The following is a 56,443-nucleotide window of genomic DNA, read 5'->3' as shown; positions in this document are numbered from 1 at the left end:
CGCTGATACAGATGCGGGTTCTGCTCGGCGATATGCTGTACAAGCTCAGATTTGATCATGGAGAGCCCCCTCGCTTAATGATTATTGTCTGCCGCGTCTGAAGCCTGCCAAACGGATACGAGCCCGTCAAGCGTAAGACCTCGAGGAATCAGCCCCTTAGCGTCATTAATGGGATTTAGAAGCGCGGATCCGATGCCTTTTCCGAATTCGCGGGAGATCCGGGACGAGAATGGCAACTCTTCAAGGTTTTCGTTTGCCTTCCAGGTGACGACCGGCAAATCCTTGGCAACACCCTTCTCGTCGACCAGCCAGGAGATGGCCTTGTCCTCACCGCCAATGGCGTCGACCAGCTTTTCTTCCACGGCTGTGTGGCCCGTCAGGATACGGCCGTCGGCAAGTTCTCTCGCCTTGGCAGGTGACAGATCGCGGCGTTCCGCGACGAGACCGACGAACCAGTCATAGGAGTCCTTAACCAGGCTCTGCAGCATGGCGCGGGCTTCAGGTGTTGTTGGCGAATAGAAATCCGGTTCGGCCTTGAGCGGGGCGCTTTTGACGGCCTCCATCTCGACACCGACCGTTTCCATCAGCTTCTGAATATTACCGAACTGAAACAGGACACCGATCGAACCTGTTATCGTGTTGTAGCGGGCAACAATATGGTCCGAGGCAAGCGCAACCATATAGCCCGCAGACGTGCCGACCGTTCGTATTTCGGCGACGACAGGTTTCTTTTCCGACAATTCCCGAAGCGCCTGATAGAGCGCTTCGCCGCCGGTGGTGCTGCCACCTGGTGAATTGATTGATATGACCACGCCCTTGACGGCTTCCGCCTTGGCGATCCGCTCGATCATTTTCAGCGTCTTGCGATCTTCGATGATGACACCTTCGATCGGTATGCGGGCGATGTGGGCGCTTCGTTTGGAGAGACCGGATATTCCGGACACATAAACAAGGCCGCTGATCAGGGCCACGGCAATTACCACAAAGGTTGCCACCCGCCAGAAGGTTACCTTGCGCCGCAAACGACGTCTATCTACCAGCGCGTCAACATCAACTGACATGGAATTGGGGTCTCCGGATAAGATCGTATGAAACCAATAACCTAAATAGAGTGAGCGAACGAGCAATTGCAATTGCTTATCGCAACTTTCGCATCAGATTGCGGCGGTTTCGCGTAACGCGCGCGAAAATTGCCGCGAAGGGAAGCGGCACAGCTTCTAACCGGCAGCGTTTCGCACGAAGGCAACCCAGGCATAACAGACGATGAGAGAGAAGATCGTTACCGGCAGAACGTAGACGGTGAATTGCCAGAACTTAAAAGGTGCCACGCCATGTTTTTCAGCTTGCTGAACAATGATCACGTTGCTGGCAGCGCTGAGGATAAAGAGATTGCCGGCGAGCGTGGAAATGCCGGAAAGAAGCATCAAGGTCGCCGTCTCATGCCCCTCCAGAATGTTCAGGTAGATTTCCACCAGCGGAACATTTGAAAACACCTGGCTGCCGAAGAACGAAATGGAAGTGACCATCAACGGCTCACCCAGTTGGTCATGCCAGGGGCTTAGCCATTCCTGCAAGGCACCTGATTTCAGAACGGCGCCGGTCACAATGAACATGGACACGAAGAAAATCAGCGTATGCCAGTCCACTTCCTTGATCAGTTGAAACCGATGCGAAGAAAACACAAACAGCGGAATGGAGGCGACAAGACTGAGGGCTCCAAGAGGAAGGTCGGGTAGCCAGTCCGTCTCATGCGCCAAGCTGTCGGTAATGACCAGGGCGCACAACAAACCGGTTGCCAGAAGGGCTGGCCATTGACGCATATTCTGTTCGTCCGGCGTGACGTTGGAAGGGGCGTCCCCCTTTGGCGCTTTGCCAAAGCAGTACCAAAACCACAAAAGCGTAAATCCGAGAGACAGCACTGCCGGTACCGCCAGCCACTCCAGAAACGTGCCGACCGCATTGTTGAAATGCCCATCGGCGACGATCAGCAGGTTCTGGGGATTGCCCACCGGAGAAAACATGCTGCCTACCGTGACGGAGACACATAGGGCAATGAGAGGCAAGGCCGCGGCGATATTGAGGCTCGCAGCGATTGCAATTGCGATCGGTGTTCCAATGGCGGCGGCCGCATCGTTGGTGAGCACAGCAGACACGGCGGTGACGAATAAAATGAAAAAGAGCAGGATCTGGGGAACTGAACGGGTATCTGCACAAATCCAATTGCTGACTTTCTCCGAAATGCCGGAGGCAAACAAAGCATGAGAAATGGCAAACACGCCGAAAAGATAGGCAATTACGTTCCAATCGATAGCCTTCAAGGCTTCAGAAGGTGAAATAGTCCCGGTTATTAATAGAAATATTGCGCCAAAGGTCATGATCATCCAGATCTTCAGCCAGTCTGGAAGCCATTGTCGTACTGCAATCAAGAAAAATACAAATATAGATACAATTAAACTCAAAGGCATCTAATCCATCCGAATTTGTCGAACTGCCTACACTATTATGCTATTTCGAGATGTATTCAATTGCTTTACTAATTTCTGCTTGTGATGGATGGTGACTACGTTAGGCCCCTCTCATTTCAAAGGCTGGTAGCATGCAGTTGAACAGACCGTTGCTTGGAGTGAATTTTTTTGCGGGCGACGTCGTCGGCGGGATTGGGCCTTACCTGGCGATCTATCTGCTTTCCTTGCAGCACTGGTCTCCCGGTTCAATCGGGTTTGCCCTGGCAGCCGGCAGCATTGCGACCGTCGTGATGCAGTCCCCGGCCGGTGCGATAGTCGACAGCGTAACGTGGAAACGGACACTTTTGATCGGCTGCGCGATCGCCATTGCAATCAGCACGCTCGGTATCCTGGCTTTCAACGATGCCTTTGCGGTCTATACCGCACAGATCCTGATCGGGTCCGCGTCGGCATTTCTGGGGCCACTTATTGCGGCGGTTACTCTTGGTCTGGTCGGTCATGCCTATTTCACGAGGCAGACAAGTGCAAACCAGGCCTGTAACCACGCTGGCAACATGATCGCTGCGGTCCTGGCAGCCATACTCGCGCTGACTTGGTCACCGCTCGGCGTATTCTGGCTCGTGGCAGCCATGGCTTGCGGCATGATCGTATGCGCCCTGCTGATCAATAGGAACGAAATCGATCATGAACTGGCGCGCGGAGGTGTGGCTGAAGAAAAAATCGGTTCCGGTAACCCGGAAGGTATTTTGAGCCTTTTCGAAGACAGGCGGCTGCTTGTTTTTGCCATCTGCATTTTCCTGTTCCACTCAGCCAATGCCTCCATGTTGCCGCTCGTCAGTCAGAAACTGTCGTCCAACAGTGACGCGCAACACGGCATCGCCTTCACGGCGGCCTGTGTGATTGCCGCCCAGCTCGTGATGATCGTCATGGCGATCTTTTGCGGTAAGAAAGCAGATGTCTGGGGCCGCAAACCCTTGCTGCTGATCGCGTTTCTTGTGCTGCCTGTTCGGGGCATTTTGTTCAGCCAATTCGACAACACCTACGCGCTCGTTGCCATTCAGGCTCTCGATGGCGTTGCCAACGGTATATTCGCGATGGTGTTTCTGCTGGTTCTTGCAGATATCACCGCGGGAACAGGCCGCTTTAATTTCGCGCAAGGCGTCCTTGCAATGTTGATCGGAATTGGCGCATCGCTTAGCAATATTGCAGCCGAGTACATCGTTCAGTTCACGAGTTATACCGTCGGTTTTTTGACCCTTGCTGCAACCGCGAGCGTCGGCCTTGTCATCTATGTCGTGTTCATGGAAGAAACACTGGTGAAAGAAAAGCAGGCCGAACCGGACCCTGCGCCCGCCCAATAGGATGATCATTTGGGCTTTCACAAGAAAAAGCCCGCTTGATCGCGGGCTCAAGATCTTCAAGCGTGAGTGTGTCCGGCCTAGTTTATCCCGGTAATCTGGATTTCGAAGGTCAGGTCTTTGCCTGCCAACGGATGATTGGCATCCAGGATTACTTCCGCTTCGCCTACCTCCACCACGGTTACTGTCATCATCTGGCCGTTTTCGGTCTGCGCCTGTAGTTGGAGACCGACTTCCAGAGGCACATTTTCAGGAATATTCGAACGCGGTACAGCTTGCCGGGCATCCGGGTTGACCGGGCCATAAGCATCTGCAGCTGCAATATTGACGGTCTTTTCATCCCCCACTTTCATGCCCGGTATGGCGCGATCGAGACCGGGAATGATCTGGCCGGAGCCAACCGTAAACTCCAGGGGCTCTCTGCCTTCGGAGCTGTCGAACACGGAACCGTCGTCAAGTGTGCCCTTGTAGTGAAGGCGAACCGTGTCGCCGCTTTTGGCTTCGGTCATGATGCGTTTCGCAATTCTGTCTGGGGGGTGAGTTTTGAGGCCGCAGCTTGCCGGCGGGTGCTCGTCGTGCAATGCAGCCTAAAGCAGGCAATATAAAAGTCAAAGTGCACCGAGCGACTGAAAGAGCCTCGTCTGACCAGTTGGATGTTGCCGCATGCTCTTGCCCCGGCGGACTATCAACCAAGTCGCGACGGGTAGCTCGGCAGAAAAGATGACCAGTGTGTGGCTCTAAGTATTTCAATGAGAATTCTCTAGATATTCTTTGATATTGTAAAAACTGTCGAGCAGAACACTTTTTAAGTGCATCATATGAAAATTTGTCAAATATAAGTTGTGTCCTTCTAGTCTTCCCCACTTTGTAAAGGGGTTGGGGAATGGGCTCTCATGAAATTGACAAGGAGCGAGGTAAGCGCCTCAGGCAGGCGATGCTTGTGCGTGGACATCGAAAGGCTTTGGCCCTTGCTGTTGAACTCAATATTTCGCCGGCAGCGATTACGAAATGGAAGCAGGGCCATGCAATGTCGGTCGGGAATGCCTGCAAATTGGCGCGTTCTCTGAACGTTTCACTTGATTGGCTTCTCTTGGGCCGCAATGGCCCGGATTGGGTGCAGCCAAATCAGATGAGTGCCCTTGAGTCTGATCTTGTCGAGAGTTCGAGGGCGCTCCCGATTAGGGTTGCAGAGCTGCTTGTTGAGTTGCTCTCCGAGATCCAGAGAAGGTGATCAGTGCGCATCCAAAATTCAACCAGTGGTAAATTTAATTAGATTTCAAAACCATAAGTAAACAACTTTAAATAGAAAAAAACTCTCTTATGGGTCAGCATATTCCTGAGAGGAAGTTTCCATTCTTGTAGTTTAGTTAAATAAAAATTTTGGAAGTGAAAAAACCCTCTCAATAAAATTAATGTAACAGGAGATTGTAATGTCTACTCTTCTAACGATTAATGTCAAAAATCTAGAATCGGCAACGCAAGGATTCTATTTCTTTCAGCAGCCTGCAGTTTATACGGGTGGAGGAGAGGTTTATAGCAACAGCCTCTATGCGCAGAGCCTTGGCAACTATAGTCAAACAGGGTCGATTTTGACATTCCAGGTAAATATGCAGTTCTATGCCGGAATTCAGGAGGCGCACAGCACCCCCAAGGTTGGCCAGTCTTCAGGCTTTTCTTCAGCAAGTCGGGCAATCGATCTTGCACCTGCATCCGGTTCTGCAAACGACTGGACGACAGCATCTGTCAGTCCTTTGGGATTGACACAGCCAACATCGGGGACAGGCGTTCAGCCGGGAGCCTTCCGCATCACGACGCCGACTTATTCTCCTCCAGCCATCTACAACGTTGGCTCCGCTGTGGAAGTCAATGGTGGTATCACACTGTCGAACTTCGTCGTTGCCAATCCCAACAACAACACGGATTGTCAGCCTATCCTGAAGTACTACGTGCAGACCGGTGACTTCACTCCCGGAACGGTTATGAACTTCACAGCCTCAAGCGTAGATGCTGCCATCTGCGACTTCACCGGCGGTCACTCGATCATCGACGTCACACTGAATTCGAACGGTACCTGGGTGACGGATATCGTCAAATAGCCCTTGATACGTTCTTGGTGTTGACGGCGTGAGCGGTTCGTTCTTCCTGTCCGGTCTGCTCACGCCAGCCTAATTCAAGTCAATTTCGCGAAAATAGCAGTTCGCCTTCCAAGGCAAGGGACGGCGCGTTCCACCGACGTTCGGCTCAGATCGAAACGCGAAATGCTTCCCCGTTGCATGGATAGCAAGCCTGAAGGCAGCGACAATGACCGCTCAATATCAAATCATAATTCAAAACCTTTCCAGCCAACCGGCGGACTTTTACGCTTTCCAAGATCAGGCAACGTTTCAAAATGCCGGTTCCCCGGCCAGTATCAAATCAAGTTGTCTGGCAGGCAGTTCATTGGCGCCTCACGCGACCTCCGGGTCACAGCTGAAATTCAGTTTTGATAAACAGGTTTATGCCGGCGCTATTGGTATTGGGGCAAACGAGGCCGTCACGCGCTTCAATGCGAGGATCTCTCTGGATACGACCGAAAGTGTGGGCATCCAGACTTCCGCGGCTCAACCCATTAGCCTTACACCGTTGGCGGCGGGTCAAAAGGCCGACAACTACTCGACAATGAGTTTGAACCCGCTTGGGCTCTCGACCCCTATTGAAAAGCAAGGTCTGCCGGGCGGTTACTTCGGAGTTGAGATACCTGTTTATAAACCGTCGCCAACGCCGGAACTTTTTTGCGGGTGCGCAACGATAAACCAGAACGGCACCATAGTGCTGTCAAGCTTCGTTTCTCCGCATCCCAACAGCCAGCTCTATTGTGCGCCAGTCTCCAAGTACTTTGTCAAAGTTGGGGACTTCGAGGTCGGGGCCGTTGTTCCGTACGACACCTCTCATGCAGCAACCTGTGATTTCACTCTTGGGTATCAGGTCATCAAGGTGGTCTACAATCCAGACGGCACTTTCACCACAACAGGCAGCTGAGGGACCTCCGTCGCCCGGAGCGCTCCACCATGCGCTCACCAGATGCCTCAATTAAAAGGACGACGACAATGCTGAAGTTCAAAAACGGAAAACCGCGTCTCCATTTCAGAAGAGCGCGTGTGTCTTTGTTGGCGGTGGCAGCTTGGGTTTGTGGGTTGTTAGCCGTGCCCGTTTCCGCCTCCGCGCAATTGGCGTTCTCGGCAGACTGCCGGGATTTCCAAGCAATCCCGGTCGTGGCGCCTAACGACGCCATTCTGTTTTCCAAGCACCCGGTGCCACATCCGGACGGTACCGCAACCGTTTTCGCCATCAATGGCCTGGAGAATTATGTCGTACCCAATGGGTTCAATTCCTGCGTCGTTGCCGCGCCGGCTGCCAATGACAGCTACTGCTTCCAGGCACGCAGTGACAACACGATCGATCAGGTCGGGTTTCGCGCAATTCGAGATCCAGGTGGGCTTACACCTTGCCAATAGTCAGCTGCAGAGCGTTCGAAGCGCTCCTGAAGGGAGAAACGTCAAATGCCTTATATTTTGAAAACCTATGAAACTGGAACAACCTTGTCACAAACATCGGATGCACCACAAGCGACGGGAGGTTTCGAGGAATACGCCCAAGCCGGTTGGGTTCCTGCGGCAGCTGGATTGGGACTTCAGCGCGATGGTGTCTACCGCCTAGATGACCCGATGCCGGGCGGTGTAAAGCGCAAGATAAGGATCGTTGCGATTGGAGCCGGCTTGAATGCTTTCACCTATGTTCGTGACGGTGTTGCCTGACCGGTGTCAAAGAAAGTTCTTGCTTGAAAAAAAAGCCCGGCATCGCTGCCGGGCTTTTCCGTTTCTGGTCCTGAAAGTGACCGGAAAATTTAGTCGTCTGTTTGCTGCTTCAGAGCAGCACCCAGGATATCGCCGAGAGATGCGCCGCTGTCGGACGAACCGTACTGAGCAACAGCTTCCTTCTCTTCTGCGATTTCCAGCGCTTTGATCGACGCTGCAACCTTGCGGGTCTTCTTGTCGAACTGCGTGATGCGTGCATCGAACTTGTCGCCGACAGAGAATTTCTCAGGACGCTGGTCCTCGCGGTCACGGCTGAGATCAGCGCGACGTACGAAGGCTGTCAGGTCGCTGTCCGCGATCTTGACTTCCAGGCCACCGTCTTTGATTTCGATGACTTCACAAGTGACGACAGAGTTCTTGCGGATCTCGCCGGCAGCACCAGATTCCATCGGGTCGCCGGTGAGCTGCTTGATACCGAGTGAGATACGCTCTTTCTCAACATCAACATCCAGAACGACGGCCTTGACCATGTCGCCCTTCTTGTACTCTTCGATGACCTGCTCGCCCGGACGGTTCCAGTCGAGATCGGACAGGTGCACCATGCCGTCCACGTCGCCGTCGAGGCCGATGAACAGACCGAATTCGGTTTTGTTCTTGACTTCGCCTTCGACATTCGTGCCGACCGGGAACTGTTCAGCAAACGCATCCCACGGGTTCTGCAGGGTCTGCTTGAGACCGAGCGAGATGCGGCGCTTGACCGGATCGACTTCCAGGATCATCACTTCGACTTCCTGAGAAGTGGAAACGATCTTGCCCGGATGGACGTTCTTCTTGGTCCAGGACATTTCTGAAACGTGGATAAGGCCTTCGATGCCCGGCTCCAGTTCCACGAATGCACCATAGTCGGTGATGTTGGTCACGCGGCCGGTGAACTTGGCTTCGATCGGGTATTTGGCTTCGATGCCATCCCACGGATCGGTCTCAAGCTGCTTCATGCCGAGGCTGATGCGGTGCGTTTCCTGGTTGACGCGGATGATCTGCACCTTGACGGTCTGGCCAATGGTGAGAACTTCCGACGGATGGTTGATGCGGCGCCACGCGATGTCGGTGACGTGCAGCAGACCATCGATGCCGCCGAGGTCGACGAACGCACCGTAATCGGTGATGTTCTTGACCACACCTTCCACGGTATGACCTTCTTCCAGGCTCTGGACCAGCTCGGAGCGCTGCTCCGCACGGGTTTCTTCCAGAACGACACGGCGCGATACGACGATGTTGCCGCGACGCTTGTCCATTTTCAGGATCTGGAACGGCTGAGGCGTATGCATCAGCGGGGTCACGTCGCGAACCGGGCGGATGTCCACCTGGGAACGCGGCAGGAAGGCAACAGCGCCATCCAGATCGACGGTGAAGCCGCCTTTGACCTGGTTGAAGATCTGGCCGTTGACTTTTTCGTTGGCTTCGAAGGCGACTTCGAGGCGAACCCAGCTTTCTTCGCGGCGGGCTTTTTCGCGCGATAGAACGGCTTCGCCAAGAGCGTTTTCGACACGCTCCAGGTAAACTTCAACTTCGGTCCCGACGCCCATTTCGCCGTCGCGGCCCTTGGCGCCGAATTCCTTCAGCGGCACACGGCCTTCAACCTTCAGGCCGACGTCGATGACGGCCAGGTCTTTTTCGATAGCAACGACGGTGCCTTTGACAACAGCACCTTCGTAAAGGTCGTTCTGGACGAAGGACTCTTCGAGAAGAGCCGCAAAATCCTCGGTGGAGGGATTAAAATCAGTCAAGTCTTTCTCCTGGCGCCAGTTGGCGCACCGCCGGCGGGTTGGTGTTGCACTCCGGATTGGCCTTCTCCCGGGATCGCGTTCTCGCTGATCCTTCCGCTTACAAGAAGCGGGCCGGCGGGGCAGGAGCCGGAAAATCCGGTCTCGTCACAGGGCGCGGTTTTGGCTGCGTCCTGCCGAAATCTCTTAGGTGTTCCTTTTAAGAACCTTTGGCCTTTCAGCCTGTCTGTTCCGGATGCACGAACAGGGGCGCACCAAAGGTGAACCCCACATTGCTACCTAGCAATCCTTGGCACGGGACACGATATCCACAGCTGCCTGGAACGCGGTCTCTATATCCATTTCTGTCGTATCAAGCAAGACCGCATCTTCCGCTTGTTTCATTGGTGCGACGGTTCTTTGGCTGTCACGTTCGTCGCGGCGCTTCAAATCATCCAGAACAGAGGCGTAATTGGCGTCTTGGCCCTTGGAAATCATTTCGTCGGTGCGCCTGCGCGCGCGCGCTTCTGGCGAGGCAGTCACAAATAGCTTCACCGACGCGTCGGGACACACGACCGTGCCGATGTCGCGCCCGTCGAGCACGGCACCCGGTGGTGTTTCGGCAAAGCGGCGCTGCAGATTGACAAGTTCTTCGCGCAGGCCACCCAAAACCGCTATGCGAGATGCGGCTTCACCGATTTCATGCGCGGACAGGACGCTCTTGTCCATTTGCGCAAGATCCAGGTTTTGGGCGATCTCGATTGCAATCGCTTCATCGCCAAGCGGCAGGCCCTTGGCAAGCAGGGCGGCTGCAACTGCCCGATAGGTCAGGCCAGTGTCCAGGTGTCTCAGGCCAAGATGGTCTGCAAGCCTCCGCGAAAGAGTGCCTTTACCGGACGCCGCCGGCCCGTCGATGGCAATGATCATGCGGCCTCGCTGGCATTGTTGGACAGCGTGGCACCCAAATCTTCGAACAGCGTCGTGAATGTTGGAAAGCTGGTCGCAATCACGGCGCCGTCGTCGACAGTCACCGGCTTGTGAGCCGCCATGCCGAGAACGAGGAATGCCATGGCTATGCGATGGTCCAGATGTGTCGTGACTGTTCCGCCGCCAATTACGTTGGAGCCTCCCGTCACTGTCAGCGTGTCTTCCGTTTCGACGCAAGGTATGCCATTGGCTTCCAGCCCACGCGCAACAGCCGCCAACCGGTCAGATTCCTTGACGCGCAGTTCTTCAAGCCCGGGCATGAACGTGTCGCCTTCAGCGAAAGCCGCGGCGATTGCAAGAACAGGGTATTCGTCGATCATCGAGGGTGCCCGGTCGGCGGGCACGGTAATGCCCTTCAGCAAGCTGGCCTTCACACGAAGGTCTCCGACCTCCTCACCTCCAGTTTCGCGCTTGTTAACGATCTCGATGTCGCCGCCCATCTCGATCAGTGTTGTGATCAGACCGGTGCGGTGTTCGTTCAAAAGAACGTTCTCAATGGTGACATCGGAGCCCGGGACAATCAGGGCTGCGACAAGTGGAAAGCCTGCAGAGGACGGGTCACCCGGCACGTCAATGTCCTGGGGTTTCAATTCAGGCTGTCCCTGAAGCTTGATCACCCGTTCGCCATCGTCATTCAGCGACACGCTGATCTGGGCGCCGAACCCTTTCAGCATCTTTTCCGTGTGGTCGCGCGTTGCGATCGGCTCGATAACCGTTGTCTCGCCAGGCGCGTTGAGACCGGCCAGCAAGACGGCGGATTTCACCTGAGCGGATGGCATCGGTACACGATAGGTGATGGGCATTGCCAGCTCCGCGCCTCGGATCGACGCCGGCAGACGGTCGCCATCGCGGGCTATGACACTTGTCCCCATGTCGCGCAATGGATTGAGGACCCTGCCCATCGGTCGCTTCGACAAGGATGCGTCGCCGACGAAGGTGGCGGCAATGTTATGACTGCCGAAGATACCCATGGTCAGGCGTACGCCCGTGCCCGCATTGCCGAAGTCGATAACGTTTTCCGGTTCCAGCAGACTGCCAAGGCCGATACCGTCGACCGTGTAACGGCCATCGTCATGTTTTTCGATTGTCGCACCAACTGCGCGCATGGCGTTGGCGGTTGCCAGAACATCTTCTGATTCAAGAAGCCCTGTGACCGTTGTTCGGCCGACAGCAAGCGTTCCGAACATCAAAGATCGGTGGGAGATGGATTTGTCGCCGGGCACCCGGATGGTGCCGGTCAGGTGGCTGCCTGAGCTGGTTGTGAGGGGCGCAGGCGCGTTGTTATGTGACATTTTCAATGTCCGCGGATTGGATCGGTTGTCAAAAGGTGCCACGTCCTATCACGCGAATGCAGCTTCGTCATCTTTTCCCATGCGATTCACGATTAAGGACATTCCGTGCGCCCGATCACTGTTGCCAGGCAGTTGCGCATGACAAAAAAGCGAGTGGGGAAAACCGGGCAGACGCTTGAAATTTTTCCGACAACATGCAGAACAATGGGTCAACGAACATTTTTCTATCGATTTGCCTTTGACAGCGAAACGGCTTGCAGCTATGGGGCTGCCCACCAATTCAAGTCGGCTAAATTAAAACGAAGGGTAAGCACAGTGGCAAAACCTGAACTTGGCACAAAGCGGCTGTGCCCGAGCTGCGGCGCAAAATACTACGATCTCAATCGGGAACCGGTTACGTGCCCGAAATGCGGTACCGTTTTCGAAGCGGTGATGACCTCTCGTGCGGCCAAGGCGGCCAAGGTTGAGGAAAAACCGGAAGAAGAAGAAGAAGAAGAAGACGCTGCCGCACCGGAAATCGTGACCCTGGAAGAAGCGGATGCGGAAGCGGAAGGTTCTGACGACGAGGATGTGCCGGATATCGACGATACCGACGTTGATCTCGAGGAAGACGACGACGACAGCAGCGACGATGTTTTCATCGACGACGAAGATGAAGACGACGAAGCCGTGCCAGGTATCCGTGTCGAGATAGACGAAGATACCGACCGGTAACTAATTGATTTAGAAAAGATTTCGGCCTGCGCTTGTAAATCAGTGCAAGCCGAAGCCTGATCGGCGATTTTCTGCTTGATCTTGTGGGGCGGTGTGACTATGTTCCGCCCCCATCAGCGCCGGGTTCCCAGCCCGGACGCACTTGGAACATGGGGCCATAGCTCAGCTGGGAGAGCGCTTCGCTGGCAGCGAAGAGGTCAGGGGTTCGAGCCCCCTTGGCTCCACCATTCCTTCACAACCCAACTTCATTGAAGTTCCCAGAAGTCCTCTAAGGCACGTTTGCACCCGGAAAACGTTTGCGTTTATCGCGCCGACGAAACCGTTCTGCATTCCTGGTGGCCGTCAGGTCGTAGGCCACAAGCGGAGAGGATCCATGGGCCCTATATGGACCCCCTGCGCCGCAAATAGCTTTTGCCGATCGACCGGCAATGCCGATAAGCCGGCGAACACGGCAGATCTGTCCTGACCAATGGTGTGAAGGCCTTGCGGGCTGGTACCGGCGCCGTTCCCCTTTTCTGATTTGCACTGCTGCCGCCTGAGGCGCACAACAAGAATGTTTGTCACCGATTGTATCAGCCCGGTTGCCAGCGCGATGTTGCAAACATATGTGAGATTGCCAGAGAGACTTTCGGAACCGGACCGGCAACCAGTTGCACCTTGCAATCAAGGCATCCAATGAACGCGCGCAGAAAACGTCAATTGTTGATTTCAAAGGAGCTTCGGCGCATAGACGGGGCAGCGCCGGATGCGCGGCCTGTGTTGGCAAAACATGTCAAAATGGCCGCCTCGCCGTTTCAGTTCCTGCGGGGCGCTTCTCAGCTTTTTTATGCCGACCTTTCCTTTGGAAATCTCAGACTGCCAAATGCACTTCTTGACGTGCCTCTGACGCGCATTGTCGGCGACTGTCATTTGGCGAATTTCGGCTTCCTTACCGAAAATGGCAGCTACGGAGACACGGTGATCTGGGCACCCAACGACTATGATGATGCCGCTACAGGGCATGCTGCCTTCGACCTGTTGCGATTTTGTGTCTCGCTGTTTCTGGTTGCAGATTTTCTGGAGGGTCTCGTTGCGGGGCGTTATCGCAGCGAGAAGAGGTTCAAAAACAAAACACCACCGACCTGGAAGGATGCGGCAGGAGCGTCAGAGCGCTTTCTCAAGTCGTATCGCAAGGCGCTGGGCCAGATCGTGAAGGACACCGACAAGCGGGACGAGGCATTGAAACGTTTCGCCAAGGGGCACTTCTTGAAAAAACCTATCTGTAAGGCGCAAGCCAGGTCTGCGGGCGGCAAACATTTTGAGAAGAAGTCTTCTGTTGCCAAATTGACGAAGAGAACAGCAGCCGGGTTTCGTTTCGATCCTTCATCAGACAAGCTTGCAGAGGTCGCTCCTGTCCTTGCAGGTGAACTGAGGCAAGTGTTCGGGCCACATCTCGATGATGATGTTCTGGATGTCGCAAGGCGCATCGGGGCCGGGATCGGTTCGCTCAGTGTCGAGCGTTACTATTTTCTGGTTGGGCCGGACGCGGCACCTGACGCCGGGACTTTCAGGGAGACCCATGTCGTTGAGATAAAGCAACAGAGAGAAGCTGCGGTGATCCACCATTTTCCGGATCTGTCGCCTGTCAACCGGATGAACCCGGCGCATCTGACTGTGGACTGTCAGCGCCGCATGATGCGCCGTCCTGATCTGGTGCTGGATGAAGTTTATTGGAGCGGTTTGCACTGGCTCGTACGCTCGCGCCATCACGCAAGACTGACGGTTGATCCAGAGGACCTGTTGCGCACAAGGAAACCTGCGAAAGCGCTCAAGGATTATGCAGAGGCCTGTGGTGTCGCACTGGCGCGAACGCATTCTCGCGGCGATCGCCGCTCGGTGCGCTACGAGCGGGCCATGACGTCGGCATTGAAGACCTCTAGGAAGGAGTTGATTGCGCTTGCACGAAAATACGCTGGTCAGACCAGACAGGATTATGCGTTGTTGTTGAAGATGGTAGGGGCACACGGAGACGCATATGCAACCTGAGAAGGGCCTTCCCGCAGTTTTGGCAGGCCCGATTCTGCGTAAGGTCACACCGGACAGTGTGGCCATCTGGCTGGCAGTGCGCGCATCCGCCCGTGTGAAGCTGGAGCTGCAGGCGGAAGCCGAAAAGGCGATGGAATTTATCCTGACACCTGGCACCGAGGAGCTTTCCTGCATATGCGCGGGCGAAAGGCTGCACTATCTCCTGATAGACGTGCCGATCGACACACCGTTGCCCGCTGAAACATGGATCAGCTATCGCCTTAGCCTTGAACTTGAAGACGATCCGGAAAGTGGCTGGCAGGATCACACGATCTGGGCACCGGATCTCACCTATCCGGGCGTCAGTCGTCCCGGGTTCATGGTGCCCCAAAGGATCAAGTCCTTGCTGCATGGGTCATGCCGCAAACCGCACAGCGAAGCCGGCGATGGCTTGGTCGCAGCCGATGCCCATTTGAAAGCGCGCCTTCCGACCAGCGAGACCCCTGGTACGAATGAAGAAGGCTGGCCATCGCTATTGGTCATGAGCGGTGACCAGGTCTATGTGGATGACGTGGCCGGACCGATGGTGCAGGCGATCGGGGCACTTGCTCAAAAGCTTGGTCTTCACGACGAAACCTTGAGCGGTCTTGATACCGGACTTCCCGACTCTGGCCATGCCTTGCATGCTGCCGGCGGTTATCTCTATCGCCGCGACGGGCTGCTGCCAAAGATCGATCAGAACGCAAGGGTGTTCGACGTTCTCTTCGGCGGCACGAGCAAACCGATCTTCACTTCCCTGCACGCCCGCAATCATCTCTTCACGCTGGCGGAAATGCTGGCCATGTATTTGCTGGTCTGGTCGCCGGCCGTCTGGAAGGACATGCCGGAGTTCCAGGCACCTGAAGGATTGAGCGACAAGGAAATGAAGATGTACGCGGAGGAAACGGAGACCTTGAAGGCCTTCGTTGCCGACCTCCCGGCCGTAAGGCGGCTGATGGCCCACCTCCCGACTGCAATGATTTTCGACGATCACGATGTGACTGACGATTGGAACCTGTCGCTTGCCTGGGAACAGGCAGCCTATGGGCATCCGTTGGCTCGTCGGGTGATCGGCAACGCGATTATCGCCTATTCGCTGAACCAGGGCTGGGGCAATTGTCCGCAAACCTTCCGCAATACCCAGGAAGCGTTTGTGCGCGACGCATTGGCTGACCCAGGATCGGACCGCCACGATGCAGCAATCACGGCACTCTTGGCTCTTGAGGAGTGGGACTATCAATGGCAAACCGATCCGCCTTTGATCGTCCTGGACACGCGCACCCGCCGCTGGCGTTCGGAGCGCAATTCACATTATCCCTCCGGCTTGCTGGATTGGGAAGCGGCAACGGATCTTCAGTCTCACCTGCGCGGCAAGAACTCGGTCCTCCTGGTGTCCGCTGCGCCGATTTTCGGCGTCAAACTCATTGAAGCTGTGCAGAAATTCTTCACCGTTATCGGCAAACCGCTGATGGTTGACGCGGAGTATTGGATGGCGCACGCGGGAACGGCGGGCGCTATCTTGAATGTTTTCCGGCATCGCAACACGCCCAAGCATTTCGTGATCCTGTCCGGTGACGTCCACTATTCATTTGTCTACGACGTTGAACTGCGTCAGGTGACGCCAAGCCTGAATGGCGATGAACCGGACAGTCCTCAGATTTGGCAGATCTGCAGTTCCGGTATCAAGAACATCTGGCCGGAAAAGCTGATCCGTGTTTTCGACTTCTGCAACAGGTGGGCCTTTGCCCCGCGATCACCGCTCAACTGGTTCACCAAACGCAGAGGGATGCGCGTCATTCCGCGCAAGCCGGTAGGGACCCCGCATGGACAGCGGATCTTGAACGCTTCCGGGATCGGACTGGTCGAACTTGACGAAACCGGTGCCCCGACCTCCATCTGCCAGCTTACGGCCGATGGCAGAAAGGTGCCGTTTGAGCGGCGCGAGAAGGAGGCGAGGCTGGATTAGACTCGCACCGGCCTCGTGGCCGGGCGGACATCAATCCAACCCCTTGTCTCAAGATGCGGGAATGAACTATCCGCCTCTGGAGCCGGAACTGGACCGGCTGCCGAAACCGCCACGCGAAGCCACCGAAGTTCTTGTCTGAACTCTTGCGGCCTTGGGCGGTGTCTTGACGGCATCGTTATATGTACGCCAGCTGCCGCCGCCGTAACTGCCGACATAGTATCCGCCGGATGTGTAATAGCGCCTGCTGCCACGCTCCGGATAGACGGGCCGCACATTGTTCATGAGAGCCTGACTGGCAACAGCGCCTGTCAGGCCGGCAAGAGCTCCGGTTACGAAATAGCCGGAAGGTTGCGGCGAATAAAAATCGCTGCCGCTCGCCGATTCATAAAGGCAGGAATTGTTGCCGTGCTGTTCGTCGCACAGGTTGACCGTGTTGTAGCGTGGTCCCGAGGTCTGGTGGATTTGCTTGCCGGCCGAAATGACCTGGGTGCAGACTTCATCTGGAACAAAGCTGTCGGTGACGCACTCTTCCTCGGTCTTGTAGACGCGGCCTTCAAGATCCGGTTCATCGGAGCAGCTGGCAAGAGTTACTGATGTCGTTGCCATGACCACCAGCTTGATCGACTTGGAGCGTTTCATGAGTTTTCTCCCGACCGTCAAATCGGTCTGATGCAATTTGGACAATTGTCGCGGATACGTTCGTCCAGGATTGTCAGTAGGTGATGCAGGCTGCGTTCAGGAGGCCGACAGTGATCGAAATGGCAGCGAGCTTAATGCTGATTGCAATTTCACCTCGTTCAATGCGGTCGGTGATCTTTGGATAGAAGCGCCGGAAAATCTGATAGACGACGAGCTGTGCGATACACGCAATAATGCCCCAGATGATGAAATCGACAATGTTCAGCGAGTTCGCCGCAGCGCTGGCGAGCGGCAACGAGAAACCGACAAATGCCGCGCTGAAGACGACCGATGCCGAAACGTTGTTTTCCTTGATCAGGGCCATTTCGTCATGCGGTGTCATGGCGGTGTAGATTTTCATGAAAATCAACAGCATTGCGATTGCTGCGGCGAAATAGGCGATAAAGGGAAGAATGCCTGCGAGGGACGCCTGAAGGTCGGCCATTTTGGTCTCCACTGAAGTCAGAAGTGAATTAAACTGAAAAATTATGCCGTTCGAGGGGAAAGCCGATCATGAACGCAATACTGCGTTCCGCATTGTCCGGCTCCTCCATATTGATAAGAAGCATTTCGTCGCGGCCGTCTTTCAAGCCGCGTGCATATAACATTGCAGTTTGGAAGATGCGCCTGCGACCGCTGCCAGATCGGTCGTCGCAGACTTCCTCCCAATAGGTCATCGGGTCTTCCGGGCCGGTCGAAGTGTCGAACCAGGCGCGCTCGTACCGATGATTGCCGTTTTCGCCCTCCAATGTGTAACTGTTCTGGCGAATAGCCTGTTTCAGGCGGTTCCATTCCTGATCGCCTGAAGGATATTGCACATCATAAAAGTACCAGAGCATTATTTCATCGACCCGCTCGTCGCTTTGGCCGTCACCTCCCTGAAACTGGATCAGGAACCGATCGTCATCAGGATAAAAGCGGTGCATGTGTGACTGTTCGCCAAGGTCGCAATGGCCCTGTGCGGTGATCATGAGCGTTGAATCTGGTCGTTCGATCAGGCTGTCTTCCGGCAGCAGGCGGAGCGCAATCGGGTCGAATGTAATGCCGCGCCCGACTGTCAGTCCGAGCACTTCGGGAGGCTGCCATTCTTTGTTGCGCTTAAACAGTGATCCGAACATCGGTTCCCTCCAGCCCGGCACTGATTTCACTTGCGCTGAGCCGTTTGTTGGCAAGGTAGTAGACCGATCCACCGGACTTCAGGCTATCCGGGAAGGGCCGGAATACGAAGTTTTTGTCCTCGGGTTGAGAGATCGCAATCAGGGTTCCTTCTGATCCCGCGAGAGCCTTTTCCAGGATCCTGGTTGCCATCGGGTTGTCCGCTTCGACAATGGCTGAATAAATCGTCGCGCCGAGGCCAGCAGTCGACAGGGCCATCAGAATTTCGCCGGCACCAGGGTCTTGCGCTGCGCGCACCAGAGCTTCGCAGGCATTGGAGACCACTGGTTCGATATTGGCCAGCTTGCCCGCCCGTTTTGCTGTGTCCCTGTCTTCGAAATAAGCCGCGATATGAACGACTTCGTTCAGCTCGCGAATGGCCAGACAGGTGTTGAACGTTTCCGCGTCCGTCGCCGCATAGACCAGCACCTTCTGCGATCCGGTAATGGCAGCGCGGCGCAATGATTGAAGCGCATCCAGACGTTCCGCTCTGACAAAGCGGACGCCCTCCGGCACTTCGACGTTCTTTTCGCTTGCAAGAATGATGATCTTTTCGTCGCCATCCTGGCCCGCGACCAGGTTCTCCACCATGAGGGGGGTCTTGTCCCGGTGATAACCAACGATGACGGTGGCGTTCTGAATACGTTCGTAGTTACCGTTTCCGTCAGCCATACGCCTCACTCCTTCCACAAGCATGCCTGTCAGCCGGCCGAGAACTGCAGAGAATATCAAAAGGGCCCCCGGAAAAAACCAGAAGGCGGCAACCATGCGTCCCGCTCCGGTCTCCGGTGAAAGGTCACCATACCCGACTGTCGAAGCGGTCGTGGCGGCGAAATAGATAAAAGTCAGTGGATTGCTGGTCAGTCCCGCTTCGCCTGCTAGGAAAAACAGGAGCCAGGAGATCAGCAGATATCCGCAAATCAGTGTCGACAGCAGCCAGAGCTTGAGCTCCAGTATATGCTGATAAAGTCGTGATATGACGAGTTGCAGTAGTGGCACAGCGCGCTAATTGCCCCCGCTTGTGTTTGGCCCATAATGTGACGAGAGGGACGCTGGTTGTCAAACGCGCAGGCCAATCTGAAAAACCGCTTGAAACGGTCTGGTTTCACTTCTACTTGTTCGATGCTGGGAGTGGACCCGGTGAAAAATCTGGAGGCGATTGGATGAACGCACGGCAGACCCCCTGGACATTGCAGGAACTCAAGGACGCGCTCGAAGCGTCGGAGTCATTCGCAGAAGGTGAGATCAGCTGCAAGATCAACGAAGCACAATCGGACGTTCTTGAGGTTCAACTCCGCTCCGCAGGCGAAATCACACTTTTCCTGACCCTTGGAGAGACCCAGATCCTGACATCGACGGTGCTCTGGCCGCGCGACGCACAGGACGATCCGGGCGCATTCGAGGCGATGATGCTGCGCAATCACAAGAAGCTTCTGCCGCTATGCGCGCTCTCCATCGATGTGGTTGACGGTCGCGAATACTATGAACTGTTCGGAGCCATGTCGGTCCGCTCGACGCTGGATTCCGTCGAAACGGAGCTGCGCACGATTTCAAACAGTGCGCTTGAACTCGCCGCCGAAGTCGGCCCCAAGGTCAGCGCTGCAATTTAAAGCCGTTTCATCAAGCAAGGATATCTGGAACATGAGTGTTTGGGGCAAATTGATCACTGCGTTCAAGGGCCATGCCAATGACGCGGCCGAATCCATTCAGGATGCGAACCTGATGACAATCCTGGAGCAGGAAGTTCGCGAGGCCAAGCAGGCGATTTCTGCGGCCAAGGACGAGAAGGCCCGCATGGTGGCCAACCGCAAACTGAAGGAAAAATCGGTCGCTGAATTGATGACCGAGATTGAACGTCGCACCGAAGCTGCGCGCACCGCGAAGGCGCAAGGCGACGAGCCGTTGGCGGTTCAGATCATCGAAAGCATCCTGAAATTGCGTGACAAGGCCGAGTCCGATCAGGCCCTGTTTGATCAGTACAAGTCCACCGAAGAGCGTATGGACAGCACCATCCGCCAGTCAGAAAACAAGATCGAGACGCTTCAGCGCAAGATGGAAAGCGCCAAAGCAAACGAAGCTCTGATCAAGGCGCAAAAAGCTGCGTCCACGAATACCACTGCCTCTGACGGGAAACTGGCAAGCGCCGTCGACAGCCTTTCCAGGCTCGAGCAGCGTCAGGCCGAGCAGCAGGCTATTCTGGAAGCAGCTGACGAGGAAGCCCGGCTTGAAAGCGGCGCTGACCTGGAAGCAAAGATCAAGGCCTTGGAAAACCCTCAGCGCAATGATGTTCAAGCGCTGCTGGAAAAACTCTGATCCGCCATCTGAAATGAAACGGTTAGAGCTTCCCGAAAGACCCGGTTGGAAAGAAGAGGCTGAGAAGCTCGGCTTCGGCTTTCACACCATGTATGGCGCGCCTTACTGGGATGAAAGCAGGGCCTATTCGTTCTCGCTCAAGGAGATCGAGGACGATATTGAGGATCCCTCGCAAGAGCTATATGGCATGTGCCTGGAGCTTGTGGATCGGGTCGTTCGGGATGATGCGCTTCTACAGAAGATCGCGATCCCGCAGGACTACCGGTCCTGGATTCGACAATCCTGGGAAGCCGAAACGCCTTCGCTCTATGGTCGTTTCGACTTCTTTTATAACGGCACGGGTCCGGCAAAACTGCTGGAGTTCAACGCGGACACCCCCACGGCTCTTTATGAGACCGGTTTCTTTCAATGGATGTGGCTGGAAGAACAGATCAAGGCAGGCGTGCTGCCGGAAGACACCGATCAATTCAATTCGGTGCAGGACCGTTTGATTGAGCGGTTCGCGTCCATGTTCGCGCCGGGATTCCATATTCATTTCGCCTCCTCGAAAGACCAGGACGAGGACCGTGCGACGGTTCGCTATCTGGAAGACTGTTCAAAGCAGGCAGGTCTGATCCCGCATTTTGTCGCGGTTGAGGAAATCGGTGTTGACGAGCAGGGACGGTTCGCAGACAGCGACGCTTTTGTCATCGATGCACTGTTCAAGCTTTATCCTTACGAAGACATGTTCCGTGAGGATTATGGACCGTATTTGCCAGGCGCTCCCGTGCAACTGATTGAACCTCCGTGGAAGGCGATACTTTCAAACAAGGCAATTTTGCCGCTCCTGTGGGAAATGTTCCCTGAGCATCCCAATTTGCTGCCGTCCTTCTTCGAGGGAGAAGCAGATGACGCGTTTTTGGCGGAGCCGTATGTTCGCAAGCCGTTTTTCAGCCGCGAGGGTGCCAACATTACCCTGCGCGGGCTCGGCGATGAGGAGTTGACGACACCAGGAGCCTATGGCGCTGAGGGGCATATTCTCCAAGCTTACACGGAGCCTCCGAAGTTCGGGGATGACTATGCGATGATCGGTTCCTGGATCGTTGGTGGTCAGGCTTCAGGCATTTGTATCCGTGAGGACCGGCATCCGATCACGCAGGATCTTTCGCGCTTTGTGCCACATGTGATCCAGGAAAACTGACGCGTGGGAGCGGGTATTGAAGAGCATTGTTGCAACGATTGATATCGCGACCGGCAGCGAAACCATTATTCTTGAGGCTGAGCGCCACCTGGAAGCACCAAACTGGTTGCCCGACGGTGACACGCTGGTGGTGAACGGGAACGGTCGTCTCTACCGACTGCCAATTGGCGCGCCTTCACTCATTGAAATCGATACCGGATTTGCAACGGCTCTCAACAACGATCACGGTTTGTCGCCTGACGGGCGATTGCTTGTCATCAGTGATGCATCCCGAACGCCCGAAAGCTGCATCTATACGCTTCCGGTCGGTGGCGGTCTGCCAGTGCGTGTAACATCGAAAACGCCCTCGTATTGGCATGGATGGTCACCCGACGGCCGGACCCTGGCTTTTGTCGGCAAGCGCGAACAAACGCGTGGCACTTTCCAGGTGTTTACATGTTCGGTCACCGGTGGTGAAGAAACGCAGCTGACAAGAGACTTCGACCATTGCGATGGCCCGGATTATGCGCCGGATGGCAATTGGATCTGGTTCAACGGTGAAAAAGACACCGATGTACAGCTTTGGCGCATGCGACCGGACGGATCGGAGCTTCAACGAATGACGGCAGATGAACGGGTCAATTGGTTTCCGCATCCTTCGCCCGACGGCCAACATGTCGTCTATCTCGCCTATGAAGCGGGAACGTCAGGCCACCCGGCCAACAAGGATGTGGAACTGCGTCTGTTACCAGCCGGGGGCGGAACACCCAAGACACTGCTCGGACTTTTTGGCGGACAAGGGACGCTGAATGTTCCCTCCTGGGCACCGGACAGTCGCCGGTTCGCTTTTGTCAGATATGAATCTTGAGTGGTAACACGCGCTCAAATAACTTGAATTTTAGAGTCATATTTATTATTCGAGCGGCACCACGAAATTCGAACCCGGAGAGATAATATGTTCATCGCCATGAACCGTTTCGCTATCAAGAACGGTCAGGAAGACGCTTTTGAAACGGTCTGGCGTGAGCGGGATTCAAGGCTGAATGACGTCCCCGGATTTCAGAAATTCCATTTGTTGAAGGGGCCCGAGGACGAAGAAATGGGCACCACGCTTTACGCGACTCATACGGTCTGGAACAGCCGTGAGGACTTCGTCAACTGGACCAGGTCGGAGCATTTTCGCGCAGCTCATAAAAACGCCGGCACCAACAAGGGCCTTTATGTCGGCCATCCTCAGTTTGAAGGCTTTGAACCGATCCTGAGTGAATGAAACTGTGGCCTCTTAGGGGGCTTTCGAATAAAGGCGGTGCGCAGTTCCGGGCACCTCCAAACCACTAGTGCATACGGTTCGTCAGCTGCCTTCGCCAAGGCCGTCAAATGCCGCCAGTGCTTCGGCTCCATAAATCATCGAGGGGCCGCCGCCCATATAGACGGACACGCCAATGACTTCGAGGATCTCGTCGCGGCTTGCGCCAAGGCGAGCCGCCGCGCGGGCATGATAGGCCAGGCAGCCGTCGCAGCGCGCAGTAATGCCGATGGCAAGCGCAATCAGTTCTTTTGTCTTTGCGTCGAGTGCGCCGGGTGCGGTGGCAGCCTTGGCAAGTGCGCCAAATCCTTTGGCAACCTCAGGCACACCTTTGCGAACTGCCGCCATGCGCTCGTCCGTTTGCGCGACAAAAGCTTCCCAATCGGATACGGCCATCTCGTTTCTCCTAAGGTTTGGACTTTCTGTTGGAGAAACCTAGGCTTGGGGCGGTGAGGGGGCGTTGATGTGGCGCAAACTGTGCGCCGGTGTCAGCCTTTTGCCGCGCTGGTCAACAGGCGCTCAATTTCTGAGGTCAGTTTTCCTGACGTTGGCGCGGTCGGTGTTGCAAACCAGGCAACCAGCTTGCCGTTCGAATCAATCAGATACTTGTGGAAGTTCCAGTAAGGCCTCGCGGTGACGCCCAGCTCTTTGGCTGCCCATTGGTAGAAGGGATGAGCATGTTCACCTTTCACAGCCGTTTTCGCAGTCATTGTGAAGGTCGCGCCATATTCAGCCTCGCAATGCGTCGCGATTTCATCGTTCGTGCGCGGTTCCTGACCGCCGAAATCGTTGGACGGAACACCCAGCACAACAAGTCCCTGACCTTCATAGCGCTCGTGAAGCTCTTGCAGGCCCGAGAGTTGGCCGCTGAACCCGCACTCGGTGGCCGTGTTGACAATCAAAACGGTCTTTCCGGCAAATTCTTTCAAGGAAAGCGGCTCGCCGAATGCCATTTCGAACGTAAAGTCGTGTGCTGAGTTGATTGGCTTTGCCGAAGCCGCGTGACCGTCAAACGGTGGTGTGAAAACCGTTCCGATCGACACCAGTGCGGCCGTCGTCGTCTTAAAAGCTTTTGTCTTGAGAAAAGCAAGACTGGGACGACGGGTCATTCTTGTCTGGTCCTTGCAAGAGCGGTTGAGGTGTCTATCCGGCGGTTCACGACTAGATGCCTGATTTACGCAGTTCCATTCAACTTGGTTCACGGCCGGTTGCTGTTGACCCGTGAGCAGAAGAATTCAGGAAGATCATCATGGTTCGGAATTCAGGCCTGAAATCCGATTGTCGGCGACATGCGTAGGGGTCTTTGAACTTGAAGACAGATTAACCGGAACGGACATATGCCCAATAGCAGCTGGAATGGCATTCGAACGGCCCTTGCCGTTGTGGCCGCAACATTTATTCCGTCACAGGCTAGCACAGCAGAGGTTCCGGAAGCCTGGGCCTGGAAGCACCGTGTGATCGTTGTATTCGCGCCGCATCCTGAAGACGTAGATCTGATTGCGCAGCGCCGCGCATTTGCACGCATTCAGGAAGGATTTGAAGAGCGGCATCTGGTCTTGGTGGAAATCGTTTCCGGGACAGCAAACACTGTGATTGGACCTGACCTCAATGTTTCCGGATCTGGCGTGAGGAACTATGCGCGCAAGACCGATGAGCAATTTGAAGTCGTGCTCTTCGGAAAAGACACCGGTCTCAAACTGCGCTCTACCAAGCCTGTGTCAGCGAATGCAATCTTCGCACTGATCGACAAGATGCCGATGCGGCGCGATGAAATGCGTCGCCAGGCGAATTGAGACATTGCGCTTCTCAAACGTTGCGCCAGGGACCGGGAGAAATTTTCTGATGAAGACAGCTAAAAGCGCAACTGGTCTTACAAACCCGAAAGATCCGGCGACCGTGCCGGTTGCAGCGCGATGGTTAGGCGGAACCGGCGCGATTCCGTTTGCAGGCCTGGCATTTCTTTGTGTGTTCGCACCTGAAAACTGGTCAAATTGGGCTGCTCAAGCGATGGCTTTTTACGGCGCAGTCATTCTGTCTTTTCTCGGAGGCATTCAATGGGGGCTTGCCATAAGTGACGCCAGCTCGACCGACAATCAAGTCACGCGTCTCTCGCTCAGCGTCGTTCCGTCCCTGATTGCCTGGGCCGGGTTGCTGCTGCCCTTGTCAACCGGTTTGCTGGTGATGGTGGCAGCCTTCGCTCTTGTGCTTTACCAGGACGTTTCGGCTTCACGGTCTGGAGACGCACCCTCCTGGTACCCGAAGCTGAGAATGCCATTGAGCCTGGTGGTCATGGCTTCGCTGCTGGTTGGTCTGCTGGGCACGTTGATCTGAGGTTCGACTGTCTCACGGGGACATGCGTTTTGCGCCGGGCGTTGTCCAAGCTATGGATGGGTTTGAAACGTTGACTGGTCATGGGCAATCCCGCGCCAGACCAAGGAAAAAATTCGCTCCACTTCGTCTTTGTCGATGCCCTGGCGGCCCATCGCAACGCGTCGCGTGAGCGTAATCGCCGGCGAAGCAAGTACGGTCTCGATGGTGCGTACACTTGCTTTCACAAGCGTGCCATCGTCGATCCCTTGCTGAATTTCAGCCAGGACTTCGGACATGAGCCGCTTAAGATCTTCATTGTCGCTGGCCTGAATTCGCGTTTCGGTGCTCATCAGCTCAACCATCTGAAAGTCCCGAGGTGCGCGAAAGCCATAGTCGACAAGGGCGAACCACATGGCCCGCAAACGATCGGCTGTTTCCTGGTGTTGTGCAGCAGCCGACATCATCGCGTCATGTATGTCGCGTTTGACGTCGAGGAAAACCGCAAACAGCAGCTCGTCCTTGCTTCGGTGATACCTGTAAATGGTCCCGACGCTCAGACCGGCCCGCGCAGCAATCTTGTTGACGGAAACGGCTGTCGAGCCGATTGCCGCCACCTCGTCAACGGTTGCCTTTCGCAAATCCTGAGGTTTGTCACCTGTCTTTGGTCGCGCCAAATGTGTCTCCTGAAACTCACTATCCCCCTACTTACCAATCCGGATCGATTTGCACCATGGATTGATTTTGCCGGTCCATATTGACAATGAGCAATTGCTCATTAATTAAAGGTGCTACTGGCGCACATGCTGCAAGCCCTGCATCCGCAACGGACCAATGGATGCTTTCACTCGCGGCTCTCGCGGCATGATCTGAAGATGTTTTGGTCTTGTGCGTCGAATGCCCGTCACTTTTCAGGAACACCTGCCATGTCCAAAGTCATTCTCATCACCGGCACATCCACGGGTCTGGGTGTCGAAATCGCCGTACAGGCTGCCAAGGCGGGGCACACGGTCTATGCCACGATGCGCAACCTTACCAGGCGGTCGACCCTCGATGCCGCAGCTGAAGATGCCGCCGTGTCGCTGCAGGTGCTGCAGCTGGATGTCCAGGAAAGTGCAAGCGTCAACGCCGCCGTCGATCATGTGATAGCTGCCGAGGGGCGGATAGACACACTGATCAACAATGCCGGTGCCGGATACGTGCGCACCACGGAACAGGCGAGCGAAGAAGAAATCAACTGGGTGATGGACGTCAACTTCATGGGCGTCGTCCGATGCACCAAAGCGGTCATCCCGCATATGCGCAAAGCGCGCAAAGGACACGTCGTTACTGTTTCCTCGGTTGGCGGCCTGGTCGGTCAGCCGTTCAATGAGATCTATTGCGCTGCCAAATTCGCGGTCGAAGGATTTACGGAAGCTTTGGCCAGCTACGTGTCGCCGAATTTTGCCATCGATTTCACGACAGTAGAGCCTGGTGGAATCCAGTCCGAATTCGCGGCCAATATTATGAAGCAAATCGAGGAAACAGGCGGCATGCTGGAGGATGAATATCTACCCATCCTCCAGAAATACATCGGTAGCGCGCAGGATAGAGCCGCAGGTGGCGACATTTACCAGACAGCGGAAAAAGTCGCGTCAGTGGTCCTTGAGTGTGTCGAGGCAAATGAGCCGCCCATTCGAAAGCGCACGTCCAGTTGGGGGGAGGAGTTCACCCGTTTCAAGACGGCAACTGATCCAGACGGACGTAAGCAACAGGCCTCTGTGATTGAAGAACTTTTGAACTGAACGCCCGGGCGAGGGGCCGGACTTCCAACTGACTTTGGCACTCACACCTTACAGATCACCGGTCATCGGGGCCGGCAGAGGTATTCCTTACTTCACGGGTGGATTTGACCAACCGGGAGCCTTGAAAGGTGTATGAAGTGCGCGCTTCACCAGCTCAAGGTGGTCTTGCCCGTAAAAGGGGTCGCCATCAACGAAATAGGTCGGTGACCCGAATACGTTTTTCTCCTGTGCCCAACGCGTGTTGGCTTGCAGCCAGGATTGCATTTCCGCCGAACCGGCCTTTGCAAGAAGCGCATCAGCATCATGCCCCAGTGAGGTGGCAAGTGCCTTTAAAGCTGCCAGATCCGAAAGATCCATATCGTCACGCCAATGGGCTTCGAGTAGTCCATGTGCCATGGCATCCGTTTGCTGACCGGTTTCGCCAAGTGCAAGGATCATTCCCGAGGCAAGGCTATAGTCAGCATCATGCCGACTGGGTCGGTAGTTGATGATGGGGACGTTTCGGAACTCGGCCCATCGTTCAATTTCCCGCCCAAAAAAATAGTCGACATGCTGTTGCGTCCGCCCCCGGAACGAGGGCGCTCGCTGTGCATCGATCACTGGTGAAAGCAGAATCGGTCTGTGGATCAGTGTGACGGAGTTGTCAGCGCAAATCCGCAGCAGCTCCGCTGAACCGAGATAGGCATAGCCGGAGTGAGCGGAATAGACATATTCGATCGTGGCCATGGGCTGAAAGAAACTCGCTGAATGTGCGTTGTTGGAAACTGCAGAATGCCAACACTCTGGTTGATTTCCGGAAATTGCAAGTCCGGCGAGCTGTTGAACGGCTCACAAGTGCGACAGCATGCGGTTGAATGATCGCTGTTACACAGCGGCAACTTCTCAATCGGTCGCCGGCCTGGGCGCTGATTGCATACCCGCATTGCATCTCAGCAACTGGAATTCCGGCAAAGGCATGCCGACATAAGACCCTTCCGATGTCCCGGAAACAAATGTTCTGTCGCGTTGAAGGCAAATTTGATGGACCGCCTGAAGATGTGGCTTCCGGGTATTGCAGGATGGAGAAAGGAGAAGACGATGACACCGACGTTCAATATGCGCACCAAAGATATGCCCGCAGAAATGCGTCTTCTGCTGGATGATTATCCAAGGGACAGCTGGGAGACACATCCTGGCTTCAAGGACAAAACCAGGCACTGGCTGGGCGCTCACCAGATGTTCCGCAAGTTGGGGGAGCTTGTTCGCACTGAAACCGAGGTGTACCTCGGCAAAGGACGCTCTTCCGATGACTACGCAGGCCGGTTGTCATATTACGGCAATGCGCTGGTCGCAAACCTCCATGGGCATCACACCTGGGAAGACAGGAGTTATTTCCCGGAGCTCTCCGTTGCCGATCCCCGCTTTGATGCAGGCCTGGAAATCCTGGAAAAGGACCATCACGAACTGGACCGCGTCCTGGATGAGTTTACCGAAACCGCCAACAGGACCATCAAGCTGAGCCAGCTGGATGAAGCGCAGGCGCGCGAAGAAGCTGGTCAACTGCACGGTCTTGCCGAAACAATAGAAGCCTTTCTTGTCCGGCACCTGGCGGATGAAGAAGAACTCGCAGTGCCGATCATCTTGCATCATCGGCTGCGCGGATAAGCAGCCACTTGAAAAAGTGGTTCGTCCTTATGAGACCGGCGCGGCAATGGCCGCGCCGGTTTTTTGCTCGGATCAGTATGGCGTCAGCCGAGTTGGCCGCCGTCATCCCGTGTTACCGCAATGACGGCAGACCGTGGGACACTGTCACCGCCTTCAGGCCAATGCGAGTCACCGCGTTCGCCGGGGTGCTGAATGCCGACGAAAAGCGTTTTACCGTCGCTGGACATTGCCGCACCGGTCACTTCGCATTCCTTCGGGCCAACCAGGAACCGCTTGATCTCGCCAGTTGCGGGATCACCCACAAGCATCTGGTTGTTTCCATGTCCGGCAAAGTCCTCTTCATTGGAGTAATTGCCGTCAGTCTGAATCCACAAAAGACCCTTGGTGTCGAAGAACAGCCCGTCCGGCGAATTGAACATGTTGCCTTCATTGATGTTCACTGATCCGCCATAGGCATCCTGGTGAACGGTCGGGTTGCCTGCCAGCGCAAACAGGTCCCAGGTGAAGCTGTCGCTGGTATGGTTACTGCCTGCAGGCCACCATCGGACGATCTGCCCATAGTGGTTTTCCGCACGTGGGTTCGGGCCCATCGCCGGAGTTGGGTCTCCACCCGCGTTGGGCTTGATTGCGCGGTTCTTGTTGTTGGTCAGAGCGCAATAGATCTCAGCTTTTTTAGGGTTGGCTGCAACCCATTCCGGCCGGTCCATGGTTGTCGCGCCGACAGTAGAGCCGGCGGCACGGGCATTGATCACGACCTCGGCAGCCGACGCCATACCAGTCGTCTCTGGCGTCAGCGCCAGCCATTGACCGGTGCCGTCGGGATGGAACTTCGCCGCATAAAGCGTTCCTTCAGCCAGCAGATCTGAATTGTCTGCACCTTCGGCATAAACGCCGTCGGAAATGAAACGGTACAGGAACTCGCCGCGTTCATCGTCACCCATGTAAACGACGATGCGCCCGTCTCCATTGACCACGACTTCCGCGTTCTCATGTTTGAACCGGCCCAATGCAGTCCGCTTTTTGGGTATTGACGACGGGTCTGAAGGGTCGATTTCGACCACCCAACCGGCACGATTGGCTTCGTTCGGGTGTTTGGCAATGTCGAACCGGTCATCGATCTGGGCCCAGCCATAGCCCCAGTCTTCGACGTTGACCCCGTAGCGCTTCTGCGCATCGGTTCGTTCGATATCAGGATCGGATGAGGAGAAGTAGCCGTTGAAGTTTTCCTCACAGGCAAGATAGGTGCCCCAGGGTGTGCGCCCGTTGCCGCAATTGTTCCATGTGCCCTTGGACAGCGTCCCGGCAGGGTCAGCTTCTGTTTGCATCGAGGCATGACCGGCCGCGGGGCCCGTAATTTCCATTTCGGTCTGCGGTGTGATGCGTCGATTGTATTTGCTGTCCTTGACCAGAGCCCAGCCATTGTCGCTCTTGGCGATTTCGATCACAGAAACGCCGTGGGCCATCATGCCCTTCAGGACATCATCATCCGTTTCCGACTTTCCTTCTGGACGATTGCCCCAGATGATCTTCCGGTTGGTATATTCGTTGTTGTTGACCAGGACCGATGCGTCGCCGAGCTCGAAAAGCGCCATGCCATCGATATTGTCACCATATGCGCCGGCCTGGCTTTCGCCGTTGCCGCGGGTCGCATGGTCGAATTCGGCAACGCCGGAAAACATCGGGTCACCCCAGCGAATGACCACGTGGCTGGAATAGCCATCTGGCAAGGTGATGTCGTCAAGCGTGTTGGCCGCCACCTGGTTGAAGCCCAGGCGGGAATTCTGTGCCGCGACCTCTCCGGAGCCAAAGACGGATGTACCGAGCACGAATGATCCGGCGCCAAATGCCATGACGCCCCCAAGGAACCCACGCCGGGACAGGGCCTCGTCGACCACTTGGTCGAATTCGGTCACTTCCGGCGGCGGATTGATGGCCTCGTCAAATTCGTCGAATGACTGTTCTTGTTCTTCAAATTTTGTCACGATTTTCTCTCCCTCAGTTTGGCTGCGCCGAGCCGTCATGCAACTGCCTACCAGGAAAATTGCAATCATAGGTAGCGAGGCCGTCGGCCAAAGCCGATGATGGAAGACTAGGCGATCAATTATCGCTCATCAATCAGGGAACAAAAGAAAATTAGTCGGCTCAATTTCCGCACCTGGTTCCTCAGGCAGGAATTGCGGTGTGTGCGCAATCAAGTCTTTCAAAATGGCGGCTGCGCTGCAGGCGGAGAAGAATTGTGTGATGTAGAAGACAGACAGAGCCTCACTGCCACGGCAATTTAGCCTCGCCGGTTCTCAGAGATCTGATGCCGGTCACCACACCGAAAAGGGGTCAAATGCGGGGGCCAATTTAGGGAGAGTGAATGTGGCTGAGTCCTTTTTCCTGCCATACCATTACGTAGATCATCTCACCAGTCCGGGTCTCCAGACCAGCGCGGGTCCTGTCAAGCTGAGCCAGTATCTTTGCAAGGATCGCGGCAATGGCGGCAATGACAGCGCGACCAGTTTTTACAAGAATTTCAGATGGATCAAGGATGCCAGCGGCATCAACCTCAATCAACATGTCGGCGGCAAGGCGATTGATCTTGCGCTGAAGGGTCAGGGAAATGACAAGGCTTTCGTGAAGATCTGGAATTTCATGCTCAAGAACAAGGAGCTGATGGACAAATACAAGGTCGACGTCTGCGGCCGTGCCAAAAAGGACGGCTCCAAGGATGTCGAGCAGACCGGTAAGATCAAGAGAATGTATTTTGACAAGATGTCGGACCGTGCAGCGTTGCAGCAGATGGTTCAGGACCGCTTCTTCGGCATGGACTGCATTGGCTTCATCGCCAATTTTCTAATCTACACCGGCGAGTGGGACAAATACTACGGCGTCTCACCAAAGAACTATCCAAAGCACGTCGCCAAGATCAACATTGATGACGTCCACGAAGTGAAGCCACTCGATTTCATGGTCTGGAACGGTCATGTGGCAATTGTCGACTGGGTCTGGAACAAGATCGACGAGAAGAGCGTGCGCATCGACATGTGCCAAAGCTCCAGCGGTGGTCCGCAATGCAATGAATGGGTCATCCTGAAGCAGACCGGCGGTAAGGGCATCAACGGTGGAATGGAATTCACCATTCTTGGTGGAACACCTGCGCCTCCGGTTCGCGGCAACCTGACGATCTGGCGCCGGGAAGGTTTCTGGTTCTAGGGTCGGCTCGCAAAGGTCAGATGACGTTCGCAGAATCGCGGGTCTTTGTCGCTTCACCGAGTATCTTCAGGTGCTCGGGTTCCAGCTGGCTGACGTTGAAGCGCATGAAGGAAGACTTGCTCTGCGATGCGCTGAAAACGTTGCCCGGAGCGAAAACAGCCCCTTTTGTCAGAGACACGCGTGCAACGGTTGCAGCGTCAATCTGGTTTGGCAATTCGCACCAGAGATAGAAACCGCCGCGGGGCTTTACCCACGGCTTCAGTCCCAATGCACCAAGTTCATTGGTCATTTGGGCGCGCCGTTGGTCGAGCCTGGTTATCAGGGCTTCCATGTGTTTTCTGTAGCTGCCATCGGTCAAGGCCGTGTGCAGAACTTCGCTCACCATGGGGCTGGGGCCGCCAAAATTGGTCGCAACCTGCAAATCCGTCAGGGCTTCGATCCAGTCCCGTCGAGCTACGATATGGCCGCAACGCAGAGAGGCCGACAGTGTTTTGGAATAACTGCCGATGGTCAGGACACGATTGTGACCGTCGAGAGCCGCGAGGCGTGGAGAAAGCGCCGGTTCAAATTCGGAGAAGATGGAATCTTCCACGATGATGAGATCATGTGTTTCGGCAAGTGACATGACGCGGTGCGCAGTCGCGGCCGAGAGCGTTGCCCCTGTTGGATTGTGAAGCGCTGAGTTGGTAAGATAAAGCCGCGGGCGCTTGTCTTTCAGGGTGTCCTCCAGAGCGGCCAGATCAGGGCCCTTTGGCGTATAAGGAACACTGACGATCTTGATTTGGTGGGCCCTCAGAAGGGCATGAAAATTGAAGTAACAGGGGTCGTCGACCAGAACCGTGTCCCCTGGACTGAGCAAGAACCTGCACACCAGATCCAGAGCTTGCGATCCCGAGTTTGTCAAAAGAATACAGTCCGGATCCACGTCGTTACTCTGATCGTGAAGCTTGCGGGCAATAAGATGTCGCAAGTTTCGGTGCCCCTGAGCGCTGCCGTAGTCGGTCAGTACGTTATTATTCGCGCGGGCGACCTGGCGCATGGCACGGCGCAGTGCATCGACCGGCATCCAGTCGCTTGGCAGCCAGCCGCACCCGGGCTTGGTCAGTTCGTTTTCCGTGTCGATCGATTGTCTTGCGACCCAAAGGGAATCAACTTCACGGTCCAGCTGCGGACCGGTTTGGGAAACGGCAAAGGGCTGAGCCTTGTCGGCGACAAAAAAACCGGAACTGCGCCGCGCCCAAATGGCACCTTCTGCCGCCAGAACGTCATAAGCCTCCACGACTGTCGACGGAGACATGTTCAAAGTGGAAGCAAGTCCGCGAACGGATGGCAGCTTGTCTCCAGGTCCAAGTGTTCTGGACCGGATCCTGCGGTTGATGTGTTCCACGACAAGATTTCGGCGTGTTGCTTTTGTCACCATCAGCTCCGTTGTATGGCTTACTAAACCAATACAGTTTTTAAATATTGTATTGATCTGTATCTGCCTTTGCTGATCCAATCCACCTACAAATCCAAAAAAGGATTTGTCGCGATGAACTCTTCATTTTCCGGTTGGGGCAGCGGTTTGCTCGGTGTGCTGATCTTCAGTGGCTCGTTGCCGGCGACGCGAGTGGCCGTGAGTGGTTTCGATCCCTATTTTTTGACAGCTGCGCGCGCAGTGCTTGCCGCCGTTCTGGCGTGTCTCCTGCTTGGACTGATGAAGCAACGGCGGCCGTCTGTTGCTGATCTGAAGTCGCTTGCGATCGTTGCAATCGGTGTGGTCATCGGCTTCCCGCTTTTGACGGCCCTTGCGCTTGAGCACATCACTGCGGCGCATTCCATCGTGTTCATTGGTTTGTTGCCTTTGACGACGGCCGCGTTCGGGGTGATACGGGGTGGTGAACGACCCGCACCCCTGTTTTGGTTTTTTTCGATCCTGGGCAGCGCGGCAGTCGTTGGATTTGCCTTGTCCCGGAGTTCAGATACCTCTCTGACCGGTGATGTGTTCATGCTTGCCGCGATTGTCGCGTGTGGCTTGGGCTATGCCGAAGGTGCACAACTTTCGCGCCGGCTGGGTGGCTGGCAGGTGATATCCTGGGCCTTGATCCTGTCACTTCCTTTCATGGCAGGTCTGGCGGCGGTCACGTATCCTCAGTCCTTCGCTGATCTGGGGCTGCCGGTTTGGCTGAGCCTTGTCTACGTGTCTGTCTTTTCAATGCTTGTCGGTTTCGTTTTCTGGTACAGGGGCCTGGCAATCGGCGGGACTGCGGGCGTTGGGCAACTGCAGCTATTGCAGCCTTTTTTCGGCCTGATCCTGGCCGCCGTATTGTTGGCAGAACCTATCGCCCCCTCCATGATCGCGGTTACGATACTGGTTGTCATCTGTGTCGCGGGTGCGAAACGGTTCGCATGACGGGTCCGGCCGATATGTCAGAACCCAAAAACTGAAAACCTGCCTTCCAGGCAGCTCAACGCATATTGAACATGCACGCGACACTTTCTGATGTCGTCTTTGCTATCTTGCAGATGCGAATCGGCTGTCCCTGCGGCCATTCGGCTATCGTTAAGTCTCGGTTCAATCTTCAAACAAAGGGCAACAAATGTCTTCTCCAAAACCACGTGTGGGCGAACGTCTCGAGGAAATGAGCTTTCCGGTGCTCGGGCGTGAAGGTTCGATCACCGTCGGGCAACCCAAAGACCGTTGGACCATGTTGTTTGTTTATCGCGGCAAGCATTGCCCGCGCTGCAAGCGATTCTTGAACAAGTTGAACGCTGCATTGGATAACTGGACCAATGTTTTGGACGTTGTGGTTGTTTCGGCCGACAGCGAAGACAAAGCGCGGGCTGACCAGCAGGAATTCGGCTGGAATTTCGAGCTTTGCTACGGAATGAGCGAGGCGCAGATGCGCTCACTTGGCCTTTATGTTTCAGAGCCTCTCTCGGAAGCTGAAACTGACAAGCTCTTTGCTGAACCCGGCAGTTTCGGGATACGACCGGACGGCACGTTGATGCTGGTGGATATTTCCAACGGGCCGGCGGCGCGGCCCGACCTGGAAGAGCTGCTAGACGGAATGAAGTTCAACATCGAAAACAACCGCCCGGTTCGAGGAACCGCGTAGCCTTCGATCACAGCACTGAAGATTTCATCCATCTACCAGTGACCTGGCCAACCTATTGGATTTGCTCAACGGGCCTGGCCGGGTCCTGTTTCCACGTTGAAAAGGATCCATCAAACAAACGTGCCTCGCTTCCAAGTTCGGTCAATCCAAGCAGAGTGACGGTCGCGGCATAGCCGGATCCGCAAGTCGCGATAACTGGAAGGTCTCGCCATTGAGGCGACTTTTCATCAAACACGTTTGACAAGGCACCGCGGTTCAGAAAAAGACCGGTCTCGCTGTCCAGGAGTTCCGAAAACGGGATGTTCAATGAACCTGGAATATGTCCGGTGCGCGGGTCCTCTGCTTTCCCGGCAAACCCGGCGAAGCCACGTGCGTCTATGACGCAGGATTTTTGGTGGCTTTCGATGAAGTCTTCTAGGCTTGTGCGCAAATCGCTTTTTTGAACAGGTTCAAAGTCGCCTTGTGACGTATCTGGTTTGTCGGTTGCCACAGGTTTCTGCAATGTGGTCCAACGGGTCCAGCCTCCATTGAGCACACGGACATTTTCAAAACCCCAGTACCGCATTGCCCACCAAATGCGGCCTGCGAGCATATGGTTGTAGTTGTCGTAGAGAACGACGAGGTCAGTCGCATTGATGCCAAGGGCCTTGAACGCGCTTCGGGCTGCATCCCGACCCGCGACAGATGCAAGAGGAAGAGCTTCGCTCTGATCGATGAATTGGCTGGTCCAGTCGAGAAAGGCTGCACCGGGAATGTGGCCTTGTTCATAATCCTCCGGCAACGCCCTGGCCGGGCTGCTCCAGGTTCCGCGCACGTCGAACAGTTTGAGACCCGGTTGCTTCAAAAGAAGTTCAAGTTCTTCGGTTGAGATAAGCGGTGAACCCCGCGCAATAATGTCTCTCTGAAGGTCGGTTGGTGACATGGCGAGGCTCCTTAATCTGGTTGTGCTATCTGGCACCAATTCAGTCTGCCAGCAAATTCAGATCAAAGGCGTGAACGTCATGCAGCAGTTCCACAAAGCCGCGGGCTGCGTGGTCCAGAGACTGGCGTCCCTTGTCGGCGGTCGCGATGGAAGCATCGCCAACAGTACCGTTGGAATTAAGGTCTTGGGCCTTCCAGCCGAACGCATGTGGTCCATGAGCGCGCAGGTGTGTGAACTCAGAAACGAATTGCTCCTGCGCGGACCGGAAGTTCTGAGCCTTGTCCATCTTCACCAGTTCAGGATGAAGGTGAAGCATGATGGAGGTTTCCACGTCGCCGCCATGTATTCCAAAGGTGAGTTCATGATCCGGGAAGACGCCTTCGGGCTGTCCAAAATGCGCCCAGGCAGTGCCAACGGCCAGCATTTTGTGCCGGATCCTGAGTTCTCGCGTCAGGATGGCCACCAAAGGCACATTCCCTCCATGAGAGTTTACAATCACCAATTTTCTGATCCCGGCGCGGGCAATGCTGTCGCCGAGTTCCATCCAGGCCCTGAGCGCTGTCTCCCAGCCAAGGGTTAGCGTTCCCGGCGAGGATATGTGTTCATTCGATTTGCCGACCGCCTGCACGGGCAAGAAGGTTGCGGGAACGGTTTCCGGGATAAGATCCATCACTCTGTGGACTTGACCCTGGGCAATCGCCGTATCGGTATAGACCGGCAAATGAGGCCCGTGCTGTTCAATTGCAGCCACCGGAAGAACGGCAATCCAGTCCTCGACCGACGGAGCCTCAAAATCGGTGGTGGTCATGTCTTGCCAATTGAGTTTGGGCAGCATGAAGGTTCTTCTCCTCAGTTCCTTCTGAAGGCATTTCGCACACGTTTAGCAACAAAGCGTGTCAGGGCGCCGCGGCAACAATCTCAACTTCGACCAGAAAGTCTTCGCGCGCAAAACCCGAAACAATCATCAGTGTCGATGCCGGGGCAGGTTCGGAAATGAAACCGTCCCTGACGCGCATATAGCCAGGCAAGTGGGCGCGGTCGGTCACATAGGCATTGATCCGCACCACATCCTGCAATGTCATGCCGGCAGATGCCAAGATCGCCTTTATATTTTCAAAACAGAGCGTGGTCTGACCCTCAATGTCGGCTGGGATCCGGTCATCGGCTGCAATACCCAGTTGACCCGAAGCGAACAGCAGACGATGCCCTGCAGGGATCTCTACAGCATGGCTGTAGCGAGCAAAGGGGGCACGAATTTCAGGTGGTGTGTGCGTGCGTTTCAAATGACTTGTCCTCACGTCAAAAACCGAAAGCTATCGCGGCGATCGCCTGCGTGCAATTTCCGCAGTTGCGTATTTTAGATGCCATTGCTCAAATAGAGGGCGCGATTAACTTTTGCGCTGACAATGGTGCAGCAATGTGCAAGTCTTTACGGGCTGCTCAGACAACCAACGGGCAGCACGACAAGCGGGCCAATGTTTTTACGCGACGGCTCACTTCCTGCCTGTTCCGCTCTCAGGGCTTTCGAGCACAGCGGCAGAGCATTCGGCCCGTCGTGGGCAGTTTGACCTGCTTGGTGTAACGAAAACGGGGAACGCGGAAATGGGATTGTCTCGGAACTTAGGACTTGCGACGCTCGCCGTCATGGCGTCGACAAGCGCGCATGCGCTTGAAAAAGTGACCTTCGGTACAAACTGGGTCGCTCAAGCAGAACATGGTGGTTACTACCAGGCGGTTGCCGACGGCACATTTGAAGCCTGTGGCATTGAAGTGGAAATCAAGCCTGGGGGCCCGCAGGCCAACAACCGTATTCTGTTGCCGGTCGGAAAAATCGACTTCCTGATGGGCGGCAACATGCTTCAGGCATTTTCTGCGATTGAGCAGGGCATTCCAACCACCGTTGTGGCGGCTCATTTCCAGAAAGAACCACAGATCCTGATGACGCATCCGGGTCAGGGCTTGGATACCTGGGAAAGCCTCAAGGACATAAACCTCCTGATCGGCAAGGGTGGCCTCAATTCCTTTTATCAGTGGATGAAGTCAGAGTTCGGTTTCAAGGACGAACAGGTGCGTCCTTACACCTACAATTCGGCACCGTTTCTTGCCGACAAGAAACTGGGCCAGCAGGGTTATATTACGTCTGAGCCCTATGCCATCGAGACGGAAGGCGGCTTTGAGCCCAACATCTTTCTGATCGCCGATTTTGGCTATGACACCTATTCGACAACAGTGGAAACCCGGACCGAGCTTGTGGAAACCAAACCGGAAGTCGTCAAATGCTTTGTCGACGGTTCGGCTATCGGCTGGGTCAATTTCCTTTATGGCGACAATTCCAAAGCACTGGAAATGATCAAGAAGGACAATCCTGGCATGACGGACGGTCAGCTGGCCTTCTCGATCGAGAAGCTGAAATCCTACGGCATCGTTGACAGTGGCGATGCGCTCACAATGGGCATTGGTGCCATGACGGATGAGCGCAACAAGTCCTTTTTTGAAAAAATGGTCGCCGCGGGTGTTGTCAACGGAGACGTCGACTACACGAAGTCCTACACGCTTGAATTCGTCAACAATGGCGTCGGTCTGGACCGCAAAAAAGAGCTGACCGGGAACTGATCAGGACGCTTTCGTGACACACATGAAAAATGCAACCATGGCCGGACAATTTTGAAATGACGGCCATGGTACAAGCAAATATGCAAATAGATACGGGTATTGGACAGCCCATTGTTTCCCTCAAAGGCATCTCAAAGACCTTTTCCAACGGGACGGTGGCACTCAACAACCTGTCGCTCGATATTCGGCAAGGGGAATTTGTTTCCCTTCTGGGTCCCTCGGGGTGCGGCAAATCCACCGCCTTGCGGATCATCACAAGCCTGACGAGCCCAAGCTCGGGCAGGGTTGAGTGGCCGATGGAAGAATCCAGACAGAAGGACCACGAACTCAGCTTCGTTTTTCAGGAACCAACCCTCATGCCCTGGGCGACGGTCTTCGGGAATGTCTGGTTGCCGCTGCGCCTCAAGGGGGTCTCGAAAAAAGCCGCCTATGATGAGGTGATGGAAGCGCTGAAAGGTGTTGGTCTCGACCAGTTTGCGGACAGTTATCCCAGGGAATTGTCGGGGGGCATGAAAATGCGTGTCTCGATTGCGCGCGCCCTCGTGACAAAGCCCAAGCTCCTTTTGATGGACGAACCGTTCGCGGCACTTGATGAAATAACCCGCTTCAAGCTCAACAACGATCTTCTGCGTTTGTGGGAAACCTTCGGCTGGACGGTCATTTTCGTGACCCATTCAGTGTTTGAATCCGTTTACCTCTCCAACCGCATCGTCGTCATGGCAGCGCGGCCCGGACGTGTCGTCAACGATATGGCCATTGATGCGCCTTATCCGCGGGACGAGGATTTCAGGACATCACCCGTCTATAGCGGTTTCTGCCGAAACGTTTCTGAAGCGCTTCACGAGGCCATGAAATCGGGAGATCACCTCTGATGAACTGTCTGATTTTCTTAAACTCTCAGGGTCGCTCCGGATCATGACCATAGACATTGCAGACAAAACACCCTTGCCTGCGGCTGGCGCGGAAATTCCTCTTGATGCCGAGGAAATGAAGCGTGCACGTTCGGCTCGAAGGGAAACGATTGGCAGATGGGTGTTGCCGGTCATCATATTGCTGTTGTCGGTTTACCTATGGGACAGGGTCTGCGTCTGGAACGAAATTCCGCACTACATCCTGCCGAGGCCCGGACAGGTTTTTGAAACGTTGCTTGCCGACTGGGGCATCTTGAGTGTTGCGCTCATCAACACGCTCAAGATCACATTCGGAGCCCTGTTGATCGCGACATTGGGCGGTCTGGGACTGGCGGTGTTGTTCACGCAGTCGAAATGGATCGAAATCTCGTTTTTTCCTTTCGCGGTCATCTTGCAGGTAACACCCATCATCGCGATCGCGCCCTTGATCCTGATTTATGTGGATTCCATCACCGCCGGGCTCCTGATCTGTGCCTGGATTGTCGCGTTTTTCCCGATACTCTCAAACACGACACTTGGACTGAATTCGGCAGACCACAATCTGCAGAACCTGTTTCGCCTTTATGGCGCAAGCCGCTGGCAAACCTTGCGGTTTTTGCGCCTTCCAGCAGCTATGCCCTATTTCCTGGGCGGATTGAAAATTGCCGGCGGCCTGTCTCTGATCGGCGCGATCGTTGCGGAGTTCGTCGCAGGCTCCGCAGGTTCCGGTTCAGGGCTCGCCAACCAGATTCTGGAGGCAAGCTACAGGCTGAACATGCCAAGAATGTTCGCGGCACTCATTCTGATTTCCGTTACGGGGATCCTGATCTTCCTGACTATGAACCTCCTGTCGCATTTGCTCCTGCGCAAATGGCATGAAAGTGCCCTGAAGCGGGAGATATAAATGGGACCGGCAACGGGATCGGGTTTCAACGGAACCGGGATCATCAAGAATGCAACCGTTCCGGCATGTTTGCTCGCCGACACACAAGGTTCGGATCCTGCCTGCCTGCTGGCGAGGGACCTCAAGGTCGTTGATGGGAAGCTTCTTGAAGTCGCGCCTGCCGGATCCTTGACCGGTGCGGATCCAAGTCTGGACCTGGACAGCGGTTTGGTTTTGCCCGCCTTCGTTGATCTGCATACCCATCTCGACAAAGGCCACATCTGGCCACGCAAGGCCAATCCAGACGGATCTTTCATGGGGGCGCTCACAGCGGTCGGCGAAGACCGGATTGCTTATTGGTCGGCCGATGATCTGCGGGCGCGCATGGAGTTTTCCCTGAAGTGTGCCTACGCACACGGAACAGCCGCGATCCGTACGCATCTGGACAGCATCCCGCCGCAGGAGGACATCACCTGGCCGGTGTTTGAGGAAATGCGCACCGACTGGAGTGGTCGCATAAACCTGCAGGGCGTTTGTCTGTTCGGGATCGACCGCCTGGCCGAAGATAGGGACTATCTGTCGGGTATTGCGGAAAAGGTCAGGAAAGCCGATGGGATCATGGGCGCAGTGACCTATATGATCCCGGATCTGGAAAGGCATCTTGAAGACGTCTTTCGTGCGGCCATGGATCGGGGCCTCGATCTGGACTTTCACGTGGATGAAACGCTGGACCCGGCAGCGGTCACATTGCGCCACATTGCCGAAACGGCACAGCGTCTGAAATTCGACGGCAAGATTGTATGCGGTCATTGCTGTTCATTGTCGGTGCATCCGGCGGATGAGATTGACAGGACGCTTGATCTGTTGGCAGGGGCCGGGATTGCCGTCGTTTCGCTGCCAATGTGCAACATGTATCTCCAGGACCGTGTGCCTGGCCGGACACCTCGCCGCCGGGGTGTCACCTTGCTTCACGAAATGAAGCAACGCGGAATTTCGGTTGCGGTCGCCTCCGACAATACCCGTGATCCTTTCTATGCCTATGGCGATCTCGATATGGTCGAGGTCTATACGCAAGCTACTCGGATTTTACATCTCGACCACCCGATCGGCGACTGGATCAGCACGGTCACAACGACACCTGCGCAATTGATGGATATCCCGGCGGGCAAACTGGATACCGGAGCACCGGCCGACCTCGTGCTGTTTAAGGCTCGCGACTGGAACGAGCTCTTGTCCCGCCCGGCGGGTCCGCGCAGTGTTTTGCGCGCGGGGTCTCTTATTGACCAAACTCTGCCCGATTACCGCGACCTCGATCACATTCTCCAGGAAAGGCAACCAGAGTCATGAGCGCCATTGCTGCATTAAAAGCCGATCTTGACGGCCTCAAGATCGAGGACAACCAGCAAATCGTAAAGCAGAAGAGCCGCGATTTTTTCTGGTATTCGCCGGTCCTGAAGAAGCAGCTGGAGGATGTTACCGGCGACCTGATCGTGACCCCGAAAACGGAAGACGAAATCATCCGTGTTCTGAAGGCCTGCTTTGCAGCCGACATACCGGTGACAACGCGGGGCGCTGGAACCGGCAACTACGGACAGGCCATGCCGCTGTCGGGCGGTGTTGTACTCAACATGGCGGATATGGCGGCCGTCAAGGAAGTCAAGACAGGTTCGGTTGTCGTTGAAGCCGGAGCCATCATGTCCGACATCGACAAGGTTGCCCGCGAACAGTCCGGACAGGAATTGCGGATGCATCCGTCCACCTACAGGACAGCCACCATCGGCGGCTTTATTGCCGGTGGTTCGGGCGGGGTCGGCTCGATCAACTGGGGCGGCCTCAGGGATCTTGGCAATGTCATTCGGTTGCGGGTCATCACGATGGAGGCCGATCCTCAAATTCTGGAGATGACGGGTGACGATCTGCAGAAGGTGATGCATGCCTATGGCACCAACGGCATCATAACCGAGATCGAGATGCCGTTGACCGCAAGTTACGACTGGGTTGATGTTCTGGTCGGCTTTGATGACTTTATGGATGCGGTCAGGTTTTCCGACACCATGGCCAATCAGGATGGCCTGTTGACCAAGAATATAGCGCCCGTGGCCGCGCCGGTTCCGCACGACTATTTCCTGCGGCACCAGAAGTTCATTCGCAAGGATCAGTCTGTCGCGGTGTTGATGGTGGCTCCCTTTGCCATGGCGGCGTTTGAGGCGTTCGTCGCGCGTCAGTCCGGCGGGGCGGTGCTTTATCGTTCCGACAAGGCAAACGAAGAGGATCTGAGGCGGCTTCCTCCAGCCTATGAACTTTCCTGGAACCACACGACATTGCGCGGTCTGCGGGTCGATCCTGAGATCACTTATCTCCAGGTTCTTTATCCGTTTCCGAACCAGGTTGAACTGGTCGGGAAGATGCAGGAACTGTTCGGCGATGAGGTGCCGGGACACCTGGAATATGTCCGTTTTGACGGCGACATCACCTGTTTCGGATTGCCAATCGTGCGCTACACCAGCGAAGAAAGGCTGAATGAGATCATCCGGATGCATGAGGAGAACGGCTGCCCGATTTTCAATCCACACCGCTACACGCTGGAAGAAGGCGGCATGAAACAGACAGACGCGGTTCAGCTGGCCTTCAAGCAGGAGGCAGACCCCAAAGGGCTGCTCAATCCGGGCAAGATGATTGCCTGGGAGAACCCGGACTACGACTACACAAGTGGCAAGGTTTTCCTGTTTCCCGGTCTTCAGCGAGGCTGAGTGGCGGCTTACGAAAGTGACGCAGGCGGCTTGTTCATTCTGCCTGCATGTTGTTGTTCCTTAAGGCCAAGCGCATGCGCGTTCTTGTCGTTTACTGTCATCCCTGTGAAGAAAGCTTCAATGCTGCGCTGTGCAAGACCGTTATCAGCGCCCTTGAGGAAGACAGCCACGATGTGCGCCTGACGGATCTTTATGCGAGAGAATTCGACCCGGTCATGAGTGCGCAGGAACGGCGTGGCTATCACACACCGCAGTCGAATACCGTACCGATTGCGCAGGATCTGGCTGATATCAAGTGGTGCGAGGCGATCGTGTTCATTTATCCAACCTGGTGGTTCGGTCTTCCGGCAATGCTGAAAGGGTGGTTGGAACGGGTGTGGGTGCCGCATGAGACGTTCATCATGCCGACCGCGACTGAGGACTTGCGGCCCAACATGCAGAATATCTCGCGCATCGGGATCGTGACGACCTGTGGGGCAAGTTGGTTTGTGTCCAAGTTTGTTGGAGAACCTGGGCGCAAAACCATCATGCGCGGCATCAAGCTTCTTGCAAAACCGCGTTGCAAGACACGTTATCTGGCACACTACAAGATGGACAGCTCGACCCAGGAGAGCCGTCAGAACTACCTTGCCAAGGCAAGGAAGGAGATGGCGGCTTTCCTGCGATAAGGCGGTTTTCAGGTCTTTCAAGCGACAGACGAGCGTGTAAATTAGCCTGCCCGAATATCAGGCTTCCCTGGTGACGTGTTCAACATCATGACGCGATTTAAACCAAAGCGCAGCGCCGAGTACGATGCCGATCACGTCGGTACGCCAATCGCCGGAAATCATGCAAAGGGCGGCTCCCAGAAGCAGTATACGCCAGATCGGGGCAAGGGGGCTCATCAGATAGCCCTGAACGGCGCCAGACAGGAAATAGACGCCGATGATGGCGGTAATTGCATTGCGGATGATTTCTATCCAGCTGGCCTCCATCAGAAGACCGGGGCTGTAGAAGAACATGTACGGTACGATAAACGCGGCCAGGCCGACCCTGAATGCCGTCACCGATGTGCGCATGGGCTCTGCTCCTGCAATGGCAGCGCCCGCATAGGCGGCAAGCGCCACCGGCGGAGTAATCGCGGAGACGACCGCAAAATAGAACACGAAGAAATGCGCAATCAGCGGCTCAATGCCGAGTTCGATCAGGCCGGGTGCCACCACCGAGGCGGCAACCGCATAAGCTGCGGTCGTCGGCATACCCATGCCCAGAATGATCGAGATGATCATCGCGAATATCAGCGCGAGCAGTTTGCTGGTCTCTGCGAGTTCGAACAGCAGAGAAGAGAACCTGGCGCCGACGCCTGTCAATGAAATCACGCCGACAATGATGCCAGCCGTAGCACAGACCGTAATGATCTGGATGGACATCTGAGACGCATTGCGCAGGGCTTCGATGATCTGGAGCGGGCCCATACGAAACGGGGTGAGCCAGCTCACGACAGCGGCAGACGCAATCGCAAGCGTGCCTGCACGGATCACCGAATAACCAAGGAAAAGAGAGCCGACCAGAATGAATATCGGCAGGAACAGAAATGCCTGCTTGGCGAGTTTCCTGAATTTGGGCACTTCGTCATTGGTCATGCCGCGCATGCCAAGACGCTTCGCCTCGAAATCGACCATAAAATAGATAGAGACAAAATAGAGGACGGACGGGATCAGTGCTGCGATGACGAGGTCCGTATATGGAATTCCCGTGATCTCGGCCATAATGAAGGCACCAGCACCCATGATAGGGGGCATGATCTGGCCACCGGTTGAGGCAGCAGCCTCGATTGCGCCTGCCGATTGTGGGCGGTATCCCACACGCTTCATCAGCGGGATCGTCAGCGAGCCTGTCGACACAACGTTACCGGCAGAAGTGCCATTGATCATTCCCATCAGTCCGGAAGCGAACACGGCAACTTTGGCTGGCCCGCCGCGTGCCCGGCCAGCTGTTGCAAAGGCCAGGTTGACGAAATAATCGCCGACCTTTGAGCTTTGAAGGAAGGCCGCGAAAATGATGAAAAGAATGATGTAGGTGGAGGAGACGGCGGTTGTCGGGCCGAGAATACCGTTGTCGGTGAAAACGTAGCTGAAAAACCGCTTTGCATCGTACCCGCGGTGTTCCAGAAATCCGGGTAGCCAGGGCCCCAAAAAGGCATATCCGACAAATATTGCTGCAATCGCTACCAGGGCGAGACCCGCGACACGGCGTGTAAGTTCCAGCATGAGCGCCATGGCAACAAATGCGGCCCAGGCATTTTGCGGATCGGCAAATGGCGTGCCCGCGCGCAGTCTCAAGTTCAAGGCATCTAGACTGAGAGCGATGAAACCGGTCGATGCAATACTGGCCAGCACCAGAACCCAGTCGATCGGGGAAATATGGCCTTCTTTGCCGCGTATGAACCAGCCGGCAACAATCGCAAACAGCGTGCCGACAGCGAGCGATATCCCGAAATAGGCAAAGGTCGTGTCGGCGTTCTCGACGGTCCCCGAGTTCCAATATTGAATGACACCGTAAACGGTCAGCACGAGTGCATAAATCACCGGCAGTCCGGCGGCGAGCGCAATGACCCGTTCCATCGTGACTTTACGCAGGCGATTGTCAGGCCCGGTGATGAGCACTCCCGTCAGCCCGAACCCGAGAACGAGGGCTCCGCAAATGTGAAGAATGCGAAAAAGCCAGGTCTCCAGGGGTGCGATGTTGAGACTGTAAAGATGCCAGGCTGCGTAAAGCACACACAGAAGACCGAACAATTTCCCCTGCCAACCCTGCAAGGCGCGGCTGGTAGCTTCACCCTGTTGGGCGGGAACGGGGTCAATCGGGTCGGACATGACGTTTCGGTCTCGATCTGGCACATAGTATACCCGGGCCACTGTCATGCGGCCCGGGATAAAGGCAATTATCTATCGTGTTCCGGATCGCTTAGCCGCCAAGGGCTGGGTCGATCTCGAAGCCATTCTCCTTGAACCAGCGAACAGCTCCCGGGTGCCAGGGAATGAATGCGTTCTTGTCGTAGTTTTCCGGCAGGGTTTCGATGGCTGCCTTGTGAATGTCGAGCATCCTTGGATTGTTGCTCATCACCGCATCGACGACTGCATAGACAAAGTCGTCCGGAAGATCAGCGCGCGCGATCGCGAAGTTCCACATGGAAACGCTCGCATGATCTTCGGATTGGGACGGGTAAGTTCCGGCCGGGATAGTGAAAAGAGACACCGGATGGTCCGCTGCGATCTGTTTGGCCTGATCGTCCGTCATGCCGATGAAATTGACGTCAGCCTGCGCTTCGACTTGCGAGAATGCCGGGAAGGGGACCCCTGCTGCCCAAGTGTAGACATCAATCAAGCCGTCCTGAAGTTGGCCGGCAAGGTCTGCTGCTCCTCCGTGGCGCGCAGTCACGGACTTGCCGAACGTATCAAAGAACCGTGGCCAGTACGTTCCAGGGGTGCCGCCAACCGGCCCAAAGCCTACAGTTGCGCCTTCCGGAATGTCATCGATGCTGTCGATGCCGGAACTTTCCAGGGTCATGATATGGAATGCGGTCTTGTACATCGGGAAGATCGCCCGGATCTGATCATGTTTCAGTCCTGGCGCAAGAGCGCTTTCACCGTTGATCGCGTCGAATGCCGGCCCCATGGTGACCATGCCGAAATCGAGGTCACCGGTTTGGACAAGCGCTGCATTCTGTACCGGTCCGGCGGTGACCTCGGCTCCGCCCGGGATGCCAAGCTGATCTGAAACAAGATTTGTCCAGCCTGAGCCATATACGAAATAGGTTCCGCCCTGACTTGCCGTTCCGACCGAGAAGCTTGTCGGCCAGTCGCTGCGGTCTTCCGCCACTGCCGCCGGGACGAGCAGACCAATGGTCAGTGCCGCCACCAGCGGCGCTGGTGCGCACCTAGAGAAAACGTTCAAAAGTCCTGCCTTGCTTTTTGAAGTCATAGAATCTCTCCACAGATGGAACCCAGATGATTTTCTGCGCTCAGATACTCGGGAAACTTGCATTGTCAGCGATTTTCAGAGTCTGGTAACGGCTAAATCGGGCGAATTTCTGTGAAATCAATGCGAATTATCAGTATTATTTCTCCAATAACTTATTTTTGAGCAGGTATGTCGAATTCAGGGGCAAATTCGTATCTTGAGTACAACCCGTAAGGTGTGGTGCCATCGCTAATATTTGCTGTGCAGGTTGTATTTCTTGAATTGCATTCAAGTTAGGCAGATCGACCATATGTGAGATCTAAAGACTGCTGTTGCAGCGACTGCAGGTGACGTTGCTGTTCAGATTGCTTCTACCATCCTGTTTGAAGGGAAGCTTCGATAGATCAAGCCGTTAACCGCCATAGATGGTTGCGGCATCACCCAGATAATTGTCCCATGCGAACCAATAGGAGATATGACCTGCCACACGGGGGAGTTTCTTCCCGTCTGAACGTTCCAGCGCGGTTTCTGTCACGGTCCATGCCAGACCGGTATCATCGAGAAGCTCTTCGCCGCGTTGCTGAAATCGATGAGGCCCGCGCTCATAGGCGCGCACGGTGCGTTTTGAGGGATTGCCGATCAGGACGAGAGGCGTTTGTGCAATCGCGTCGTTGATAATCGATTTCTCTTCAAAGGCATCCAGCGGCCAAGCTCTGGCAGCCCCGAACTGGCGGACTGCGAAGACATAGTCTTTCTGGCGATGCCGTGATTGATCAACCAGCGCTGGAAACATGAGCTCGGCAGAGGAAAAATAGTCCTGGTAAACGACGCCTGAGCCGTAGTCGCGTCGATGGCCGGTGTTCAGAGACAGCACCCGGGTTTTGGGATGGGAGGCCTTCCAGGCATCCCAGCTTGTTATCACGACGGGACGCTGCTTCAATTCAATGCCACTGTCCACCAGCGGACCGACCACCGGTTTACCGGTGTATTGGTTCCATAGCGAATGGGTTTCCCGGTCGAACATCAGCTTGTTGGAGCGATAAAGGAAGCCGGAGGAACCGAAAACCAGCGGCCTCCTTCGGCCTTTCACTTTGGTTTCGAACAAGATGCCCGAGCCGCACAGCGTGCAGTAGGCCAGTGCGACCGGAACGCCTCCGATGACTTCATTGAACATTTCATGCCAGCCCATGATCCGCAATGGATAGGCCCTGGTGTCACCATTGATCGAGACGCCGAAAACGAGGTCATCGCCCTTGAGATAGTCCGCCTTGGCCGCTGGAAGCAGTTCAGGGTTGTCGAGGGAAGGAATTCCGTCTTTTCGGACACCGCCCCAGGCAATTTCCTCAAACCGTATTTTCATCCGCTTGCGAGCCAGAGACTCCGGTTTCAGGAAGACGTCGAAATTTTCGTCTATCCCAAGCAGAACCTCACGCTTGAAAGGGATCAGTGACGGATGGGGGATGATCTGCGGGTTGCGTTCCTGCCAGAGCATCCATTCGAACCAGTCGGTACCGAATTTTTGACCCGCCAATTCGTCCATCACCTCGGCAATCCGTCCCTGCCGCCCTCTGGAAAATCGCATGCTGGTCAAGAGCGCGGGCACGACGTCTGGACTGCCGCGTTCACGCAAGAAGATCATGCCTTTCGCGAATTCTGAACTTGTACCGTAAAGCGGAGATCGAAGGGCTGCCAGAACCGGATCGTCCTGTGCTCTCAATGGTGCAGGTGTGACGGCAGCTGCAATAAGCATTCCAGTAAATCCGCGACGCGTCAGTGGCATGGCATCCTCCGTTTGGCCAATGCCAGTCTGCGGATTCACGCGTTCACATGCACACAAAACTCTCGTGAGGAGGTCGCTAACAAGAGCGCCGCATCACGTTTCGTTCACGTCGTGTGTCTTTTAACGACGGCTTTTGCGACCCAGACAATGCTACCGGCAACGACGCCCCAGAACGCGCCGCTGATACCGAAAAGCATCATTCCGCTGGCTGCGATCAGAAATGTTAAAGCCGGTGCTTCAAGTTGCTCACGATCGCTAAACGCCGCCGAAACGGAATTGACGAAAGCCGGGATCAGCGCCAGCCCCGCAACCGCAGTGATCAGATCTGTCGGTGCAAGGCCTGCAAGAGAGGTCACAAGTCCAGCAGCAAATGCCAGAAGCGTGTAGGCAATTCCAGACACGATGGCAGCCCAGTAGCGCCCTGCCGGATCGCGTCCGGCATCTTCTCCGGCCATCATTGCAGCGGTGATCGCGGACATGTTGACCGGCACCGATCCGAACGGTGCGATCAAAAGACTCACCAGCCCTGTCTTCTGGAGCAGTGGCTGCCGGTTGACCGGGTATTTGTTCAGCTCCAGAACGGCGAAGCCCGGAATGTTCTGACCTGCCATGGTCACGAGATAGAGCGGCAAAGAGACGGAAACAAATGAATGAATGGAAAAGGTCGGCATGACAGGCGTAAATGCCGGCAGCCATTGCGTTTCCGCGCCGACGGTTCCGGTGTCGCCATTCACGGTCAAGAAAAGTACGATCACAAAGGCGATGACGGCAAATGGCATTGCAGCAAGCCTGTTCCAGGCAAGTCCGGCCAGCCAGGCCAGAAGGACAGGCAACACAAGCAAGGGGATCGTTCCTAGAGCCAAAGCCGGCGCAAAGCATAATTTCAACAAAACACCTGCCAGGAGCCCGTTTGCAATCGGTTTCGGAATGGCGGCGACAACACGTCCGAGTGCCGGGATGAACCCGGTCACGACGATTAGCGCGGCGCAACAGATCAGAGCTCCGACGGCTTCTGAAAATCCACCCGGCAGTGCAACGGTTGCCGCAAGAAATGCAGCGCCGGGAGTTGACCACGCGACCGCAGCCGGGATCCGTGTGACGGCCGGGAGCCAGATACTGCAGATGCCCATGCCGATGGTAGCGAAAAACAGTCCGGTCGCGGCTTGTGCATCGGTGGCACCCATCGATTTTACGCCGGCAAGCACAATGGCAAAGGAGGCCGCGTATCCGACAAAGGCTGCAAGCAGCCCCATATAGGTGGCTGGAAACGTGAGATCACGGAACATGGAAGGCTCGTTCTTCAGGCATGGTTCGCGCGCACTGCGCACGCTCGACCACAGCATAGCAACGCGGCCACGGCAAGATCCTCAACCGGACGAAAGCGCTTCCGAAAGGTCTTAGGACAGCTCTTGGCCCTGCATATCGGCAATCATGTGATCCATGAGCCGACGGAGTGGCAACATGCTGCCGGCTAGAGCGATCAAAATGACTTGCTTCAGACTTCGCGCGGCGGCCGTTTCGTCCAGACCTTGAGGTCCACGATGACTTTCACTGTCGCGATAACGACAAGAGCACACAGAGCGAACTTCGTCATGACTTCCATCGTTCCTTCGATCAAAAGAGCATGAACCACACTACCGGTGACAATGACTATCGCCAGGATTGTGTGGGCACGTCGCCACGAGCGCACCGTCAACCGCAGGCGGCGTCGAAACCCGGCAAGAAAGGCTGCGGTCAGAACAGCCCACATGGCAAGAACACCCCATACGGAAAACGGCGTTGGAGAACGAAACAGCAAGGCGTCGACAACATCCGGTGGGCTGGTGATCCAAAGCCCGCCAACGTGGAGCAGGACAGCGGCAATCAGCAGTGTCCCGGTATAGCGGTGGAGCCGCCGCCCGCGCGTGCCGGCAAGCCCGGGCAGATAGCCGCCTGCAAGAAGAGGCTGAACCAAGAGAAGGGCCATGCCCGCAACACCGGCAAATCCGGCAACAATGTAAACGGGTTGCCGCCAGGCAAGCAGTGGGCTTGTTGCAGCGGCCAAAATCGGTATCGCGATAACAATCACCAGCACGCCCCAGACCAGGTAACCGCGCATCCGGCTCATCTCAGGAAGCCCCAAGTCGGGTCAGGCCGGTGTAAGGACGAAATGCGCCTCCAGGCTGGTGTCCTTCGAGCTTGACATGATTGGACGCAGGAACACCGTTTCAAACTCCTCGCTATCGTAGGCAAGGTGACCGTGCGGTTGCCCAAACGCGGGCACGATCTGCGGCATTTCAAGGCGAAAGTTGCCATTGGCATCGGTAAGGGTTGCGCCGTGACTTTGCGGATCGCGTTCATGCCCTTCGGTCGTGTGAGCCCATATCTGAATACGCTGACCGGCAAGAGGTGCACCATCGCCTGCGCGGCGCACGGTACCAGTCATCCAGAAGCCGCCATCCCCTATGCGGTCGACGATTGGAGCATCGGGACGGTAATTGTTGGAACCACCCCGCATAGAACGCGTTGGCGCGAGGCCTTGTGCCTGAGCGGGTACCAACAATCCGGTTGTGCCCATCGTCAATGCAACACCTCCAGCAGCGAGAAGTTTGCGGCGGGTGATGAGATCGGTGGTCATGAATGTCTCTCCTGTCGGAATTGGCGCCCATATGTACCTTCGGGACCAAACACGGCCGATCAAAAGTATAGTGCGTTTGTGGCAATTTCCGAGTTCAGCTTGTCAGGAAGCGCGATAAACCAAGCTCACGGTTTCGTGATCCGGCCGCTTCTGCTCCTCGTAACGTGCGCCGATTGCGCGCAGAAATCTGAAAACAGCAGGTTTGAAGGCCAGCAAGCCAACTCGGTTCAAATGATTGTTCATTGAATGTCAGCCTGTCGCGCAACATCCTCATCCGAACGATGAAAACCCGAGGAGGTTTCATGATCAACCGTAGAGGACTGCTAGGACTTGTTGCGACAGCTGCCGTTAGTGCGATTGTCGCGACTTCAGCATTGCCAGCTTACGCAAAAAGCCCGCTTGCGCTGACAGGTTACGACCCGGTGACTTATTTTTCGGGAAAGACCCCCAAGCAGGGCCGCGCTGAATTTACTGCGCAATACCGGGGACTGACATACCAGTTCACGTCAGCACGGAACCGCGACACCTTCTCTGCGAACCCTGCAAGTTATGCCCCGCAATTTGACGGCTATTGCGCCTATGGCGTTTCACGCGGTTACAAGGTCGGTGTCGATCCGCTCGCTTATAAAGTGGTGGCCGGCAAACTCTATGTGAACTACTCCAAGCCTGTTCAGCGGACCTGGAGCCGCGATATCCCAGGCTATATTGCCAAGGCAAACAGGAACTGGCCGGGGTTGAATTGAAAGCGCTGAATTTTGGTCTGCTCTGCCTGATCCCAAGCCTCGACGAGAAATTCAAATAAAGATGCCGCCTGGTTGACCTGGCGGCATCTTTTTCTTGTTCAAATGGATCAGTTGGCTGTCGGAAACACGAAGAACGCCAGGTCCCAACCGTCATTGATGCCGTTGTCGTTCACATGCGTCATCGATGTGATGTTGATGTCGTAGTAGTAGAACAACGCGCCGCCTTTATCTTCGATTTTCACCTGGGTGCCACCATCGGGATTGCTGGCGTCGACAAAATCGACGGGCGGCAGTTCCTGGAAGTTCGGCCCGTCTCCCGTGTCATTGTCATTGGCAAGCACAACAAGCATCGAAGTCACTGGCTGATCAAAGGTGATCGTAAAGTCGGACCCGACATGCAGATCGTCATAGCGGCCCGGGAGATCGTTGAAGCCTGCACCGCCTTTGATGTTGGAATACGGTTCGTAGATGCTGTTGGCAGTGACCGTCCAGCCAACGCCGTTCGACGTTCCGGTCGCGACAACTTTACCGGAAGCGGCATCTTTTTCGATCTTGTGGACGTCGAAGCTCAGCCGGTCGAGATCAAGTTCGGTGATCTTCTTGGGTACAATGGGTGGTGCCGGTTGTGATGCGGCGGGCTTGGCAACCACTTCTTCGCTGACCGCAACAACAGTTTCGGCAAGGGCCTCAGTCAATTCGCTTGCATTGTCGGCGTTCAGGAAGCGGCCGCCCGTGTTGTCGGCAATGCAGCGCAACTGGCGTGCTTCCTCATCTGTCAGGTCAAAGCCGACAACATGGACTGTGAAATCAATGCCGCTGTTTTCAAGGAGCGTTGCAGCCAGGCAGGGATCTGCTTCGCAGGTTTCAAGGCCGTCGCTGACCAGAATGACGGAGGCAGGGTCCTCAACATGCCGCAGTTCACGCGCTGCGCGAATGAGCGATTCCGAAATGGGTGTTTTGCCGCGCGGATTGATGCCCCTGACAAGCGAAGAAAAGTTGTTAGGCTCAAGAGGCGCGACGGATTGAATGACTTCAATGTCATTGCAGTCGCCCTTGCGCCGGTGCCCGTATGTCATGAGACCCAGGTCGACGGCCGGGTCCCACTTTCCGAGAACACCATCGATCACATCACGTGCAATTGAGATTTTCGGAACCCCGTCAATCTGGCCCCACATGCTGCCCGAGGCATCCAGGACCATCATGGCCTTGCCACGGTTTGAAGTGTCTTGGGCCAGAACAGGGCTTGAAAAAACCAGCGCTCCCGCGACTGCCAATGACAACGGAAAGCAACCGGGTATGAAAGATTTCATGCTTGAAGTATCCCATTGAAATATTTGCTCGAACGAGCAGTAGAACGACAATTCCGCTAACACAGCGAAAGAACCTTGTACAGGTGACCAACGTAGTTGTGATCGATTTGCTATTGCATGGATCTGAAGTATTTTCAGTAGGTTAAGAAACGGACCCCGTCGACACCAACCCAAAGCTGACGTCTTCTTCACATGTTCAGAGGCTGAAGAGTGTGCTGAACGGCACAGATTTTCGACTTGAGCATTCAGGAGCTTAGTTGGTGGGGTTTGAGGCAACGGAGCCTTGTTTCCGTGCGTCGACAAAACCAAAGACCCGACGCTTGCCGCGGCTTTGTGCGTTCCCGACCGTCCGTTCAGGTATTCCCGAAACTTTTCTCTCATTTACAGACATGTGAAGTGTCCATGGTCACAGGGCATTCACAACGCTTTCCACCATCTTGGAGGTATCGGAACCGCTCCTTCGGGACAAATAGGGAGGAAAGACCCATGCCGTTGATGAATTTCCAAACATTCAACAGAGAAATCCAAGCCGTCAAAAACATCTACCGACAAGATAACGCCTGGGTCGGTCGCTACATTCCGCCGTCCTGGGACAGGGATCTTGCCATGACAATGTACATCCGGGCAGCTTACAGGCTGTATCGGGCGACGGGCCAAAATCAGCTGAGATTAGTGCTGCTCGGTGGTACCGAAATCCGCAAGGCAAGAAACCTGATCATGAATTTCGGCATTACTGCTGCCAATGGCATTCAGGAAAGAGAAACAGCAATGCTGGCCGACGCTGCACAAGCAGAGCGCGAGGAAGTAAACGACGCGGACTTGCCAGTGAATACTCGCCTCCCGACCAGGAACGTTGTGCCGGTTTGTGGGCTTGGCAGTATCTTGAGCGAAGATCGTTGGACGCCACTTCTCAATGACGCTCTGATCGTCGGGGGTGCAACTGCAAACCATGAGTTTGTCATAACGCTTGAGCCCTACGAACGCGGTCTCTGGCGTGAATGTGAGGCAACTCTTGGCAAGGAATTGCGGGAGTTGGAGCAGCAATTCGCGCAATTTGGTAACGTGCCGGCGGGTTTCGTGCGGAATACACCTGAGTTCAAGAAGCTTTGTTGGAAAAAGTTCATTAGTTGGAATTTGCGCATGTTTTGGGACACACGGCAAAACATTCCACGTGTCTTGGCACGCGAACTCATTGGGCTTTCCATATTTGGATATAAGCCTGTGTTCGGCGACAGGCAGCTGGCATTCCGTCGTCCACTGGGTGCGCGCGACCCGGTTTTCTCCGACTACGTTCGTGGATTGCGAAACTTGAGGTTTCACGTGCCGGGTGCAAGAGCTCGCATCATGGAAAACTTGTCCGAGTTTTTGTTCGATGAGCGGGACGCCTTCGGTTTTCGTGCAGATCAGCCGCAGATCCATGGCATGCCACATGTCGGAAATCCCATTCAGGCCTATGTCTGACCTCGTCGATGCAAACCTACCTTGGCGGACCGGCTTGAATGCCGTGCAGTAAAAACTGATCCGCCAGACCTTGCGCAAATTTGAACTTGAGCCCTCAATACAATCAGCTCATAGGACCGTTGGAGACACCCGTGACAGACAGCATCTCTTACAAAGAAACCTCTCAAGGGGACCGGGAACCCGTTCACCCCTTCGCGCGTTATGGTTCAGTTACGCGGCTTCTGCATTGGTCCGTCGCCGTATTGGTCCTGATCACGTGGCCGCTGGGACTGATGATCGGCTTTGCAAAAAAGGATGTCGTCACCGCTTTCTACCTGCTGCACGAAAGCTTCGGCTTCATCGTTTTGTGGCTGATGCTGATCCGGGTCGGCAACAAGCTTTTGACGAAACCTATCGAGAACGAAGGGCCGGCTATTGAACGATACGCGGCGGCCTCGGTTCACGGCCTTTTCTATCTTTTCCTGATCATCATGCCCGTATCCGGTTTTCTGGCGACCAATGCGCATGGGTTTCCGCTGAAATGGTTCGGTCTGGTTCAGATCTGGAGTCCGATAGGCAAGAGCCCTGATATCGCCTGGACCTTGTCCGCCATCCACGAGTGGAGCGCGTATATCCTGCTTGTCCTCTTTGTGCTGCATATCGGTGCTGTGGTTTTTCATCACACGATCAGGAAAGATCGGACGCTCTTCCGGATGCTGTGATTTTGTCTGTTCGTCCGGTCCGGTGCACGGCAATCTCCGGGCCGCTACACCTGCACGAAACGGTGCACACTTGTTGAAGGCAAAGTGGTCTGACCCTCAAAGCCGTTTGGAACTCAGCAGGACTTCGTGCGACTTCCAGAGGCCGACGCTGAGAGATTGCCGCCGGCCTCGAATGCCTTCTGTTTCGCGTCTAGGTACCGTCAGCGAGTTGGGAGAAATGTTCTCTGCAGCTGCAATGAGGTCAGACGAGAGAGCAACCAGGGCACCATGATGTTTAGCCACTTCCAGCAACCGGCTGGCCACGTTGACGCAGTCACCAGTTGCGGTGATCTGCTGTTGCTGTTCGTGTCCAAGACGGGACAGAACGGCTTGCCCGATATGTCCACCGACACGGAGCCGGCACCTTTCCGACATTGACGACTGAAGCGCGAGCCAATCGTGCACCTGCTCCACAAGTTGAAATGTGCACCGGCAGGCATTCAAGGGATCGCTTGAGGCTGGGTCCGGGATGCCGAAGCCGAGCATCGCGCCATCGCCCATAAAATCGAGCACGACACCATTGTTTGCGCTCGCAACATTGACCACGACCGTATGAAACTCTTTCAGGAAGTCCCGGGTCGCAGCTGGGCCCAGCTGCTCGCTGAGGCCTGTGTAGCCGGACAGGTCTATGAACAGAACCGCAACCGTCTGTTCCCTGGGGTGCAGGAGAAACGTAGGGTCCCCGGCAATTCGTTCCGCCAATCTCGGCGCATGGAACCTGGCAAGTTCCTGTTGTGCGATCTGCTGCTGTCGAGCCCATCTGCGGTC

58 protein-coding genes and 1 tRNA gene (2 of these 59 running past the window's edge) are annotated in these 56,443 nt (G+C 55.4%); 31 read left to right on the top strand and 28 right to left on the bottom strand.

What is annotated here, in order from left to right; translation table 11 throughout:
• The 3 genes from ihfB to Q0835_RS14330 form a co-directional block, all read right to left on the bottom strand.
• A protein-coding gene (gene ihfB, locus Q0835_RS14340; protein ID WP_298818917.1) for an integration host factor subunit beta crosses the window boundary here: on the bottom strand, window positions 1–59 show its 5' portion. Its footprint begins 241 nt before the window's first position; only the first 59 of its 300 coding nucleotides appear in the window; its start codon is at window positions 57–59; its stop codon lies off the left edge, out of view.
• A 15-nt stretch (window positions 60–74) separates the two neighbouring features.
• Window positions 75–1,061: a signal peptide peptidase SppA gene (sppA, locus tag Q0835_RS14335; protein ID WP_152503905.1), complete on the bottom strand. Its 987-nt coding sequence runs from the start codon at window positions 1,059–1,061 to the stop codon at window positions 75–77.
• A gap of 156 nt (window positions 1,062–1,217) precedes the next feature.
• Window positions 1,218–2,465 (bottom strand): SLC13 family permease, encoded by a 1,248-nt coding sequence (locus tag Q0835_RS14330; RefSeq protein ID WP_298962284.1) that lies wholly within the window; start codon window positions 2,463–2,465, stop codon window positions 1,218–1,220.
• 131 nt (window positions 2,466–2,596) lie between these two features.
• Here Q0835_RS14330 and Q0835_RS14325 point away from each other — a divergent pair, with 131 nt between their 5' ends.
• Entirely contained in the window at window positions 2,597–3,826 is a 1,230-nt protein-coding gene (locus Q0835_RS14325; RefSeq protein ID WP_298962282.1) for an MFS transporter, read from the top strand.
• 77 nt (window positions 3,827–3,903) lie between these two features.
• Here Q0835_RS14325 and Q0835_RS14320 read toward each other — a convergent pair whose 3' ends face one another.
• Window positions 3,904–4,332 carry a peptidylprolyl isomerase gene (locus tag Q0835_RS14320; protein WP_298962280.1) on the bottom strand — a complete coding sequence of 143 codons (429 nt, stop codon included), beginning with the start codon at window positions 4,330–4,332 and terminating at the stop codon, window positions 3,904–3,906.
• A gap of 374 nt (window positions 4,333–4,706) precedes the next feature.
• On the opposite strand from Q0835_RS14320, the gene Q0835_RS14315 reads away from it, so the two are divergent.
• From Q0835_RS14315 to Q0835_RS14295, 5 genes are all read left to right on the top strand, one after another.
• Complete coding sequence (locus tag Q0835_RS14315) at window positions 4,707–5,054, top strand: helix-turn-helix transcriptional regulator (protein WP_298962278.1); 348 nt, start codon at window positions 4,707–4,709, stop codon at window positions 5,052–5,054.
• 199 nt (window positions 5,055–5,253) lie between these two features.
• Window positions 5,254–5,919 (top strand): hypothetical protein, encoded by a 666-nt coding sequence (locus Q0835_RS14310; protein WP_298962276.1) that lies wholly within the window; start codon window positions 5,254–5,256, stop codon window positions 5,917–5,919.
• A gap of 205 nt (window positions 5,920–6,124) precedes the next feature.
• Window positions 6,125–6,841 carry a hypothetical protein gene (locus Q0835_RS14305; protein ID WP_298962274.1) on the top strand — a complete coding sequence of 239 codons (717 nt, stop codon included), beginning with the start codon at window positions 6,125–6,127 and terminating at the stop codon, window positions 6,839–6,841.
• Window positions 6,842–6,909: 68 nt separating this feature from the next.
• Window positions 6,910–7,317, top strand: a complete 408-nt coding sequence (locus tag Q0835_RS14300; protein WP_298962271.1) for a hypothetical protein — start codon at window positions 6,910–6,912, stop codon at window positions 7,315–7,317.
• Between the two features lie 45 nt (window positions 7,318–7,362).
• Entirely contained in the window at window positions 7,363–7,617 is a 255-nt protein-coding gene (locus tag Q0835_RS14295; protein WP_298818935.1) for a hypothetical protein, read from the top strand.
• Between the two features lie 89 nt (window positions 7,618–7,706).
• On the opposite strand, the gene rpsA is transcribed toward Q0835_RS14295, so the two are convergent.
• The 3 genes from rpsA to aroA form a co-directional block, all read right to left on the bottom strand.
• On the bottom strand, window positions 7,707–9,404 hold the full coding sequence (rpsA, locus tag Q0835_RS14290) for a 30S ribosomal protein S1 (RefSeq protein ID WP_152503900.1): 1,698 nt from the start codon (window positions 9,402–9,404) through the stop codon (window positions 7,707–7,709).
• A 276-nt stretch (window positions 9,405–9,680) separates the two neighbouring features.
• Window positions 9,681–10,307 carry a (d)CMP kinase gene (gene cmk / locus Q0835_RS14285; protein WP_298818937.1) on the bottom strand — a complete coding sequence of 209 codons (627 nt, stop codon included), beginning with the start codon at window positions 10,305–10,307 and terminating at the stop codon, window positions 9,681–9,683.
• Complete coding sequence (gene aroA / locus Q0835_RS14280) at window positions 10,304–11,659, bottom strand: 3-phosphoshikimate 1-carboxyvinyltransferase (RefSeq protein ID WP_298962269.1); 1,356 nt, start codon at window positions 11,657–11,659, stop codon at window positions 10,304–10,306. The genes cmk and aroA overlap by 4 nt, the downstream gene beginning before the upstream one ends.
• A 315-nt stretch (window positions 11,660–11,974) precedes the next feature.
• Here aroA and Q0835_RS14275 point away from each other — a divergent pair, with 315 nt between their 5' ends.
• The 4 genes from Q0835_RS14275 to Q0835_RS14260 all read left to right on the top strand — a co-directional run bounded on the left by Q0835_RS14275 (window position 11,975) and on the right by Q0835_RS14260 (window position 16,382).
• On the top strand, window positions 11,975–12,373 hold the full coding sequence (locus Q0835_RS14275; protein WP_298962256.1) for a TIGR02300 family protein: 399 nt from the start codon (window positions 11,975–11,977) through the stop codon (window positions 12,371–12,373).
• Window positions 12,374–12,524: 151 nt separating this feature from the next.
• Window positions 12,525–12,600: transfer RNA gene (locus Q0835_RS14270), tRNA-Ala, on the top strand.
• Window positions 12,601–13,072: 472 nt separating this feature from the next.
• Window positions 13,073–14,398 (top strand): DUF2252 family protein, encoded by a 1,326-nt coding sequence (locus tag Q0835_RS14265; protein WP_298962253.1) that lies wholly within the window; start codon window positions 13,073–13,075, stop codon window positions 14,396–14,398.
• Window positions 14,388–16,382 (top strand): alkaline phosphatase family protein, encoded by a 1,995-nt coding sequence (locus Q0835_RS14260; protein WP_298962250.1) that lies wholly within the window; start codon window positions 14,388–14,390, stop codon window positions 16,380–16,382. Before Q0835_RS14265 ends, Q0835_RS14260 begins: the two co-directional genes overlap by 11 nt.
• A gap of 66 nt (window positions 16,383–16,448) precedes the next feature.
• On the opposite strand, the gene Q0835_RS14255 is transcribed toward Q0835_RS14260, so the two are convergent.
• The 4 genes from Q0835_RS14255 to Q0835_RS14240 form a co-directional block, all read right to left on the bottom strand.
• A complete protein-coding gene (locus tag Q0835_RS14255) occupies window positions 16,449–17,021 on the bottom strand; it encodes a DUF1190 domain-containing protein (protein ID WP_298818947.1) in 573 nt (190 codons plus the stop codon).
• Between the two features lie 73 nt (window positions 17,022–17,094).
• Complete coding sequence (locus Q0835_RS14250) at window positions 17,095–17,505, bottom strand: DUF350 domain-containing protein (protein WP_298818949.1); 411 nt, start codon at window positions 17,503–17,505, stop codon at window positions 17,095–17,097.
• Window positions 17,506–17,533: 28 nt separating this feature from the next.
• A complete protein-coding gene (locus Q0835_RS14245) occupies window positions 17,534–18,178 on the bottom strand; it encodes a DUF2491 family protein (RefSeq protein ID WP_298962246.1) in 645 nt (214 codons plus the stop codon).
• The gene (locus Q0835_RS14240; protein WP_298962244.1) at window positions 18,159–19,214 is read right to left on the bottom strand and encodes an ion channel; all 1,056 of its coding nucleotides are present in this window, start codon (window positions 19,212–19,214) and stop codon (window positions 18,159–18,161) included. Before Q0835_RS14240 ends, Q0835_RS14245 begins: the two co-directional genes overlap by 20 nt.
• Before the next feature lie 164 nt (window positions 19,215–19,378).
• Between Q0835_RS14240 and Q0835_RS14235 the strand changes: the two genes are divergently transcribed.
• The 5 genes from Q0835_RS14235 (at window position 19,379) to Q0835_RS14215 (ending at window position 22,957) form a co-directional block, all read left to right on the top strand.
• Window positions 19,379–19,825, top strand: a complete 447-nt coding sequence (locus Q0835_RS14235; RefSeq protein WP_298962240.1) for a DUF2170 family protein — start codon at window positions 19,379–19,381, stop codon at window positions 19,823–19,825.
• Between the two features lie 31 nt (window positions 19,826–19,856).
• Entirely contained in the window at window positions 19,857–20,528 is a 672-nt protein-coding gene (locus Q0835_RS14230; protein WP_298818956.1) for a PspA/IM30 family protein, read from the top strand.
• 13 nt (window positions 20,529–20,541) lie between these two features.
• Window positions 20,542–21,708: a glutathionylspermidine synthase family protein gene (locus Q0835_RS14225; protein WP_298962236.1), complete on the top strand. Its 1,167-nt coding sequence runs from the start codon at window positions 20,542–20,544 to the stop codon at window positions 21,706–21,708.
• Between the two features lie 16 nt (window positions 21,709–21,724).
• Complete coding sequence (locus Q0835_RS14220) at window positions 21,725–22,555, top strand: hypothetical protein (protein WP_298962231.1); 831 nt, start codon at window positions 21,725–21,727, stop codon at window positions 22,553–22,555.
• An 87-nt stretch (window positions 22,556–22,642) separates the two neighbouring features.
• Entirely contained in the window at window positions 22,643–22,957 is a 315-nt protein-coding gene (locus Q0835_RS14215) for an antibiotic biosynthesis monooxygenase (RefSeq protein WP_298962228.1), read from the top strand.
• A gap of 81 nt (window positions 22,958–23,038) precedes the next feature.
• Here the strand turns inward: Q0835_RS14215 and Q0835_RS14210 are convergent, their stop codons facing one another.
• Window positions 23,039–23,389, bottom strand: coding sequence for a carboxymuconolactone decarboxylase family protein (locus Q0835_RS14210; RefSeq protein WP_298962225.1), 351 nt, complete (start codon window positions 23,387–23,389; stop codon window positions 23,039–23,041).
• 92 nt (window positions 23,390–23,481) lie between these two features.
• Window positions 23,482–24,102, bottom strand: coding sequence for a glutathione peroxidase (locus Q0835_RS14205; protein WP_298962222.1), 621 nt, complete (start codon window positions 24,100–24,102; stop codon window positions 23,482–23,484).
• 228 nt (window positions 24,103–24,330) lie between these two features.
• Here Q0835_RS14205 and Q0835_RS14200 point away from each other — a divergent pair, with 228 nt between their 5' ends.
• Together Q0835_RS14200 and Q0835_RS14195 are read left to right on the top strand one after the other, a co-directional pair.
• A complete protein-coding gene (locus tag Q0835_RS14200) occupies window positions 24,331–24,786 on the top strand; it encodes a DUF4174 domain-containing protein (RefSeq protein WP_298962219.1) in 456 nt (151 codons plus the stop codon).
• A gap of 49 nt (window positions 24,787–24,835) precedes the next feature.
• The gene (locus Q0835_RS14195) at window positions 24,836–25,324 is read left to right on the top strand and encodes a DUF3429 domain-containing protein (RefSeq protein ID WP_298962216.1); all 489 of its coding nucleotides are present in this window, start codon (window positions 24,836–24,838) and stop codon (window positions 25,322–25,324) included.
• A gap of 50 nt (window positions 25,325–25,374) precedes the next feature.
• Here Q0835_RS14195 and Q0835_RS14190 read toward each other — a convergent pair whose 3' ends face one another.
• Window positions 25,375–25,977 carry a TetR/AcrR family transcriptional regulator gene (locus Q0835_RS14190; protein ID WP_298962214.1) on the bottom strand — a complete coding sequence of 201 codons (603 nt, stop codon included), beginning with the start codon at window positions 25,975–25,977 and terminating at the stop codon, window positions 25,375–25,377.
• Between the two features lie 249 nt (window positions 25,978–26,226).
• On the opposite strand from Q0835_RS14190, the gene Q0835_RS14185 reads away from it, so the two are divergent.
• Complete coding sequence (locus Q0835_RS14185) at window positions 26,227–27,084, top strand: SDR family oxidoreductase (RefSeq protein WP_298962211.1); 858 nt, start codon at window positions 26,227–26,229, stop codon at window positions 27,082–27,084.
• Window positions 27,085–27,171: 87 nt separating this feature from the next.
• Here the strand turns inward: Q0835_RS14185 and Q0835_RS14180 are convergent, their stop codons facing one another.
• The gene (locus Q0835_RS14180) at window positions 27,172–27,810 is read right to left on the bottom strand and encodes a DsbA family protein (RefSeq protein ID WP_298818975.1); all 639 of its coding nucleotides are present in this window, start codon (window positions 27,808–27,810) and stop codon (window positions 27,172–27,174) included.
• A gap of 351 nt (window positions 27,811–28,161) precedes the next feature.
• Here Q0835_RS14180 and Q0835_RS14175 point away from each other — a divergent pair, with 351 nt between their 5' ends.
• A complete protein-coding gene (locus Q0835_RS14175) occupies window positions 28,162–28,728 on the top strand; it encodes a hemerythrin domain-containing protein (RefSeq protein ID WP_298962208.1) in 567 nt (188 codons plus the stop codon).
• Window positions 28,729–28,811: 83 nt separating this feature from the next.
• Here the strand turns inward: Q0835_RS14175 and Q0835_RS14170 are convergent, their stop codons facing one another.
• Entirely contained in the window at window positions 28,812–30,749 is a 1,938-nt protein-coding gene (locus Q0835_RS14170; RefSeq protein ID WP_298962205.1) for a PhoX family phosphatase, read from the bottom strand.
• Window positions 30,750–31,092: 343 nt separating this feature from the next.
• Here Q0835_RS14170 and Q0835_RS14165 point away from each other — a divergent pair, with 343 nt between their 5' ends.
• Complete coding sequence (locus tag Q0835_RS14165) at window positions 31,093–31,926, top strand: hypothetical protein (RefSeq protein WP_298818980.1); 834 nt, start codon at window positions 31,093–31,095, stop codon at window positions 31,924–31,926.
• A 16-nt stretch (window positions 31,927–31,942) separates the two neighbouring features.
• Here Q0835_RS14165 and Q0835_RS14160 read toward each other — a convergent pair whose 3' ends face one another.
• Window positions 31,943–33,343, bottom strand: a complete 1,401-nt coding sequence (locus tag Q0835_RS14160; RefSeq protein ID WP_298962203.1) for a PLP-dependent aminotransferase family protein — start codon at window positions 33,341–33,343, stop codon at window positions 31,943–31,945.
• A gap of 114 nt (window positions 33,344–33,457) precedes the next feature.
• Here Q0835_RS14160 and Q0835_RS14155 point away from each other — a divergent pair, with 114 nt between their 5' ends.
• Together Q0835_RS14155 and Q0835_RS14150 are read left to right on the top strand one after the other, a co-directional pair.
• A complete protein-coding gene (locus tag Q0835_RS14155; RefSeq protein ID WP_298818983.1) occupies window positions 33,458–34,318 on the top strand; it encodes a DMT family transporter in 861 nt (286 codons plus the stop codon).
• Between the two features lie 187 nt (window positions 34,319–34,505).
• Complete coding sequence (locus Q0835_RS14150) at window positions 34,506–35,024, top strand: redoxin domain-containing protein (RefSeq protein ID WP_298962200.1); 519 nt, start codon at window positions 34,506–34,508, stop codon at window positions 35,022–35,024.
• A 52-nt stretch (window positions 35,025–35,076) separates the two neighbouring features.
• Here Q0835_RS14150 and Q0835_RS14145 read toward each other — a convergent pair whose 3' ends face one another.
• From Q0835_RS14145 to Q0835_RS14135, 3 genes are all read right to left on the bottom strand, one after another.
• Window positions 35,077–35,946, bottom strand: coding sequence for a rhodanese-like domain-containing protein (locus Q0835_RS14145; protein WP_298962198.1), 870 nt, complete (start codon window positions 35,944–35,946; stop codon window positions 35,077–35,079).
• A gap of 40 nt (window positions 35,947–35,986) precedes the next feature.
• Window positions 35,987–36,781, bottom strand: a complete 795-nt coding sequence (locus Q0835_RS14140) for a creatininase family protein (RefSeq protein ID WP_298818989.1) — start codon at window positions 36,779–36,781, stop codon at window positions 35,987–35,989.
• A 61-nt stretch (window positions 36,782–36,842) separates the two neighbouring features.
• On the bottom strand, window positions 36,843–37,229 hold the full coding sequence (locus Q0835_RS14135; protein ID WP_298962196.1) for a RidA family protein: 387 nt from the start codon (window positions 37,227–37,229) through the stop codon (window positions 36,843–36,845).
• A 319-nt stretch (window positions 37,230–37,548) separates the two neighbouring features.
• Here Q0835_RS14135 and Q0835_RS14130 point away from each other — a divergent pair, with 319 nt between their 5' ends.
• The 6 genes from Q0835_RS14130 to Q0835_RS14105 all read left to right on the top strand — a co-directional run bounded on the left by Q0835_RS14130 (window position 37,549) and on the right by Q0835_RS14105 (window position 43,750).
• Entirely contained in the window at window positions 37,549–38,559 is a 1,011-nt protein-coding gene (locus Q0835_RS14130) for an ABC transporter substrate-binding protein (RefSeq protein ID WP_298962193.1), read from the top strand.
• Between the two features lie 56 nt (window positions 38,560–38,615).
• Window positions 38,616–39,431: an ABC transporter ATP-binding protein gene (locus Q0835_RS14125; RefSeq protein WP_298962190.1), complete on the top strand. Its 816-nt coding sequence runs from the start codon at window positions 38,616–38,618 to the stop codon at window positions 39,429–39,431.
• A 43-nt stretch (window positions 39,432–39,474) separates the two neighbouring features.
• Window positions 39,475–40,353: an ABC transporter permease gene (locus Q0835_RS14120; RefSeq protein ID WP_298962188.1), complete on the top strand. Its 879-nt coding sequence runs from the start codon at window positions 39,475–39,477 to the stop codon at window positions 40,351–40,353.
• A complete protein-coding gene (locus Q0835_RS14115; protein WP_298962185.1) occupies window positions 40,354–41,679 on the top strand; it encodes a cytosine deaminase in 1,326 nt (441 codons plus the stop codon).
• Window positions 41,676–43,082 (top strand): FAD-binding oxidoreductase, encoded by a 1,407-nt coding sequence (locus Q0835_RS14110; RefSeq protein ID WP_298962183.1) that lies wholly within the window; start codon window positions 41,676–41,678, stop codon window positions 43,080–43,082. The genes Q0835_RS14115 and Q0835_RS14110 overlap by 4 nt, the downstream gene beginning before the upstream one ends.
• A 74-nt stretch (window positions 43,083–43,156) precedes the next feature.
• On the top strand, window positions 43,157–43,750 hold the full coding sequence (locus tag Q0835_RS14105) for an NAD(P)H-dependent oxidoreductase (RefSeq protein ID WP_298819004.1): 594 nt from the start codon (window positions 43,157–43,159) through the stop codon (window positions 43,748–43,750).
• Between the two features lie 57 nt (window positions 43,751–43,807).
• Here Q0835_RS14105 and Q0835_RS14100 read toward each other — a convergent pair whose 3' ends face one another.
• The 6 genes from Q0835_RS14100 to Q0835_RS14075 form a co-directional block, all read right to left on the bottom strand.
• The gene (locus tag Q0835_RS14100; protein ID WP_298962180.1) at window positions 43,808–45,937 is read right to left on the bottom strand and encodes a TRAP transporter permease; all 2,130 of its coding nucleotides are present in this window, start codon (window positions 45,935–45,937) and stop codon (window positions 43,808–43,810) included.
• A gap of 91 nt (window positions 45,938–46,028) precedes the next feature.
• The gene (locus Q0835_RS14095; protein WP_298819009.1) at window positions 46,029–47,045 is read right to left on the bottom strand and encodes a TAXI family TRAP transporter solute-binding subunit; all 1,017 of its coding nucleotides are present in this window, start codon (window positions 47,043–47,045) and stop codon (window positions 46,029–46,031) included.
• 391 nt (window positions 47,046–47,436) lie between these two features.
• Window positions 47,437–48,804, bottom strand: a complete 1,368-nt coding sequence (locus Q0835_RS14090; RefSeq protein ID WP_298962177.1) for a DUF3179 domain-containing protein — start codon at window positions 48,802–48,804, stop codon at window positions 47,437–47,439.
• A 104-nt stretch (window positions 48,805–48,908) separates the two neighbouring features.
• On the bottom strand, window positions 48,909–50,147 hold the full coding sequence (locus Q0835_RS14085; protein ID WP_298962174.1) for a benzoate/H(+) symporter BenE family transporter: 1,239 nt from the start codon (window positions 50,145–50,147) through the stop codon (window positions 48,909–48,911).
• Between the two features lie 152 nt (window positions 50,148–50,299).
• Entirely contained in the window at window positions 50,300–50,911 is a 612-nt protein-coding gene (locus tag Q0835_RS14080; RefSeq protein WP_298962171.1) for a ferric reductase-like transmembrane domain-containing protein, read from the bottom strand.
• A gap of 21 nt (window positions 50,912–50,932) precedes the next feature.
• Complete coding sequence (locus tag Q0835_RS14075; RefSeq protein WP_298962168.1) at window positions 50,933–51,421, bottom strand: twin-arginine translocation pathway signal; 489 nt, start codon at window positions 51,419–51,421, stop codon at window positions 50,933–50,935.
• A 302-nt stretch (window positions 51,422–51,723) separates the two neighbouring features.
• Between Q0835_RS14075 and Q0835_RS14070 the strand changes: the two genes are divergently transcribed.
• Window positions 51,724–52,164, top strand: a complete 441-nt coding sequence (locus tag Q0835_RS14070; protein WP_298962165.1) for a YHS domain-containing (seleno)protein — start codon at window positions 51,724–51,726, stop codon at window positions 52,162–52,164.
• A gap of 107 nt (window positions 52,165–52,271) precedes the next feature.
• On the opposite strand, the gene Q0835_RS14065 is transcribed toward Q0835_RS14070, so the two are convergent.
• The gene (locus Q0835_RS14065; RefSeq protein WP_298962162.1) at window positions 52,272–53,474 is read right to left on the bottom strand and encodes a VWA domain-containing protein; all 1,203 of its coding nucleotides are present in this window, start codon (window positions 53,472–53,474) and stop codon (window positions 52,272–52,274) included.
• A 486-nt stretch (window positions 53,475–53,960) separates the two neighbouring features.
• Here Q0835_RS14065 and Q0835_RS14060 point away from each other — a divergent pair, with 486 nt between their 5' ends.
• Both Q0835_RS14060 and Q0835_RS14055 read left to right on the top strand, forming a co-directional pair.
• On the top strand, window positions 53,961–54,935 hold the full coding sequence (locus Q0835_RS14060; RefSeq protein WP_298819023.1) for a hypothetical protein: 975 nt from the start codon (window positions 53,961–53,963) through the stop codon (window positions 54,933–54,935).
• 131 nt (window positions 54,936–55,066) lie between these two features.
• Window positions 55,067–55,636 (top strand): cytochrome b, encoded by a 570-nt coding sequence (locus Q0835_RS14055; protein ID WP_298819025.1) that lies wholly within the window; start codon window positions 55,067–55,069, stop codon window positions 55,634–55,636.
• Window positions 55,637–55,732: 96 nt separating this feature from the next.
• On the opposite strand, the gene Q0835_RS14050 is transcribed toward Q0835_RS14055, so the two are convergent.
• Window positions 55,733–56,443: the end of an adenylate/guanylate cyclase domain-containing protein gene (locus Q0835_RS14050; protein ID WP_298962159.1), read on the bottom strand. Its footprint extends 1,194 nt past the window's final position; 711 of the gene's 1,905 nt are visible here — the last part of the coding sequence; its start codon lies beyond the right edge, outside the window; it ends in the stop codon at window positions 55,733–55,735.

The organism is uncultured Roseibium sp. (assembly GCF_947499295.1).
GTDB lineage: Bacteria > Pseudomonadota > Alphaproteobacteria > Rhizobiales > Stappiaceae > Roseibium.
This window is presented reverse-complemented; position numbering and strand designations above follow the sequence as displayed.

Bases quoted from the DNA above. Each gene is read 5' to 3' on its own strand.
- sppA (WP_152503905.1), bottom strand. From the start codon at position 1,061: ATGTCAGTTGATGTTGACGCGCTGGTAGATAGACGTCGTTTGCGGCGC.
- Q0835_RS14330 (WP_298962284.1), bottom strand. From the start codon at position 2,465: ATGCCTTTGAGTTTAATTGTATCTATATTTGTATTTTTCTTGATTGCA.
- Q0835_RS14325 (WP_298962282.1), top strand. From the start codon at position 2,597: ATGCAGTTGAACAGACCGTTGCTTGGAGTGAATTTTTTTGCGGGCGAC.
- Q0835_RS14320 (WP_298962280.1), bottom strand. From the start codon at position 4,332: ATGACCGAAGCCAAAAGCGGCGACACGGTTCGCCTTCACTACAAGGGC.
- Q0835_RS14315 (WP_298962278.1), top strand. From the start codon at position 4,707: ATGGGCTCTCATGAAATTGACAAGGAGCGAGGTAAGCGCCTCAGGCAG.
- Q0835_RS14310 (WP_298962276.1), top strand. From the start codon at position 5,254: ATGTCTACTCTTCTAACGATTAATGTCAAAAATCTAGAATCGGCAACG.
- Q0835_RS14305 (WP_298962274.1), top strand. From the start codon at position 6,125: ATGACCGCTCAATATCAAATCATAATTCAAAACCTTTCCAGCCAACCG.
- Q0835_RS14300 (WP_298962271.1), top strand. From the start codon at position 6,910: ATGCTGAAGTTCAAAAACGGAAAACCGCGTCTCCATTTCAGAAGAGCG.
- Q0835_RS14295 (WP_298818935.1), top strand. From the start codon at position 7,363: ATGCCTTATATTTTGAAAACCTATGAAACTGGAACAACCTTGTCACAA.
- cmk (WP_298818937.1), bottom strand. From the start codon at position 10,307: ATGATCATTGCCATCGACGGGCCGGCGGCGTCCGGTAAAGGCACTCTT.
- aroA (WP_298962269.1), bottom strand. From the start codon at position 11,659: ATGTCACATAACAACGCGCCTGCGCCCCTCACAACCAGCTCAGGCAGC.
- Q0835_RS14260 (WP_298962250.1), top strand. From the start codon at position 14,388: ATGCAACCTGAGAAGGGCCTTCCCGCAGTTTTGGCAGGCCCGATTCTG.
- Q0835_RS14255 (WP_298818947.1), bottom strand. From the start codon at position 17,021: ATGAAACGCTCCAAGTCGATCAAGCTGGTGGTCATGGCAACGACATCA.
- Q0835_RS14250 (WP_298818949.1), bottom strand. From the start codon at position 17,505: ATGGCCGACCTTCAGGCGTCCCTCGCAGGCATTCTTCCCTTTATCGCC.
- Q0835_RS14245 (WP_298962246.1), bottom strand. From the start codon at position 18,178: ATGTTCGGATCACTGTTTAAGCGCAACAAAGAATGGCAGCCTCCCGAA.
- Q0835_RS14235 (WP_298962240.1), top strand. From the start codon at position 19,379: ATGAACGCACGGCAGACCCCCTGGACATTGCAGGAACTCAAGGACGCG.
- Q0835_RS14230 (WP_298818956.1), top strand. From the start codon at position 19,857: ATGAGTGTTTGGGGCAAATTGATCACTGCGTTCAAGGGCCATGCCAAT.
- Q0835_RS14225 (WP_298962236.1), top strand. From the start codon at position 20,542: ATGAAACGGTTAGAGCTTCCCGAAAGACCCGGTTGGAAAGAAGAGGCT.
- Q0835_RS14215 (WP_298962228.1), top strand. From the start codon at position 22,643: ATGTTCATCGCCATGAACCGTTTCGCTATCAAGAACGGTCAGGAAGAC.
- Q0835_RS14210 (WP_298962225.1), bottom strand. From the start codon at position 23,389: ATGGCCGTATCCGATTGGGAAGCTTTTGTCGCGCAAACGGACGAGCGC.
- Q0835_RS14205 (WP_298962222.1), bottom strand. From the start codon at position 24,102: ATGACCCGTCGTCCCAGTCTTGCTTTTCTCAAGACAAAAGCTTTTAAG.
- Q0835_RS14200 (WP_298962219.1), top strand. From the start codon at position 24,331: ATGCCCAATAGCAGCTGGAATGGCATTCGAACGGCCCTTGCCGTTGTG.
- Q0835_RS14195 (WP_298962216.1), top strand. From the start codon at position 24,836: ATGAAGACAGCTAAAAGCGCAACTGGTCTTACAAACCCGAAAGATCCG.
- Q0835_RS14185 (WP_298962211.1), top strand. From the start codon at position 26,227: ATGTCCAAAGTCATTCTCATCACCGGCACATCCACGGGTCTGGGTGTC.
- Q0835_RS14180 (WP_298818975.1), bottom strand. From the start codon at position 27,810: ATGGCCACGATCGAATATGTCTATTCCGCTCACTCCGGCTATGCCTAT.
- Q0835_RS14175 (WP_298962208.1), top strand. From the start codon at position 28,162: ATGACACCGACGTTCAATATGCGCACCAAAGATATGCCCGCAGAAATG.
- Q0835_RS14170 (WP_298962205.1), bottom strand. From the start codon at position 30,749: ATGACGGCTCGGCGCAGCCAAACTGAGGGAGAGAAAATCGTGACAAAA.
- Q0835_RS14155 (WP_298818983.1), top strand. From the start codon at position 33,458: ATGAACTCTTCATTTTCCGGTTGGGGCAGCGGTTTGCTCGGTGTGCTG.
- Q0835_RS14150 (WP_298962200.1), top strand. From the start codon at position 34,506: ATGTCTTCTCCAAAACCACGTGTGGGCGAACGTCTCGAGGAAATGAGC.
- Q0835_RS14145 (WP_298962198.1), bottom strand. From the start codon at position 35,946: ATGTCACCAACCGACCTTCAGAGAGACATTATTGCGCGGGGTTCACCG.
- Q0835_RS14140 (WP_298818989.1), bottom strand. From the start codon at position 36,781: ATGCTGCCCAAACTCAATTGGCAAGACATGACCACCACCGATTTTGAG.
- Q0835_RS14130 (WP_298962193.1), top strand. From the start codon at position 37,549: ATGGGATTGTCTCGGAACTTAGGACTTGCGACGCTCGCCGTCATGGCG.
- Q0835_RS14125 (WP_298962190.1), top strand. From the start codon at position 38,616: ATGACGGCCATGGTACAAGCAAATATGCAAATAGATACGGGTATTGGA.
- Q0835_RS14120 (WP_298962188.1), top strand. From the start codon at position 39,475: ATGACCATAGACATTGCAGACAAAACACCCTTGCCTGCGGCTGGCGCG.
- Q0835_RS14115 (WP_298962185.1), top strand. From the start codon at position 40,354: ATGGGACCGGCAACGGGATCGGGTTTCAACGGAACCGGGATCATCAAG.
- Q0835_RS14110 (WP_298962183.1), top strand. From the start codon at position 41,676: ATGAGCGCCATTGCTGCATTAAAAGCCGATCTTGACGGCCTCAAGATC.
- Q0835_RS14105 (WP_298819004.1), top strand. From the start codon at position 43,157: ATGCGCGTTCTTGTCGTTTACTGTCATCCCTGTGAAGAAAGCTTCAAT.
- Q0835_RS14100 (WP_298962180.1), bottom strand. From the start codon at position 45,937: ATGTCCGACCCGATTGACCCCGTTCCCGCCCAACAGGGTGAAGCTACC.
- Q0835_RS14095 (WP_298819009.1), bottom strand. From the start codon at position 47,045: ATGACTTCAAAAAGCAAGGCAGGACTTTTGAACGTTTTCTCTAGGTGC.
- Q0835_RS14090 (WP_298962177.1), bottom strand. From the start codon at position 48,804: ATGCCACTGACGCGTCGCGGATTTACTGGAATGCTTATTGCAGCTGCC.
- Q0835_RS14085 (WP_298962174.1), bottom strand. From the start codon at position 50,147: ATGCTGTGGTCGAGCGTGCGCAGTGCGCGCGAACCATGCCTGAAGAAC.
- Q0835_RS14080 (WP_298962171.1), bottom strand. From the start codon at position 50,911: ATGAGCCGGATGCGCGGTTACCTGGTCTGGGGCGTGCTGGTGATTGTT.
- Q0835_RS14075 (WP_298962168.1), bottom strand. From the start codon at position 51,421: ATGACCACCGATCTCATCACCCGCCGCAAACTTCTCGCTGCTGGAGGT.
- Q0835_RS14070 (WP_298962165.1), top strand. From the start codon at position 51,724: ATGATCAACCGTAGAGGACTGCTAGGACTTGTTGCGACAGCTGCCGTT.
- Q0835_RS14065 (WP_298962162.1), bottom strand. From the start codon at position 53,474: ATGAAATCTTTCATACCCGGTTGCTTTCCGTTGTCATTGGCAGTCGCG.
- Q0835_RS14060 (WP_298819023.1), top strand. From the start codon at position 53,961: ATGCCGTTGATGAATTTCCAAACATTCAACAGAGAAATCCAAGCCGTC.